This window comes from Okibacterium sp. AC114, from assembly GCF_979253355.1.
In genome coordinates this window covers 1,702,603-1,760,273 of the sequence record NZ_CEEDBR010000001.1, presented here as the reverse complement: position 1 = coordinate 1,760,273, position 57,671 = coordinate 1,702,603, and the positions used below count along the sequence as shown (strand labels likewise).

At 67.1% G+C, this 57,671-nt stretch carries 52 protein-coding genes (2 of these 52 only partly in view); 42 read left to right on the top strand and 10 right to left on the bottom strand.

The features are described 5' to 3' along the window. Positions 1-586, top strand: partial view of a catalase gene (locus tag ACZ6IE_RS08320; protein WP_464607539.1) — the final stretch only. The gene continues 911 nt to the left of window position 1, outside the view; 586 of the gene's 1,497 nt are visible here — the last part of the coding sequence; its start codon lies beyond the left edge, outside the window; its stop codon occupies positions 584-586. Positions 587-688: 102 nt separating this feature from the next. Here the strand turns inward: ACZ6IE_RS08320 and ACZ6IE_RS08315 are convergent, their stop codons facing one another. Beyond that, positions 689-1,060: an RNA-binding S4 domain-containing protein gene (locus ACZ6IE_RS08315; protein WP_079727712.1), complete on the bottom strand. Its 372-nt coding sequence runs from the start codon at positions 1,058-1,060 to the stop codon at positions 689-691. A 4-nt stretch (positions 1,061-1,064) separates the two neighbouring features. Further along, positions 1,065-1,958: an SGNH/GDSL hydrolase family protein gene (locus tag ACZ6IE_RS08310; protein ID WP_464607538.1), complete on the bottom strand. Its 894-nt coding sequence runs from the start codon at positions 1,956-1,958 to the stop codon at positions 1,065-1,067. A gap of 72 nt (positions 1,959-2,030) precedes the next feature. On the opposite strand from ACZ6IE_RS08310, the gene pgsA reads away from it, so the two are divergent. The 5 genes from pgsA to ACZ6IE_RS08285 all read left to right on the top strand — a co-directional run bounded on the left by pgsA (position 2,031) and on the right by ACZ6IE_RS08285 (position 5,067). Then, entirely contained in the window at positions 2,031-2,642 is a 612-nt protein-coding gene (pgsA, locus tag ACZ6IE_RS08305) for a CDP-diacylglycerol--glycerol-3-phosphate 3-phosphatidyltransferase (RefSeq protein ID WP_464607537.1), read from the top strand. 73 nt (positions 2,643-2,715) lie between these two features. Further along, complete coding sequence (locus ACZ6IE_RS08300; protein ID WP_464608613.1) at positions 2,716-3,216, top strand: FHA domain-containing protein; 501 nt, start codon at positions 2,716-2,718, stop codon at positions 3,214-3,216. After that, positions 3,216-3,956, top strand: coding sequence for a transcriptional regulator FtsR (gene ftsR / locus ACZ6IE_RS08295; RefSeq protein WP_464607536.1), 741 nt, complete (start codon positions 3,216-3,218; stop codon positions 3,954-3,956). Before ACZ6IE_RS08300 ends, ftsR begins: the two co-directional genes overlap by 1 nt. A gap of 230 nt (positions 3,957-4,186) precedes the next feature. Beyond that, on the top strand, positions 4,187-4,669 hold the full coding sequence (locus ACZ6IE_RS08290) for a MerR family transcriptional regulator (RefSeq protein WP_234991099.1): 483 nt from the start codon (positions 4,187-4,189) through the stop codon (positions 4,667-4,669). An 8-nt stretch (positions 4,670-4,677) separates the two neighbouring features. Next, positions 4,678-5,067, top strand: a complete 390-nt coding sequence (locus ACZ6IE_RS08285) for a VOC family protein (RefSeq protein ID WP_464607535.1) — start codon at positions 4,678-4,680, stop codon at positions 5,065-5,067. Positions 5,068-5,134: 67 nt separating this feature from the next. Here the strand turns inward: ACZ6IE_RS08285 and ACZ6IE_RS08280 are convergent, their stop codons facing one another. Continuing rightward, positions 5,135-5,953 (bottom strand): ParA family protein, encoded by an 819-nt coding sequence (locus ACZ6IE_RS08280; protein ID WP_077053082.1) that lies wholly within the window; start codon positions 5,951-5,953, stop codon positions 5,135-5,137. Between the two features lie 86 nt (positions 5,954-6,039). On the opposite strand from ACZ6IE_RS08280, the gene ACZ6IE_RS08275 reads away from it, so the two are divergent. Both ACZ6IE_RS08275 and def read left to right on the top strand, forming a co-directional pair. Beyond that, entirely contained in the window at positions 6,040-9,447 is a 3,408-nt protein-coding gene (locus ACZ6IE_RS08275; protein WP_464607534.1) for a pyruvate carboxylase, read from the top strand. A gap of 73 nt (positions 9,448-9,520) precedes the next feature. Further along, positions 9,521-10,012 (top strand): peptide deformylase, encoded by a 492-nt coding sequence (def, locus tag ACZ6IE_RS08270; protein WP_464607533.1) that lies wholly within the window; start codon positions 9,521-9,523, stop codon positions 10,010-10,012. 112 nt (positions 10,013-10,124) lie between these two features. On the opposite strand, the gene ACZ6IE_RS08265 is transcribed toward def, so the two are convergent. Continuing rightward, a complete protein-coding gene (locus tag ACZ6IE_RS08265) occupies positions 10,125-11,975 on the bottom strand; it encodes an AMP-dependent synthetase/ligase (RefSeq protein WP_464607532.1) in 1,851 nt (616 codons plus the stop codon). Positions 11,976-12,137: 162 nt separating this feature from the next. On the opposite strand from ACZ6IE_RS08265, the gene ACZ6IE_RS08260 reads away from it, so the two are divergent. The 3 genes from ACZ6IE_RS08260 (at position 12,138) to ACZ6IE_RS08250 (ending at position 15,245) form a co-directional block, all read left to right on the top strand. Beyond that, positions 12,138-13,112, top strand: coding sequence for an ROK family glucokinase (locus ACZ6IE_RS08260; RefSeq protein ID WP_464607531.1), 975 nt, complete (start codon positions 12,138-12,140; stop codon positions 13,110-13,112). A 10-nt stretch (positions 13,113-13,122) separates the two neighbouring features. Next, positions 13,123-13,812, top strand: a complete 690-nt coding sequence (locus ACZ6IE_RS08255; RefSeq protein ID WP_464607530.1) for a lysophospholipid acyltransferase family protein — start codon at positions 13,123-13,125, stop codon at positions 13,810-13,812. A 65-nt stretch (positions 13,813-13,877) separates the two neighbouring features. Then, entirely contained in the window at positions 13,878-15,245 is a 1,368-nt protein-coding gene (locus tag ACZ6IE_RS08250) for a class II 3-deoxy-7-phosphoheptulonate synthase (RefSeq protein WP_077053087.1), read from the top strand. 242 nt (positions 15,246-15,487) lie between these two features. Here ACZ6IE_RS08250 and pknB read toward each other — a convergent pair whose 3' ends face one another. Together pknB and ACZ6IE_RS08240 are read right to left on the bottom strand one after the other, a co-directional pair. Further along, entirely contained in the window at positions 15,488-17,419 is a 1,932-nt protein-coding gene (gene pknB, locus ACZ6IE_RS08245; RefSeq protein WP_464607529.1) for a Stk1 family PASTA domain-containing Ser/Thr kinase, read from the bottom strand. 95 nt (positions 17,420-17,514) lie between these two features. Continuing rightward, positions 17,515-18,819: a LysM peptidoglycan-binding domain-containing protein gene (locus ACZ6IE_RS08240; RefSeq protein ID WP_464607528.1), complete on the bottom strand. Its 1,305-nt coding sequence runs from the start codon at positions 18,817-18,819 to the stop codon at positions 17,515-17,517. A 187-nt stretch (positions 18,820-19,006) separates the two neighbouring features. Here ACZ6IE_RS08240 and ACZ6IE_RS08235 point away from each other — a divergent pair, with 187 nt between their 5' ends. Then, a complete protein-coding gene (locus tag ACZ6IE_RS08235; RefSeq protein ID WP_464607527.1) occupies positions 19,007-19,348 on the top strand; it encodes an Rv2175c family DNA-binding protein in 342 nt (113 codons plus the stop codon). A 128-nt stretch (positions 19,349-19,476) separates the two neighbouring features. Here the strand turns inward: ACZ6IE_RS08235 and ACZ6IE_RS08230 are convergent, their stop codons facing one another. Further along, positions 19,477-20,583 carry a polyprenyl synthetase family protein gene (locus tag ACZ6IE_RS08230; RefSeq protein WP_464607526.1) on the bottom strand — a complete coding sequence of 369 codons (1,107 nt, stop codon included), beginning with the start codon at positions 20,581-20,583 and terminating at the stop codon, positions 19,477-19,479. Between the two features lie 100 nt (positions 20,584-20,683). On the opposite strand from ACZ6IE_RS08230, the gene ACZ6IE_RS08225 reads away from it, so the two are divergent. The 24 genes from ACZ6IE_RS08225 (at position 20,684) to ACZ6IE_RS08110 (ending at position 48,852) form a co-directional block, all read left to right on the top strand. Continuing rightward, on the top strand, positions 20,684-21,085 hold the full coding sequence (locus tag ACZ6IE_RS08225; protein ID WP_077053090.1) for a DUF3040 domain-containing protein: 402 nt from the start codon (positions 20,684-20,686) through the stop codon (positions 21,083-21,085). A 465-nt stretch (positions 21,086-21,550) separates the two neighbouring features. Then, the gene (gene mraZ / locus ACZ6IE_RS08220) at positions 21,551-21,982 is read left to right on the top strand and encodes a division/cell wall cluster transcriptional repressor MraZ (RefSeq protein ID WP_077053091.1); all 432 of its coding nucleotides are present in this window, start codon (positions 21,551-21,553) and stop codon (positions 21,980-21,982) included. A gap of 99 nt (positions 21,983-22,081) precedes the next feature. After that, on the top strand, positions 22,082-23,038 hold the full coding sequence (gene rsmH, locus ACZ6IE_RS08215; RefSeq protein ID WP_077053092.1) for a 16S rRNA (cytosine(1402)-N(4))-methyltransferase RsmH: 957 nt from the start codon (positions 22,082-22,084) through the stop codon (positions 23,036-23,038). Then, the gene (ftsL, locus tag ACZ6IE_RS08210; RefSeq protein WP_464607525.1) at positions 23,035-23,649 is read left to right on the top strand and encodes a cell division protein FtsL; all 615 of its coding nucleotides are present in this window, start codon (positions 23,035-23,037) and stop codon (positions 23,647-23,649) included. The genes rsmH and ftsL overlap by 4 nt, the downstream gene beginning before the upstream one ends. 142 nt (positions 23,650-23,791) lie before the next feature. Further along, positions 23,792-25,570 carry a peptidoglycan D,D-transpeptidase FtsI family protein gene (locus ACZ6IE_RS08205; RefSeq protein ID WP_464607524.1) on the top strand — a complete coding sequence of 593 codons (1,779 nt, stop codon included), beginning with the start codon at positions 23,792-23,794 and terminating at the stop codon, positions 25,568-25,570. Between the two features lie 108 nt (positions 25,571-25,678). Continuing rightward, positions 25,679-27,094, top strand: coding sequence for a UDP-N-acetylmuramoyl-tripeptide--D-alanyl-D-alanine ligase (locus ACZ6IE_RS08200; RefSeq protein WP_464607523.1), 1,416 nt, complete (start codon positions 25,679-25,681; stop codon positions 27,092-27,094). Next, entirely contained in the window at positions 27,088-28,191 is a 1,104-nt protein-coding gene (gene mraY, locus ACZ6IE_RS08195) for a phospho-N-acetylmuramoyl-pentapeptide-transferase (protein ID WP_464607522.1), read from the top strand. The genes ACZ6IE_RS08200 and mraY overlap by 7 nt, the downstream gene beginning before the upstream one ends. Next, positions 28,191-29,720, top strand: coding sequence for a UDP-N-acetylmuramoyl-L-alanine--D-glutamate ligase (gene murD / locus ACZ6IE_RS08190; RefSeq protein ID WP_464607521.1), 1,530 nt, complete (start codon positions 28,191-28,193; stop codon positions 29,718-29,720). The genes mraY and murD overlap by 1 nt, the downstream gene beginning before the upstream one ends. Continuing rightward, positions 29,683-30,921, top strand: coding sequence for a putative lipid II flippase FtsW (gene ftsW, locus ACZ6IE_RS08185; RefSeq protein WP_464607520.1), 1,239 nt, complete (start codon positions 29,683-29,685; stop codon positions 30,919-30,921). The genes murD and ftsW overlap by 38 nt, the downstream gene beginning before the upstream one ends. After that, positions 30,918-31,988, top strand: coding sequence for a UDP-N-acetylglucosamine--N-acetylmuramyl-(pentapeptide) pyrophosphoryl-undecaprenol N-acetylglucosamine transferase (locus ACZ6IE_RS08180; protein ID WP_464607519.1), 1,071 nt, complete (start codon positions 30,918-30,920; stop codon positions 31,986-31,988). Before ftsW ends, ACZ6IE_RS08180 begins: the two co-directional genes overlap by 4 nt. Positions 31,989-32,066: 78 nt before the next feature. Further along, on the top strand, positions 32,067-33,467 hold the full coding sequence (gene murC / locus ACZ6IE_RS08175; RefSeq protein WP_464607518.1) for a UDP-N-acetylmuramate--L-alanine ligase: 1,401 nt from the start codon (positions 32,067-32,069) through the stop codon (positions 33,465-33,467). A gap of 410 nt (positions 33,468-33,877) precedes the next feature. After that, positions 33,878-34,633, top strand: a complete 756-nt coding sequence (locus tag ACZ6IE_RS08170) for a cell division protein FtsQ/DivIB (RefSeq protein WP_464607517.1) — start codon at positions 33,878-33,880, stop codon at positions 34,631-34,633. Between the two features lie 141 nt (positions 34,634-34,774). After that, positions 34,775-35,977, top strand: coding sequence for a cell division protein FtsZ (gene ftsZ / locus ACZ6IE_RS08165; RefSeq protein WP_077053102.1), 1,203 nt, complete (start codon positions 34,775-34,777; stop codon positions 35,975-35,977). Positions 35,978-35,979: 2 nt separating this feature from the next. Next, entirely contained in the window at positions 35,980-36,702 is a 723-nt protein-coding gene (locus ACZ6IE_RS08160; protein WP_464607516.1) for a YggS family pyridoxal phosphate-dependent enzyme, read from the top strand. A gap of 36 nt (positions 36,703-36,738) precedes the next feature. Beyond that, on the top strand, positions 36,739-37,224 hold the full coding sequence (locus ACZ6IE_RS08155; protein WP_464607515.1) for a cell division protein SepF: 486 nt from the start codon (positions 36,739-36,741) through the stop codon (positions 37,222-37,224). 7 nt (positions 37,225-37,231) lie between these two features. Beyond that, positions 37,232-37,534, top strand: a complete 303-nt coding sequence (locus tag ACZ6IE_RS08150) for a YggT family protein (protein WP_077053105.1) — start codon at positions 37,232-37,234, stop codon at positions 37,532-37,534. A 131-nt stretch (positions 37,535-37,665) separates the two neighbouring features. Further along, positions 37,666-38,268 (top strand): DivIVA domain-containing protein, encoded by a 603-nt coding sequence (locus ACZ6IE_RS08145; protein WP_464607514.1) that lies wholly within the window; start codon positions 37,666-37,668, stop codon positions 38,266-38,268. Between the two features lie 5 nt (positions 38,269-38,273). Beyond that, on the top strand, positions 38,274-38,870 hold the full coding sequence (gene lspA / locus ACZ6IE_RS08140; RefSeq protein ID WP_464607513.1) for a signal peptidase II: 597 nt from the start codon (positions 38,274-38,276) through the stop codon (positions 38,868-38,870). Positions 38,871-38,877: 7 nt separating this feature from the next. Continuing rightward, positions 38,878-39,801 carry an RluA family pseudouridine synthase gene (locus tag ACZ6IE_RS08135; protein ID WP_077053107.1) on the top strand — a complete coding sequence of 308 codons (924 nt, stop codon included), beginning with the start codon at positions 38,878-38,880 and terminating at the stop codon, positions 39,799-39,801. A 115-nt stretch (positions 39,802-39,916) separates the two neighbouring features. After that, positions 39,917-43,432: a DNA polymerase III subunit alpha gene (gene dnaE / locus ACZ6IE_RS08130; protein ID WP_464607512.1), complete on the top strand. Its 3,516-nt coding sequence runs from the start codon at positions 39,917-39,919 to the stop codon at positions 43,430-43,432. 84 nt (positions 43,433-43,516) lie between these two features. Further along, a complete protein-coding gene (locus ACZ6IE_RS08125; protein ID WP_464607511.1) occupies positions 43,517-45,541 on the top strand; it encodes a hypothetical protein in 2,025 nt (674 codons plus the stop codon). Positions 45,542-45,864: 323 nt separating this feature from the next. Further along, positions 45,865-47,241 (top strand): histidinol dehydrogenase, encoded by a 1,377-nt coding sequence (hisD, locus tag ACZ6IE_RS08120; protein ID WP_464607510.1) that lies wholly within the window; start codon positions 45,865-45,867, stop codon positions 47,239-47,241. Positions 47,242-47,248: 7 nt separating this feature from the next. Continuing rightward, on the top strand, positions 47,249-47,734 hold the full coding sequence (gene nrdR / locus ACZ6IE_RS08115) for a transcriptional regulator NrdR (RefSeq protein WP_464607509.1): 486 nt from the start codon (positions 47,249-47,251) through the stop codon (positions 47,732-47,734). An 80-nt stretch (positions 47,735-47,814) separates the two neighbouring features. Then, the gene (locus ACZ6IE_RS08110; RefSeq protein ID WP_464607508.1) at positions 47,815-48,852 is read left to right on the top strand and encodes a quinone-dependent dihydroorotate dehydrogenase; all 1,038 of its coding nucleotides are present in this window, start codon (positions 47,815-47,817) and stop codon (positions 48,850-48,852) included. Between the two features lie 248 nt (positions 48,853-49,100). Here the strand turns inward: ACZ6IE_RS08110 and ACZ6IE_RS08105 are convergent, their stop codons facing one another. Then, on the bottom strand, positions 49,101-49,709 hold the full coding sequence (locus ACZ6IE_RS08105; protein ID WP_077053112.1) for a DUF3043 domain-containing protein: 609 nt from the start codon (positions 49,707-49,709) through the stop codon (positions 49,101-49,103). A 38-nt stretch (positions 49,710-49,747) separates the two neighbouring features. On the opposite strand from ACZ6IE_RS08105, the gene ACZ6IE_RS08100 reads away from it, so the two are divergent. The 5 genes from ACZ6IE_RS08100 (at position 49,748) to ACZ6IE_RS08080 (ending at position 54,924) form a co-directional block, all read left to right on the top strand. After that, positions 49,748-51,172: a M20/M25/M40 family metallo-hydrolase gene (locus ACZ6IE_RS08100; RefSeq protein WP_464607507.1), complete on the top strand. Its 1,425-nt coding sequence runs from the start codon at positions 49,748-49,750 to the stop codon at positions 51,170-51,172. A gap of 99 nt (positions 51,173-51,271) precedes the next feature. After that, complete coding sequence (erpA, locus tag ACZ6IE_RS08095) at positions 51,272-51,658, top strand: iron-sulfur cluster insertion protein ErpA (RefSeq protein WP_200811499.1); 387 nt, start codon at positions 51,272-51,274, stop codon at positions 51,656-51,658. Between the two features lie 203 nt (positions 51,659-51,861). Continuing rightward, entirely contained in the window at positions 51,862-52,764 is a 903-nt protein-coding gene (gene ctaC, locus ACZ6IE_RS08090; RefSeq protein WP_464607506.1) for an aa3-type cytochrome oxidase subunit II, read from the top strand. Positions 52,765-52,767: 3 nt separating this feature from the next. Next, positions 52,768-54,498, top strand: coding sequence for an aa3-type cytochrome oxidase subunit I (gene ctaD / locus ACZ6IE_RS08085; protein ID WP_464607505.1), 1,731 nt, complete (start codon positions 52,768-52,770; stop codon positions 54,496-54,498). Positions 54,499-54,501: 3 nt separating this feature from the next. Then, the gene (locus tag ACZ6IE_RS08080; RefSeq protein WP_077053117.1) at positions 54,502-54,924 is read left to right on the top strand and encodes a cytochrome c oxidase subunit 4; all 423 of its coding nucleotides are present in this window, start codon (positions 54,502-54,504) and stop codon (positions 54,922-54,924) included. A 351-nt stretch (positions 54,925-55,275) separates the two neighbouring features. On the opposite strand, the gene ACZ6IE_RS08075 is transcribed toward ACZ6IE_RS08080, so the two are convergent. Next, complete coding sequence (locus ACZ6IE_RS08075) at positions 55,276-55,680, bottom strand: winged helix-turn-helix transcriptional regulator (protein ID WP_464607504.1); 405 nt, start codon at positions 55,678-55,680, stop codon at positions 55,276-55,278. Positions 55,681-55,762: 82 nt separating this feature from the next. On the opposite strand from ACZ6IE_RS08075, the gene ACZ6IE_RS08070 reads away from it, so the two are divergent. After that, on the top strand, positions 55,763-56,161 hold the full coding sequence (locus ACZ6IE_RS08070) for a nuclear transport factor 2 family protein (protein ID WP_464607503.1): 399 nt from the start codon (positions 55,763-55,765) through the stop codon (positions 56,159-56,161). Between the two features lie 162 nt (positions 56,162-56,323). On the opposite strand, the gene qcrB is transcribed toward ACZ6IE_RS08070, so the two are convergent. Beyond that, on the bottom strand, positions 56,324-57,671 hold the 3' portion of the coding sequence (gene qcrB, locus ACZ6IE_RS08065; protein WP_464607502.1) for a cytochrome bc1 complex cytochrome b subunit. Its footprint extends 284 nt past the window's final position; the window shows 1,348 of its 1,632 coding nt (coding positions 285-1,632); the start codon falls outside the window, past its right edge — the gene reads right to left on this strand; its stop codon occupies positions 56,324-56,326.

The following is a 57,671-nucleotide window of genomic DNA, read 5'->3' as shown; positions in this document are numbered from 1 at the left end:
CGCGCAGATCGAGCAGGCCACCTTCGCGCCCTCGAACTTCGTGCCCGGAATCGCGGCCAGCCCCGACAAGATGCTCCTCGCGCGCATCTTCAGCTACGCCGACGCGCACCGCTACCGTGTGGGCACCAACCACGCGCAGTTGCCCGTGAACGCGCCCAAGTCGCCCGTGCACACCTACTCGAAGGAAGGCGCCATGCGCTACGACTTCGCGTCGGCAGACACCCCGGTCTACGCGCCGAACTCCTTCGGTGGCGCCCACGCCGACCCGGCCCGCGCGGCCGAGAGCGACGGCTGGCAGAACGACGGCGTGCTCATGCGTTCGGCCGCCACGCTGCACGCCGAGGACGACGACTTCGGCCAGGCCGGCACCCTGGTGCGCGACGTGATGGATGACGAGCAGCGCGAGCGTCTCGCCCACAACATCGCGGGCCACGTGTCCAAGGTCACCATGCCGGGTCTGCGCGAGCGCGTGTTGCAGTACTGGACGAACGTCGACCAGAACCTGGCGCGCCGCGTCGCGATCCTGCTCGAGCCGAGCGCACCCGGCGCCGACGAGACGCCTGAGAGTGCCGGCATCCCCAACTAGCAGTGCCGTGGCGCGCCCGCCGCGCCGTATCCCGATCTCCTGTGCAGGAGCGAAGCCCGGGCCGACCACGTCGGCTCGGGCTTCTGTCGTTGCGTCCGCGGCCTAGTGTCCGCGCAACCGCTCGATCTCGCGTCGATCGCGCTTCGTCGGCCGCCCGGCCCCTCGGTCGCGTTCACCCACACTCGCGCGTTCTTCGCGCGGCACCGGGGGAGGAGTGCGGTCGATCATGGCCTCCTGCGCAACGGGCGCGCCCACGCGTTTCACCAGCAGGCGCTGCACGATGACGGTGCGGTCACCCTCACCCGTGCGCACGCGGATCTCGTCGCCCGGCCGCACGAGCGCCGCAGCCTTGGCGCGGTCGCCGTTCAACCGCACGTGTCCGGCGCGGCAGGCCGTGGTCGCGGCCGATCGCGTCTTGAACACACGCACGGCCCACAGCCACGCGTCGATGCGGGCACTCGTGAGCTCCGCCATCCGATCAGCCCTCGGACGGGTCTTTGATGGCGTTCAGCACGGTCGCCGCGGTCAGCGCCGAGCCCTCGAGCGAGGGATGCAGGTGGTCGGGCAGCAACAGTCCGATGGCGTTGCCCGTCGCCTCGTAGGCGCTATGCACATCGATCGCGAGCACGGTCGGGTTGGCGCGCAGCCACCCGGTGACGGTGTCGATGACCTGAGCGTGTGCCGAAGCCCATTCGTCGAAGCGCGGGTTCTCGAGGATGGCCGCATACCCGACGCTCGCGGGCCACTGCCCGTTGATGGTGCCGAGCAGCGCGGTCAGCTGCTGGCCCACGTCGGCCGGGTTGCGCACGTTGTTCAGCCCGTGGTTCACGATGACCACATCGGGTTTCTCGGGGGCCATGACCGCGAGATGTGCGAGCGAATAGGCGGGGGTCTTGCCGCGCGCCGAACCGTTCCACACGATGAGGGGTGCGCCCGGTGCTCCGGCGTTGTGCAGCACCTCGGGAAGGTAGCCGACGAGTTGGTTGTCCCACGGGTGCATGATGAGCGGCCGATTCTGTTCGGTCGCGATCTGGCGCATGGCGACGTCCACCCATTCGCCCGGCTCGTCACCCGTCGAATCGCCCAGCACGGTCACCACGAAGGGGCGGTCGGTCTCGGCGATGCGGTTCCAGGCCTGGCCGAAGCCGATGGTCTGCAGGGCGCCCTCGGATGCTGCCACGACCGCGTCTGGTCCACCCGCCGCGGTCGTCGCAGCCGGTCCCTTCGTCGCCACGCCGACGAGCGCGCTCGCGACCAGCCCGACACCCAGGATGCCGAGTGCCGTGGCCTTGAAGACGGGGGTGCGCGTCGCCCAGCGCGACGCCAAGCGAGGAAGCACCCGTCGGGTCGGGCGCTCGGGAGTGCGGGTCATTCACACAGAGTACGTCGCGCTTGGTGCGTTCGCGACCTGAGCACACACGCCTCAAGGCTCTACAATCGAGGGATGGCTGAGGGCGAGAAGTTCGAGCGGGAGACGAACGAGGTGGGTGACCGCATCCTCACCCTCCCCAACCTCCTGAGCTTTCTTCGCTTAGCGCTCGTTCCGGTCTTCCTCCTGCTGCTCGTCGAGGGCGAAGACATCTGGGCGCTCGTCGTGCTCGCGGTCTCGGGCATCACCGATTTCCTCGACGGGTTCCTGGCCCGCAAGCTCAACCAGGTGTCCCGTCTCGGGCAGTTGCTCGATCCCGCCGCCGACCGCCTCTACATCCTCGCGGCACTGCTCGGCCTGGCCATCCGTTCGCTCATTCCCTGGTGGCTCGTCGCGGTCATCCTGGCTCGGGATGTCATGCTCATCGTCGTCGCCATCCTGCTCGCCCGGCGGGGTCACGGCGCCTTCCCTGTGAACTGGGTAGGAAAGTTCGCCACCGCCTGCCTCATGGTCGGATTCCCGGTGCTCATGCTCGCGGCAGCCCTGCCCGATGTGGCACCCTGGGTTCAGCCGTTCGGGCTGATTTTTTCCATCGTCGGAGCAGTGCTTTACTGGTGGGCCGGGCTGCTTTATCTCAGGCAGACCATCGCACTCTCCCGAAATCCGCAGACACGAACGACAGTCTGATCGGATACGCTTGAATCCGAGGAGGTTCCAGGTGTCACATCACGAGGATAAGAACCCGCAGACCAGTGTCTACCTGCGCGTGCCCGCCCCCGAGGGGCGTTCCGGGCAGGGCGTAGACGGCGACACGACGGCGAGTTTCAGCGCTGAGTTCGGTGCGGCGTTGGCCGCGATCGACGCCGGCGTCACCTCAGAGGAGACAGAGGCGATCGCGGCCCTTCCGGCCGGTTCGGCTCTTCTCATCGTGCGCCGCGGTCCCAATGCGGGGGCACGCTTCCTGCTCGACGCCGATGTCACGACGGTCGGCCGTCACCCCGACGCCGACATCTTCCTCGACGATGTCACGGTCTCTCGCCGTCACGCCGAGTTCGTGCGTCACGAGGGCAAGCTCGAGATCCGCGATCTCAACTCGCTCAACGGCACCTACTACGACGGCAAGCGCATCGACTCCGCCATCCTCGTCGATGGCGGCGAGGTGCAGGTCGGCAAGTTCCGCCTCACGTACTACCCGTCGCGGCTCGATGTCATCAAGTCCGATGCCATCAAGTCCGACACCACTCATTCGTCGGACGCTTGATGTCGGCCGCCCCGGCAGCGCAGGGGAAGCCGTCAGCGCAGGGCAAACCCTCGTCCCCGTCGAAGGCTGCGGGCGGGCCGCTGCTCAGCATCGGCCAAGTGCTCGCGCGCCTCACGACCGAGTTTCCCGACCTCACCAACTCGAAGCTGCGCTTCCTCGAAGAGCAGGGTCTGGTCTCGCCGTCGCGCACCAAATCGGGCTACCGCAAATTCTCTCCGGTCGACGTCGAGCGGCTGCGGCTGATCCTGTCCATGCAGCGCGACCACTACCTGCCGCTCAAGGTCATCCGTCAATATCTCGCCGACCTCGATGAGGGCCGCGCCCCGGTGTTCCCGGGTGGCACACCCCTCGCGGCGGTCTCCACGATCATCCCGGCCGGCCGCCGCTACAGCCGAGAAGACCTGATGCGCGACACGGGTGCCTCGGCCGCGCTGTTCACCGCTGCGGTGAGCGCCAACCTCATCCAGCCCGCCGAGTTCCACGGCGAAGAGGCCATCTCCGTGCTGCGCGCGCTCGTCGCCCTGCAGCGCTATGGCATCGAGCCCCGCCACCTGCGCGGCTATCGTGGGGCCGCCGAGCGCGAGGTCGGCATGGTCGAAAGCGCCCTGCTCCCGCTCTCCACGCGCCAAGACGCCACCAGCCGTGCCAAGGCTCAAGAGCTGTCGGGTGAGATCGCCGGGCAGCTCGAGGTCGTGCGGTCGAGCCTCATCCGAGCCGCCCTCACGCGCTTCGATCGATAGCGATTTATCACAGAAGCATCACGGTGACTCGACACGCCGAAACGCAGAATGCGGATGTCGTTGTACTCGGGTGCCCGCATGGGTAGCGTTGTCTCAGCGGAACAAACCCCGCGACATCTTCAGAAGGGCTCACGGTGATCGATATCAGCGCCAACGGCGACCGTGCCGACGACGGCGGGTCGTCGAACGACGACGCTCGCTACGGTCTCGGGCTGCTCTTCACCGACGGCATGCCCGAGCGCGACGACCAGGCGGGTTACCGCGGCGCTGTCGCCGCTCGCGCCGCCGGCATCAGCTACCGTCAGCTCGACTACTGGGCACGCACGGGGCTCGTCGAGCCCACCATCCGCGGTGCAGCGGGTTCGGGTTCTCAGCGGCTCTACGGCTTCCGCGACATCCTCGTCCTGAAGCTCGTCAAGCGCCTGCTCGACACGGGCATCTCGTTGCAGCAGATCCGCACGGCCGTCAACCAGCTGCGCGAGTCCGGCGTCAACGATCTGGCCCAGACCACGCTCATGTCCGACGGCGCGAGCGTCTACCTGTGCACGTCGAACGACGAGGTCATCGACCTCGTCAGCCGCGGCCAGGGCGTCTTCGGCATCGCGGTCGGCAAGGTCCTGCGCGAGGTCGAGACGACGCTCGTCGAGTTCGACCCGCAAACGCTCGACCCGTCCGACGAGCTCGCCGCGCGCCGCGCTGCCCGGAGCGCTTAGGCTCCACGATGACTGCGGATGCCTGGCCACCCGCCATCTCCGCCATCACCCTGTTCGTCGACGACCTCGTCGATTCGATCGAGTTCTATCGCACGGCCTTCGGCCTCGAGGTCATGTTCCTCGACGACGACTCGGCCGTCTTCTCGTTCAACAACACGCTCATCAACCTGCTGAAGGTCGAAGCGGCCGAGGAACTCGTCCATCCGGCCGACGTGGGCACGTCGAACGACAACCCGCGCATGCAGTTCACCATCCCGGTCGACGATGTCGACGAGCGGTGCGCCGAACTCGTCTCCCGGGGAGTGGTACTCCTCAACGGCCCTATGGATCGTCCCTGGGGCATTCGCACGGCCAGCTTCCGCGACCCGAGCGGTTACGTCTGGGAGATCGCACGCTGAAGCTGCCTGCCAGCGTGGGCAGGTGCTAGCGAGCGGCGAACCGCCGGCTGCGGCAGGGGAGCGGTGGTTACTTCGCCGAAGCGGGAAGCTCGGCGTATTCGCCCACGCGGCCGGTGCGCAGCACGCGGTCGAGCAGCAGGTCGAAGTTGTGCGCCATCTCTTGCGCGCTGTCGCCGGGCCAGATGTGCAACGGCTTGGCCGCACCCTGGGCCTGCTGCAGCGACGTGCGCTCGGGCAGCTGCGGGCTGAGCACGAGCGGGCCGAACATGTCGCGCAGCTCTTTGATGCGGAACTGGTGCTCGAGCGACTGCGAACGCACGCGGTTGACGATGATGCCGAGGGGCTGCAGGCGGGGGCTGAGCCCGCGGCGGATCTCTTCGATCGCACGCAGGGCGCGGTCGGCGGCGGCCACCGAGAAGAGGCCGGGCTCGGTGACGACCGACACGCGATCGCTGGCGGCCCAGGCCGTGCGCGTGAGTGCGTTGAGTGAGGGGGCGCAGTCGATCAGCACGAGGTCGTAGTCGGCTTCGACGTGCGCCAGCGCTTCTTCGAGCTTCCAGATGTCGCGGATCGACGGGTGCGGGCCGTCGAAGTTGATGGCGGACGGGCTGCCGATCATGACGTCGATGGTGCCGGGGTGGGTCTTCGTCCAGCCGGAGGGGGCGATGGCCTGACGGACCACCTTCTCCTTGGGCGAGGCGAGAACGTCGGCGACGTTCAGGCGGCCCGCGAGGGCGATGTCCATGCCCGTGGACACGTCGGATTGGGGGTCGAGGTCGACGACAAGAGTTCGCACGCCGCGCGCGAACGCCGCGGAGGCCAAGCCGAGGCTGACCGTAGTCTTGCCGACGCCTCCCTTGAGGCTCGATACGCTGAGTACATGCACAATCGTCTACGTTACCTTTACTAGGCTGAGAGAACCTAAACGTTCGCTGTGCGCTGTCGCCCCCGGAAGCCCCCCGAAAGGTCTGCATGTTTAAGAAGATTCTTGTCGCCAACCGCGGAGAAATCGCGATCAGGGCATTCCGTGCGGCCTATGAGCTGGGCGCCGGCACCGTCGCCGTCTTCCCCTACGAAGACCGCAACTCGCTGCACCGCTTGAAGGCCGACGAGGCCTACCAGATCGGTGAGCCCGGGCATCCCGTGCGCGCCTACCTCGATGTGGCCGAGATCATCCGGGTCGCCAAGGAGTCGGGCGCCGACGCCATCTACCCGGGCTACGGTTTCCTGTCCGAGAACCCCGACCTGGCCGAGCAGGCCGCGGCCAACGGCATCACGTTCATCGGTCCGGGCTCCTCGGTGCTCGAGATGGCCGGCAACAAGGTCACGGCGAAAGAACACGCCATTGCCGCGGGCGTACCCGTTCTGGCATCCACGCCCGCCTCGAAAGACATCGACGAATTGCTGGCGGGTGCGGATGCCGTGGGCTTCCCGCTCTTCGCCAAGGCCGTCGCCGGTGGTGGCGGGCGCGGTATGCGTCGCGTGGCCACCAAGGACGAGCTGGCCCCCGCGCTGGCCGAGGCCATGCGCGAAGCCGACAGCGCGTTCGGCGACCCCACCATGTTCCTCGAGCAGGCCGTTCTGCGCCCGCGCCACATCGAGGTGCAGATCCTGGCCGATGCCCAGGGCGGCACGGTGCACCTGTTCGAGCGCGACTGCTCGGTGCAGCGCCGCAACCAGAAGGTCGTCGAGATCGCTCCGGCCCCGAACATCTCCGAAGAGCTGCGCCAGGCCCTCTACCGCGACGCCGTCGCGTTCGCGAAGTCCATCGGCTACGTCAACGCCGGCACGGTCGAGTTCCTCGTCGACACGGCGGGGGAGCGCGCGGGCAAGCACGTCTTCATCGAGATGAACCCCCGCATCCAGGTCGAGCACACGGTGACCGAAGAGATCACGGATGTCGACCTCGTGCAGTCGCAGATGCGCATCGCCTCGGGCGAGTCGCTCGTCGACCTCGGGCTCACGCAGGACCAGATCCACATGCACGGCGCGGCGCTGCAGACGCGCATCACGACGGAGGACCCGTCGCAGAACTTCCGCCCCGACACGGGCAAGATCACCACCTACCGTTCGCCGGGTGGCGGCGGCATCCGCCTCGACGGCGGAACGATCAACCCGGGTGCGCAGATCAGCCCCCACTTCGACTCCATGTTGGCGAAGCTCACGTGCCGCGGCCGCGACTTCCCGGCGGCCGTCACGCGCGCCAAACGCGCCCTGGCCGAGTTCCGCATCCGCGGCGTGTCCACCAACATCCCGTTCCTGCAGGCCGTGCTCGAAGACCCCGACTTCGTGGCGGGCGACCTGAGCACCTCCTTCATCGAGGAGCGCCCGGGCCTCTTCAAGGGCCACGAGTCGAAGGACCGCGGCACCAAGATCATGAACTGGCTGGCCGATGTCACGGTCAACCAGCCGAACGGCGCGCGGCCCACGGGTGTGAAGCCCATCGACAAGCTGCCGAAGGTCGACCTGTCGGTGCCCGCCCCGGCCGGTTCCCGCCAGAAGCTGCTCGAGCTCGGCCCCGTCGCCTTCGCGAAGTCGCTGCGCGAGCAGACCGCCCTGGCCGTCACCGAGACGACCTTCCGCGACGCCCACCAGTCGTTGCTCGCCACGCGCGTGCGCACCAAGGACCTGCTCGCGGTGGCGCCTTACGTCGCCCGTCTCACCCCCGAACTCCTGTCGGTCGAGGCCTGGGGCGGTGCCACCTACGACGTGGCCCTGCGCTTCCTCGGCGAAGACCCGTGGGAGCGCCTGGCGAGCCTGCGCGAGGCCCTGCCCAACGTCAACATCCAGATGTTGCTGCGCGGCCGCAACACGGTGGGCTACACGCCCTACCCGACCGAGGTCACCGACGCCTTCGTGCGCGAGGCCGCGGCGACGGGTGTCGACATCTTCCGCATCTTCGACGCCCTCAACGACGTCGAGCAGATGCGTCCGGCCATCGACGCCGTGCTGAAGACGGGAACGACCATCGCCGAGGTGGCCGTCTGCTACACGGGCGACCTGCTCGACCCGGCCGAAGACCTCTACACCCTCGACTACTACCTCGACCTGGCCGACCAGATCGTCGCGGCTGGCGCACACATCCTCGCCATCAAGGACATGGCCGGGCTTCTGCGTCCCGCGGCGGCCGCCAAGCTCGTCGCGGCGTTCCGAGAGCGCTTCGACGTTCCGGTGCACGTGCACACGCACGACACGGCGGGCGGTCAGCTGGCCACCCTGCTCGCGGCCAGTGCCGCGGGCGCCGACGCCGTGGATGTCGCGAGCGCACCCATGGCCGGCACGACGAGCCAGCCCTCGGCCTCCGCTCTGGTCGCCGCCCTGGCCCACACCGAGCGCGACACGGGCCTCTCGCTCGCTGCCGTCTCGGACCTCGAGCCCTACTGGGAGGCCGTGCGCCACGTCTACAAGCCGTTCGAGTCCGGCCTGCCCGGCCCCACCGGCCGCGTCTACAAGCACGAAATCCCCGGCGGCCAGCTGTCGAACCTGCGTCAGCAGGCCATCGCGCTGGGCCTCGAGAACGACTTCGAGAAGATCGAGGACATGTACGCCGCGGCGAACAAGATCCTCGGCCGCATCCCCAAGGTCACGCCCTCGTCGAAGGTCGTGGGCGACCTGGCTCTGCACCTCGCGGCCGTCAACGCCGACCCGGCCGACTTCGAGCAGAACCCGAGCAAGTACGACATCCCCGAGTCGGTCGTGGGCTTCATGGCGGGCGAGCTGGGCGAACTTCCCGGCGGCTGGCCCGAGCCCTTCCGCTCGAAGGTGCTCGAGGGCCGTCACGTGAACATCGACGTGGCCCCCGTCAGTGCGGATGACCTCGCGGCACTCGACGGCGACTCCCTCGAGCGTCGTTCCACCCTCAACCGTCTGCTGTTCCCGGCGCCCACGCGCCAGTTCGAGCAGATGCGCGAGTTGTTCGGCGACCTGTCGATCATCGACACCGTCGACTACCTCTACGGCCTCGAGCCCGAGGGCGAATACGTGGTCGAGTTCTCGAAGGGCGTGCGCCTCTACGTGGGCCTCGAAGCCATCGGCGAGCCCGACGACAAGGGTATGCGCACCGTCATGACCATGGTCAACGGCCAGCTGCGCCCCGTCTTCGTGCGCGACCGCAGCGTCGCCATCGAGACGAAGGCCGCAGAGAAGGCCGACACGTCGAAGCCCGGCCAGGTCGCCGCGCCGTTCTCGGGTGTCGTCACGCTCAAGGTCGAACCCGGCACGAAGGTCACGAGCGGGCAGCCCGTCGCGTCCATCGAGGCCATGAAGATGGAAGCCGCGATCACGGCTCCCGTCGCGGGCAAGATCGAGCGCCTCGCCATCTCGACCACGCAGCAGGTCGAGGCGGGCGACCTGCTCGTCGTCATCACCCCCAGCGAATAGTCCCCATCCCGGGGCGGTTCGGTCTGCACCGACCGCCCCGGGCGAGGGACCAGTACGACAACAGAAAGACATCGTGACAGAACGACAGATCCGCTTGTTCGGCGACCCCGTGTTGAAGACGCCTTCCGAACCGATCGGCAATATCGACGACGGCATCCGCGGTTTGATCGACGACCTCGTCGACAGCGTCAAGCTGCCGGGTCGCGCGGGTGTGGCGGCGAGCCAGATCGGCGTGAACCTGCGCGCTTTCAGCTACAACATCGACGGCAATGTGGGCTACGTCATCAACCCCGTGCTGGTCGAGGTGTCGGGTGAGCCCGAACCGGTCGACGAGGGATGCTTGTCGGTGCCGGGTCTCTGGTTCCCGACGCCGCGCTACCCTTTCGCGCGCGTCCGCGGTATCGACGTCGACGGCAACGAGATCGAGGTCTCGGGTGAGGGGCTCATGGCGCAGGCCCTGCAGCACGAGACCGACCACCTCGACGGCATGCTCTACCTCGACCGGCTCGAGAAGCAGCACCGCCGCGAAGCCATGAAGCAGGTTCGCGAGAGCGACTGGTTCTGAGCCGGGCCGCGCGCTCTGCATGCGCGCCGCGCGATCCCGCCGCGCATCCGTGCCTCTCATGACGAAGGCCCCGACCACTCACCGGTGATCGGGGCCTTCGTCATGTGTGCCGCTAGTGCAGGATCGAGTGCCCCTGCGTGTTGGGCGAGCCGGCGTAGAGGTTCTCCACGGTGTCGGCGAAGTCCTTCATGATCACGTGGCGCTTGATGCTCATCTTGGGCGTCAGGTGGCCTGACGCCTCGGTGAACTCGGTTGTGAGCACGACGAATTTGCGGATCGATTCGGCGCGCGAGACCCGGGCGTTGGCGGCGTCGATGGCGCGCTGGATCTCGCCGAGCACGGCGGGGTTCGACGCAGCCTGCTCGAGCGAGAGCGAACCATCTTCACCGTTGTTGGCCAGCCAGGTGGGCAGCATCTCGGGGTCGAGCGTGATGAGCGCCGAGATGAAGGGCTTCTGGTCGCCGACGACGACGACCTGGCCCACGACGGGGTTCGAGCGGATGGGGTCTTCGAGCGCGGCCGGGGCTACGTTCTTGCCGCCCGCCGTCACGATGATCTCTTTCTTGCGGCCCGTGATGGTCAGGAATCCGTCCTCGTCGAACGATCCGATGTCGCCCGTGCGGAACCAACCGTCGTCGAACGCCTCGGCCGTGGCTTCGGGGTTCTTCCAGTACTCCTTGAAGATGTTGATGCCCGAGACCTCGACCTCGCCGTCCTCGGCGATGCGGATGCCGACACCGGGCATTGCGGGCCCGACCGTGCCGATCTTCGACTTGGTGCTCAGGTTGACGCTCGCGGGCGCCGTGGTCTCGGTCAGGCCATAGCCCTCGAGGATGACGATGCCGAGGCTGTGGAAGAAATGCCCGAGCCGCGGCCCGAGCGGAGCCGAACCCGAGACGGCGTATTTGACGCGACCGCCCATAGCCGCGCGCAACTTGCTGTAGACGAGCTTGTTGTAGAGCGCGAACTTGACCTTCATGCCGAAGGTCACCTCGCCCTTCTCGCCGGCCTTCGAGTACTCGACGGCGAAATCCGCGGCCGCGCGGAAGATCTTGCCCTTGCCGCCGCCTTCGGCCTTCTGCTCGGCCGAGTTGTAGACCTTTTCGAAGACCCGCGGCACGGCCAGCAGGAACGTCGGCTTGAACGACCCGAGTGCGGGCAGCAGCTGTTTGGTGTCGGCTTGGTGGCCGGTGCGCACGCCGGCGTGCACATTGAGGATGGAGATGAAGCGCGCGAACACGTGCGCTGTGGTGATGAAGAGCAGGGTGGACGCGCCATCCGGGTCTTCGAGCACATCGTTGAGCGCGACGTAGGCGTTGCGCGAGAGCTCGACGAAGTTGGCGTGGGTGAGCACGCATCCCTTCGGTTTGCCGGTCGAGCCGGATGTGTAGATGAGGGTGGCGATATCGTCTTCGTTGGCGATCGAGCGGCGTCGTTCGATCTCGGCATCGGGAACGTCGACACCCTGCGCCGCGAGCTTCTCGAGGTCTCCCAGGTCGATCTGCCAGACCTTGTCGATGCGGGGCAGCTCGGGGTGCACCTCGTCGAAGCGTGAGAAGTGCTCGGCGGTCTCGAGGATGACGGCGTCGGCCTCGGAGTCGCTCAGGTTCCACTGCACCTGGCTGGGGGAGGACGTCTCGTAGACGGGCACGAGGATCGCGCCCGCGAACCAGGCCGCGAAGTCGATGAGCGTCCACTCGTAGCGCGTCTTGCACATGAGGCCGATGCGGTCGCCGGGCTCGATGCCGGCCGCGACGAAGCCTTTGGCGAGGGCCGTGACCTGGTCGAGGAACTCCCGCGCCGTGATGTCGCGCCAGCCGGACGGGACCGCCGCGTCGGGAACGGCGAAGAGGGGGCGGTCGGGCGTCGCCGCAACTCGGTCGACCAGCAGGTCGGTCGCGTTCGCGTCGGGGTCTTTCGGGACGACGGCGGGCGTGACGAACGTTGTGGCGATCTTTTCCACGGCAACTCCTTCGGTACCAGGTAATCGGGTGCCTCTACTCTACGGGTGTTCCGCCGGTCGGACTCCAAATGGCGCGCGCGGGGCCGCGGGTTTACACTCGGGGAGTGCTGCTGCCCAGGCCGCCACACCCCCATCCATCCCACACGACCCGGAGGTCAGCGCGTGCACGCGATCGGAATCGACATCGGCGGAACGAAGATCGCGGGAGCGGTCATCGACCCCGACGGCACGATCGTTCGTGATCTGCGCACGCCCACCCCCGCGGGCGCGCCCCAGCTCATCGAGGACGCCGTCGTCGAGATGGTCACGGCCCTGTCGGCCGAACACGATGTCGTCGCCGTGGGCGTCGCGGCCGCCGGGTTCATCGACGCCGCGCAGTCGACCGTCTACTACGCGCCCAACATCAACTGGCGCAACGAGCCCTTCCGCACCAAACTCGAGGCGCGCATCGACCTGCCCATCGTCATCGAGAACGACGCCAACGCCGCGGGGTGGGCCGAATTCCGTTTCGGCGCCGCGCGGCTCGTCAGCGATATGGTCATGCTCACCATCGGCACGGGCGTCGGCGGGGCCATCGTCGCCTCCGACACGCTCTTCCGCGGCGGCTTCGGCGCGGGTGCGGAGCTCGGCCACTTGCGTCTCGTGCCGGGCGGTCTCCTGTGCGGCTGCGGGGCACACGGATGCCTCGAGCAATACGCCTCTGGTCGCGCGCTGCAGCGCATCGCCAACGAACTCGCCGACGCCGGTGGAATCGGGCAGAACCTTGCGCGGGTGCGGGCCGAACGCGGCCGCCTCGACGGCTCGGACATCGCCGAACTCATCAGCGACGGCGACCTGGGCGCCCTCACGGCCCTCCGCCAGCTCGGCACTGTCATCGGCGAGGCGTGCGCCACCTTCGGCGCCGTGCTCGACCCGCAGATGTTCGTCATCGGCGGGGGAGTGGCCCAGGCCGGAGACCTCTTGCTCGACCCCATCCGACACGCCTATGAAGAAAACCTCTCGGCGCGCGGATATCACCCCGAGCCGGAGTTTAGGATTGCGGAACTGGTCAACGACGCGGGTGTCGTGGGCGCAGCCGATCTGGCGCGGCACTTCGCCTCGCGCCTGCCCGCGGGTCATTCAGCCCCGAGAAAGTAGTGGAACGCCGATGTTCTATTGGTTGATGAAGCAGGTGGTCGTCGGGCCGCTCGTCAAGGCGCTCTTCCGCGTATGGGTGGTCGGCGAGGAGAACGTTCCACGGCAGGGCGCCGCGATCCTCGCCAGCAACCACCTGTCGTTCATCGACTCGGTGCTGCTGCCGCTCTACCTGCGCCGACGCATCGCGTTCCTCGCCAAGAGCGAATACTTCAGCGGCCGTGGCCTCAAGGGCTGGGCCACCAAGACGTTCATGAGCGCGACGGGCCAGCTGCCCATCGACCGTTCGGGCGGCAAGGCGTCCGAGGCCTCGCTCCGCACGGGGTTGAAGGTGTTGTCGCGCGGTTCGCTGCTCGGCATCTACCCCGAGGGAACGCGCAGCCCCGACGGCAAGATGTACCGCGGCCGCACCGGTGTGGCGCGCATGGTGATCGAGGCCGGGGTGCCCATCATCCCCGTCGCCATGATCGACACCGAGAAGGCCATGCCGACCGGCCGTCGGTTGCCGCGCATCCGCCGCATGGGCATCATCATCGGCGAGCCCCTCGACTTCTCGCGCTTCGAGGGCATGGAATCCGACCGCTTCATCCTGCGCTCGGTGACCGACGAGCTCATGTACGAGATGCAGCGCCTGAGTCGCCAGGAATATCGGGATGTCTACGCCACGAGCGTCAAGGAGAAGGCCGCCGCCCTTTCGCGATAGGCTGAAGCACCGTGCCTCGTGCCCCTGGTGCGAGGCATTTCCCTGCGAAAGAAATAGGAAAAACTGTGGTGAATCCGACTGAGCCGGTTGTGTTGGCAGACGAGTCCGTGATTGCCGGTTTGGACTATTGGCGTGAACTCGAGATCAAGCAGCAGCCGCAGTGGCCCGACGCCGAGGCCGTGCAGAAGGCATCCGCTCAGATCGCCGCGTTCCCGCCCCTCGTCTTCGCGGGGGAGGTCGACCTGTTGCGCGAGCGCCTCGGCCGCGCCGCCGCCGGTGGAGCGTTCCTGCTCCAGGGTGGCGATTGTGCCGAGACGTTTGCCGGTGCGACGGCCGACCAGATCCGCAACCGGGTCAAGACCATCCTGCAGATGGCTGTCGTGCTCACCTACGGCGCCTCGATGCCCGTCATCAAGATGGGTCGCATGGCCGGCCAGTTCGCCAAGCCGCGTTCGAGCGACACCGAGACGCGCGGCGGCGTCACGCTGCCCGCCTACCGTGGCGACATCGTCAACGGTTACGACTTCACGCCCGAATCGCGCCGTGCCGACCCGCAGCGCCTCGTCGAGGGTTACCACATGGCCGCCTCGACGCTGAACCTCATCCGGGCCTTCACGCAGGGCGGTTTCGCCGATCTGCGCGAGGTACACAGCTGGAACAAGGGCTTCGCCTCGAATCCCGCCAACCAGATGTACGAACAGCTGGCCAAGGACATCGACAAGGCGATCAAGTTCATGGAGGCGGCGGGCGCCGACTTCGATGAGCTCAAGCGCGTCGAGTTCTACACGGCGCACGAGGGCCTGCTCATGGACTACGAGCGCCCCATGACGCGCATCGACTCCCGCACGGGCACGCCCTACAACACGTCGGCCCACTTCATCTGGATCGGGGAGCGCACGCGCGACCTCGACGGCGCGCATGTCGACTTCCTGTCGCGGGTGCGCAACCCGATCGGCGTCAAGCTCGGCCCCAGCACCACGCCCGAGACCATGACGGCGCTGATCGAGAAGCTCGACCCCAACCGCGAGCCCGGTCGTCTGACGTTCATCACGCGCATGGGTGCCGGCAAGATCCGCGATGCCCTGCCGCCCCTGCTCGAGGCCATCAAGAAGACCGACGCCACGCCGCTCTGGGTCACCGACCCCATGCACGGCAACGGTCTCACGACGCCCACGGGCTACAAGACGCGTCGTTTCGACGACGTCGTCGACGAGGTCAAGGGCTTCTTCGAGGCGCACCGTGCGGCCGGCACCCACCCGGGCGGCATCCATGTCGAGCTCACGGGTGACGACGTCACCGAGTGCTTGGGCGGCTCCGAGCACATCGACGAGGCGTCGCTCGCGACGCGCTACGAGTCGCTGTGCGACCCGCGCCTGAACCACATGCAGTCGCTCGAGCTGGCGTTCCTCGTGGCCGAGGAGCTCGCGAAGTAACGTCCGAACCAAGATGAGAAGGGCCCCGCTTTCGAGCGGGGCCCTTCTCCTTTTCGAGGACTCGGCGTGTCAGACATCCGAGCGCCCGTGAACCCGACGCGCGCGATTCATACAGACCGATCAGCCGCTGAATATGAGGCGGGGTCGATCCTGGCCCATTCCGGGGTCGTTCGACGTGCGCGACCGACGCCTACCGATGGATGGGTCGACGTCTGCCGACGGGCACACGCGAGAGTTGTCGGCTAGATGTTGGCCGTGATGGTGACGGTGCTGCCGCGCTTGATGGCGGTGCCTCCGGCGGGGTCGGAACCCGTGACCGTCAGGCCCGGCAGGTTCCATGCGTTCTCGGGCACGATGGTCGTGACCTTGACGGTGAAGCCGAGCTGCTCGAGGGCTGACTTCGCCTCGGCGATGTTCTTGCCGGCGAGGTCGGGGACCGTGACGACGTCCGGGCCCTTCGACACGATGAGCGTGATCTGGCTGCCCTCGGTGATGGTCTGGTCGGCAGCGGGGGGAACGATGCCGATGACGTCGCCCGCCGCGACCGTGTCGCTGAACTGGCTCTGCTTCTTCTCGCCCACGCCGAGGTTGACGGTGGCGAGCGTCGCGGTGGCGTCCTCGAGCGTCTGGCCCGCGACATCCGGAATCGGGCCGGCCGACACGACGAGGTCGATCGTCTGGCCTTGCGCGGTGTCACCGCCCTGGGACATGTCACCGCCGTCGGACTGCCGCGACGCCGAGATGACGGTGTCGGCGGGCACATCGGCGACGAAGTTCTTGGTCACGGCGCCCAGGGTGAGCTTGTTCTGATCGAACTCGGCCTGCACATCGGGCAGGGGTCGGCCGGCGAGCACACCGAGCGTCACGGGTTGTGGGCCCTGAGACACGGTGAGCGTCACGGTGGTGCCGCGGGCCACGGATGCTCCGGCCCCGGGCTTCGCGTCCATGACTGTTCCGGGCGCAACCTCGAGGCTGTAGACCTGCGCGTGCGCCGGAACCAGCTCGAGCTCCTCGAGCGCCGCATCGGCATCGTCGACGTTCGAGCCGACGACGGTGGGGATGGCGACCTGGGCACCGGGCCCGGCACCGAAGTAGAGACCTGTTCCCACCGCTCCCGCGGTGAGGAAGAGCACCAGCGCGAGCAACCAGTAGCCACGGCGGCGGCGGGCATTGCTCTGCCGGCCGAGCACGGTGGGCGCGTCATCCGCATCGACCGGGCCCGTGGCGACGGCCTGCGAGGTGAGCACACGCGTGAGTTCGGCCGGCGACTGCGATTCGAGGGGCGCGGGCATGAGCATGGTGGCGTGCGACGTGTTGGTGGCGGGCATGCCGAGCGTGTTCTCGACCTCGCGCAGGCGCTCGAGCAGCTCGCTGGCGTCGGCGGGGCGTTCGTCGGGGTTGCGCTCGGTCGTCCAGAGCACGAGGTCGTCGAACTCGTCGGGGATGCCGGGAACCAGCGCGCTCGGGCGCGGAACCGACTCGTTGGCGTGCTGGTAGGCGATCTGCATGGGCTGCTCGCCCTTGTAGGGCTGCTCGCCGGTCAGCATTTCGTACATCATGATGCCGAGCGCGTAGATGTCGCTGCGCTTGTCGGCGATGCCGCGTGTGACGAGTTCGGGGGAGAGGTAGGCGATGGTGCCGAGCAGCGCCTGGCCGGTGGCCGTGTTGGCGCTGGCGGCGCGGGCGAGGCCGAAGTCGCCGATCTTGATGCGGCCGTCGTCGGCGAGCAGCACGTTCTCGGGTTTGAGGTCGCGGTGCACGATGCCCGCGCGGTGGGCGGCCGCCAGACCGGTGACGACGGCATCCATGATGTCGACGACCTGACGCGGGGTGAGGCGGCCGTGGTCGCGCAGCAGCTCGCGCACGGTGATGCCGGGGAGGTGTTCCATGACCAGGTAGGTCATATCGGAGTCTTGGCCCTGGTCGAAGACGCTCACCACGTGCGGGTTGGCGAGACGGGCGGCCGAGCGGGCCTCTTGCACGAACCGCGACGTGAAGTTGGAGTCGTCGGACAGGTGCCCGTGCATGATCTTGATGGCCACGCGGCGCTCGAGGCGCAGGTCGGTCGCCAGGTAGACCGTCGCCATGCCGCCGCGGGCAATACGCGAGCGAACCTCGTATCGATCGTCGATGAGACGGCCGATCATGGGGTCGGTCTGCTGGCTGGTGGTCACGAAGAGAGTCTATGGAGTGGCGTCACCGACGGCCTGGCAAAACACCGATGAGACACGCACCGGTTCGATATTCGTAACCGGATCGTAAGAAACCTCTAGCCGAGCTGGGCCAGCCACGAGCGGGCGGATGCTTCCCACTTCGCGTATTCGTCGGGGTGCGCCGACTTCTGCACGGCCTGGGCTGCCTGCGTCACCGTGAGGTTCTCCCAGCCCGGAACGTCGAACAGACCCGAGGTGACGCCCGTGTTCGGGTTCGTCTTTCCGCCGAAGAACGCGAGGATGGCTCGCTGCCGGTCGCGCACCTGGTCGGGCGTTCCCCACCCCTGGCTGGGGCGCTGCTGAAACAGCCCGAGCGAATCGCGGTCGCCGTGGTCGATGTTGCGCATGCTCGATTCCTGCATGGCGGCGGCTAGCGCGATCACGATGGCCCGGTCGCCGGCGCCGATGCTGCGGCCGGTGGCGATGATGAGGCGCGCGTTCTCGGTCATGGGGGCGTCGAGCGTGGCGATGACCTGGGGCGCGGGCTGCGGAGCCGGTGCGGGGGTCGGAGCCGGAGCCGGAGCGGATGACGGGGGAGCGGGCTGCGCGGCGGGCGGGGCCGGGGTCGTCGCGGCGGCCGCCTGCAGCCCGGGCAGCGCGATGGTCTGCCCCGGGTAGATGATGTCGCCACCGTGTAGACCGTTCGCGGCGAAGAGTGCCGCTGTGGTCACGCCGTGCTGGGCGGCGATGCCGCTGAGGGTGTCGCCCGAGACGACCGTGTAAGACGCCGATGCCGACGGGGCCTGCGCGGAGGGGGCAGACGGAGCGGGGGCTGGCGCGGGCGCCGAGGGGGTGGCCGCGTCTGCGCGCAGAGTCAACTCTTGCCCGGGGAAGATCGTGCTCGACCAGCTCAAGCCGTTGAGTGCCAGAACGGATGCCGTCGCGACGCCGTGCTTCTGCGCGATATCCGAAACGGTGTCGCCGCTCTGGACGGTGTAGGACGATGCGCCAGCGACCGAAGCGACCGAAGCGACCGAAGCGACCGGGGCGACGGAGGCGACCGGCGCGACGGAGGCGACCGGGGCGACCGGGGCGACGGCCCCGGCGGGATCGTCGCTGAAACCGAGGGTGGGCAGAGGACGCGTGCTCGAGATGTCGCCCCATGTCGGTGCGTCCGCGGCGTCGTGGGCCGTGGCGTGCGCCGCGATATCTGCGCGGCCGGCGGTGGCTGGGCCCGTGCCCGTCGACTCGCCGGCATCGGAAGCATCGTCGGGGATGCGATCGTCTGGCGCCGTGTGCGGAACGCCGTGCGCCGCCAGAGGAGCCGTGAGCGCGAGCCCGAGCATGATGCCGCCCGTGCTGGTCAGAACCGCGCCCGTGTTGGACAGGGCAGTGGGGGTGGTCAGGGTGCGTCGGCGCATGATGTGCCCATCTTTCGTGACCCCCGTTTGAGTGACATTGCGTACCCACGGTGACACAGTCGAGAGAACCTCGTCAACACGCGGGGGCCGGGCGGCGGACGTCCGGGGTGCCTGGCGCCGCGTCATCCGACGTCGTTTTGCCGCCCGACCGCTTTTCCGAGCCCCGGGATCGTGGCAGACTCGGGGTGTGACTGATGCGTTTTCCCACCACGAGTGGCTCACCGTTCCTGACCTCGTCGAGCTGCTCGACCTCAGCCAGAGCCGGGTGCGCCGTCTGATCGAAGACAAGCACCTGCTCGCCGTGCGCCGCGACAACATTCTGAGCGTGCCCGCCGTGTTCCTGCGCGACAACGAGCCGCTGCAGGAGTTGCGCGGCACCCTGTTCGTGCTCGGTGACTCGGGTTTCTCCGACGATGAGGCCATGGACTGGCTGCTCACCGAAGACGAGAGCCTCGGCGTCTCGCCCATCGAGGCGTTGCGCTCCGGCCGCAAGACCGAGGTCCGCCGCGTCGCCCAGGCGCTCGGCTAAACGACACGTCTCGACGAGCTCGTCCCGCCGACCGGCACACCCGATTCTGTGGCACGGCCGGGCGCGCAGCGGGGCGAAACGCCCGCCCGCGGAGCCGAGGCGGCCGGATCTAGTAGAGGCGGCTGGATCTAGTAGTTGCGGCGCGTGACGGTCTCGGCGAGCTCGCTCAGGCGCTCGACCGCTTCCGCTCCGAGGGGTGCTCCGTCGAGGGCCGCGCGCGCGACGCGCACGTTCTCGGAGATGATCTCCTCTGAGCGGTCGACCGCTCCGCTCTCGGTGATGGTCGCCTGCAGCGACGCGATCTGTTCCGGCTCGAGCGCCGGGTCGCCGAGCAGCTCGTCGATGAGGTTCTTGGTCGGCGCGGGCACGGCTTCGCGCGTGAGCGCGATGAGCACCGTGCGCTTGCCCTCGCGCAGGTCGTCGCCGCTCGGTTTGCCCGTGACCTTCTCGTCGCCGAAAACACCGAGCAGGTCGTCGCGCAGCTGGAAGGCCACCCCGAGCGGGAGGCCGAAGCTGCGCAGGGCCTCGAGTTGGGCGTCGCTGCCGCCGGCGAGCAATGCGCCCAGGGCCAGTGGCGCCTCGATGCTGTACTTCGCCGATTTGAAGACGACCACGCGCTGGGCCCGCTCGCGGTGTTCGCTCTCGGGCCGGCTGCGCCACGCGCGCTCCTCGAGGATGTCGAGGTATTGCCCGGCCGTCACCTCGGTGCGCATGCGCATGAACTCGGCACGCACCCGAATGGATGTCGCGCGATCGACCAGCGCCAGCGCCTCGTCGAGGATCTCGTCGCTCCAGCCGAGCAGCAGATCGCCCAGCAGAATGGCGGATGCGCGGCCGTAGTCGTCACCGTCGCCATCCCACCCGCCGTCGGTGTGCAACTTCTCGAAGCGTCGGTGTGCGGCCGGGGCCCCGCGCCGCGTGTCGGAGTTGTCGATAATGTCATCGTGCACGAGCGCCGCCGCGTGGAAAATCTCGAGTGAGGCCGCCAAAGTGACGACCGCCCTCAGCTCATCGGATGTCGGCTGCCCGACGTCGCCGGCGGCGCTGCGAACGCTCTGCCACCCCCAGTAGGAGAAGCTCGCCCGGAACCGCTTGCCACCGCTGAGAAACTCCCGAGAGAACGCGGAGAACGGGAGGAGGTCGTCGCCGAGGTGAGCGAGAATTGACGCACGGGTTTCGAGGAATTCTTCGATCCGATCATTGACCAGTTCGGCAAGGTTTCGGCTTTCGGTCACAAGACCACCCTAGCGGGATGCCTGGCCTAGCCTCGGTGTCGCTGGCGGGTTAGAATTCGTGACATACATGCCCCGTGTTGAGCGAGTTGGAGGGTAAGACATGCCGCTTTCCGAGCAGGAGCAACGGCTCCTTGACGAGATGGAGCGCAACCTCTACCGCAACGATGCCGATTTCGTGTCGACCGCCGGTGATCAGCGCGGCCGCCCGAGCTACCGCAGCATCGCGATCGGTTCGGTCGTCGGCATCCTGGGCGTCGGCGCCCTCGTCACGGGTGTGGTTCTGCAACAGCCCGTCGTCGGCATCATCGGTTTCGTCGTGATGTTCGCCGGTGTCATGATCGCCATCACGCCCCGCAAGCACCACGGCACGCTCACGGCCGAAGACGTTTTGAAAGAAGCGCAGCGCCCGTCCGCTTCGAAGAAGAAGGCCGCATCGGGTGGCACATTCATGAATCGCATGAACAGCCGCTGGGATCGCCGCCAGGACGACCGCGGAGAATAACCCCGGTCGAGCGGGTTCGGCCCGGCGCCTGTCGCCGTCAGCCATACCGCCACACACTCAAGCAGTCGCACTCCGGTGCGGCTGCTTTTTTGTTGCCCGTCTACTCTTTCCGCCTGCGCTTTCCGCCGGCGCTCTGTGCCGGCGCTCTCTGCTAGCGCTCTCTGCGAGCGCTTTACGCAGGCGCTCCCTGCCGAAGGGGCGCGGTTCTCCACTTTCCTCCCCGGCGCCGCGGACCTTCCCTCCACTCCGCGCGCCCTCGCGGCTCGCGCCGTCTGGCGCGCCGGGAAACAGCCCCGAAAGCGCCCCATTGCTCTCCCCGGCCCTCCACCCGCGCGTCGCCTGCAATGACGCGGATTTATTCCCGATTCGGCCGAGAAAAGAGGCGAATGTCATAGGTTTGTGGTGCGAAGTGGAGTAAAGTGGAGACATCCCGAAAGTTGGCCGGAACGAGAAGGGGGATGACACGTGTTTCTTGGCACCTACGCCCCCAAGCTCGACGAGAAGGGACGCATCATCCTGCCGGCCAAGTTTCGCGACGAACTCGCCGGGGGAGTGGTGATGACGCGGGGCCAGGAGCACTGCATCTACGTCTTCTCCACCCGTGAGTTCGAAGAACTGCACACGAAGATCCGTCAGGCGCCCGTCACCTCCAAGCAGGCGCGCGACTACCTGCGTGTGTTCCTGTCCGGCGCCAGCGCCGAGACACCCGACAAGCAGCACCGCGTCACGGTCCCCGCATCCCTGCGCGCCTACGCCGGCCTCAGCCGCGACCTCACGGTCATCGGTGCCGGCAGCCGCGCCGAGATCTGGGACACCGAGGCGTGGGAGGCCTACCTGGCCGAACAAGAAGCAGCATTCGCCGACACCGCCGAGGAGGTGATTCCGGGACTCTTCTAGTCCCTGCGTTCTGACTCCCAGCCGTCCACTCCCTGGCATACTTCCCCGTTGCCAGGTCGGGTCGGATGGGGATCAGAGTCCAGGGGCCACCCGGTTCATATGGCCCTGAACGACATCCACACCCCGGTTCTACTCGAGCGTTGCGTCGAGTTGCTGGCACCCGCCCTCGCGGCCGACGGTGCCGTGCTGGTCGACTGCACGCTCGGCATGGGCGGCCACGCCGAGGCATTCCTCGAGCGTTTCCCGAACATCACGCTCGTCGGTCTCGACCGCGACCTCGACGCCCTCGCCATCTCGCGCGAACGCCTCGCCCGCTTCGGCGATCGTGTCAAGCTCGTCCACACGGTCTACGACGGCATCGACGAAGCCCTCGAAGGTCTCGGCATCCCCGAGGTGCACGGCATCCTGTTCGACCTCGGCGTTTCGTCGTTGCAGCTCGACGAGGCCGAGCGCGGCTTCGCGTACTCCAAAGACGCGCCGCTCGACATGCGCATGGATGCCACGAGTGAGCTCACGGCCGAGACGGTCATCGCCACCTACACCGAGCACGAGCTGCGCAACATCTTCCAGAAATACGGCGAAGAGAAGCTCGCGCAGCGTTACGCCCGCAAGATCGTCGAGGCGCGCGACGCCCGCCCCATCACGCGGTCGGCCGAGCTCGTCGAGATCATCCAGGCGGCAACGCCCGCGGCCGTTCAGCGCGCCGGGCACCCCGCCAAGCGCGTCTTCCAGGCCCTACGCATCGAGGTCAACCAAGAACTGTCGGTGCTCGAAGACGCCATCCCGCGTGCGTTGGACTCGCTCGCGGTCGGCGGGCGCATCGTCGTGCTGGCCTACCAGTCACTCGAAGACCGCATCGTCAAGAAGGACTTTCAGAAAGTCATCGCGTCGACGGCCCCCGCCGGCCTGCCCGTCGAACTGCCCGAGCACGCCCCCCTCTTCCGCGCCCTGGTCAAGGGTGCCGAACTCGCCTCCGACGACGAAAAAGCTGAGAACCCCCGCGCCACCCCGGTGCGACTGCGGGCCATCGAGCGCGTGAGAAAAGGAACCCGATGAGCGCCCAGACCGCCTATGACCTGCCGCTGACCGCTTCGGGGGCCGCCGCATCCGCGCTGCCCGCGCAGCCGGGGCGCAAGAAGGCCCCCTACATCGAGGCCGTTCCAAGAGATGCACGGCGCGCGCGGCCCAAGACGGCCTATGCGCTCGTCACGGTCGGCGGCGTGCTCGTCGTCGTCATCGCGCAGCTGCTGCTCGGTGTGGGGCTCAGCCAGGGCGCCTACGAGATCTCGTCGCTGCAGGCATCCGAGCGGTCGTTGGGGCTGCAGCTGCAGACCGTCTCGAACGACGTGAAAGAGATCTCGTCGCCTCAGTACCTCGCCGCCAACGCCGAATCCCTCGGCATGGTCATCAACGGCACCCCCGCCTACCTGCGCCTGAGTGACGGCTCGGTCACGGGCAACGCCACCGCCGCCACCACCGACACGCCGGTTCCGCTCATCTCGTCGAACGCAATTCCCAACTCGCTCATCGCCGGAGATCCGCTCGCCGTCGCGCCCGACGCCACGGTCGGCGACCCCGACGCAACCGCCGAGGGCGCGCCTACCGATGAAGCCGCGCCGCCGACCGTATCGTTGGAGAACGGTCTGCCGTCCCCGAGCACGCACTAGCCCGCAGCGCACTTCCGCCCCGGTGAACGCCCCGCGCGATCACCGAGACACAAGACGTCGCGACGGGTGCCGCCCGACCAGGCGCTGACAGACCGGATGCCGAGAGGCGTCAGCCGAGAACCCGAGCAGAGAAGGACGAAGCGTGGCCTCACACACCGTCTCGACCAAGCGGCGCATCGTTTTCGCCGTCGCAGCCGTCATCGTGGTGGTGGCCGTCTTCGTCGTCAGACTCGTCGACATCCAACTCGTGCGCGCCGACGCACTCGTCTCCGACTCGCTCACCAAGACCACGGCCAACGGCACCATCTACGCGCCGCGCGGCGAGATCCTCGACACCAACGGCAACATCCTCGCCAGCACCGTCGCGCTGTTCGACATCACGACATCGCCCCGCGACGTCAAAGAATTCGACCGCACCATCGACGGCAAGAAGCAAGAGGTCACGGTCGAGCAGGCCCTCACCGAGGTGGGCGCCATCACCGGGCAGTCCGCCTCCGACCTGCAGAAGATCATCGACGACGCCCTCGCCGCCGACTCCGCGTCCAACTATGCGCTGCTCATCAAGTCGCAGAGCGCCGACAACTACCAGAAGATCCGCGACCTCAATATCCCGTGGATCTACACCGAGCAGAACCCCGGCCGCACCTACCCCAACGGGTCCGTCGCGGGCAACGTCATCGGTTTCGTCGGCAGCGACCAGAAGGGTCTCGCCGGCATCGAGCTGCAGCAGAACGCCTGCCTCACGGGCGAGAACGGCACGCAGAGCTACCAGCGCTCGAAAGACGGCGTGGCACTGCCCGGCACCACCGAGGTGACCACGGCCGCCAAAGAGGGTGGCAACGTGAAGCTCACGATCGACGCCGACCTGAACTGGTACATGCAGCAGCTCGTGGCCTCGCAGATCGCGGCGACGGGCGCGACCTCGGGAACGGTCATGGTCACCGAGGTGAAGACCGGCAAGATCCGCGCCCTGGCCGAATGGCCGAGCGTCGACCCCAACGACATCAACGCGACCGCCCCCGAAGACCGCGGCTCGAAAGCTTTCACGGCGCCCTTCGAGCCCGGGTCGATCTTCAAGCCTTTGACCGCGGCATCCCTCATCGATGCGGGGCTCGCCACGCCCACCTCGCAGGTGTTGGCCGAGTACCGGTACAAGCCCGAAAACGGCGCCAGCATCAAAGACGCCCTGCCGCACGACCCCGAGCGCCTCACTCTGACGGGCGTGCTGCAGCAATCGTCCAACACCGGTCTGAGCAAGCTGGGCGAGAAGATGAGCGCCCAAGACCGCTACAACTACCTGAAGAAGTTCGGCATCGGCGATGCGTCGGCCGTCGGATTCCCCGGCGAAGACTCCGGCATCCTGCACCCGTGGGAGAAATGGGACAACCAGACCGACTACGTGACCATGTTCGGTCAGGGCGTCGCCGTCACCGCGATCCAGATGGCCAACGCCTACCAGGCGATCGCCAACGGGGGAGTCGAACTTCCCATGCAGCTCGTCGAGGGGTGCGAATACTCGGACGGCACGACGACGGAGGTGCCAGCCGCATCCGACGGAAAACGGGTCATCAGTGAGGAAGCCTCGAAAGAGGTCCTCGGAATGATGGAAACCGTGGTCACGAACGGATTCTTGGCCAAAGACCTCACGATGCCCGGCTACCGCGTAGCAGCAAAATCGGGCACCGCGGAACAGTCCGACGGCGCGGGTAAACTGAAGAAAACCTATGTCGCCTCGATGGCCGGAACCGTTCCGGCAGAAGACCCCCAATACGTGATCACCGTGCACCTGAAAGACCCGCTCACCCTCATGTCGTCGGCAGCGGCGGCACCGGTCTTCAAACAGGCCGTCACGCAAGTGATCAAACGCTACGGAATTCCGCCCTCCACGGGCACGCCGGCGAACTACCCCGGCGAATACTGAGTCATGACAACGCCTGTTTCTCTCGACCCTGCACCGAGTGGAACGGGCGTTGCCGTGCGCACCGCATCACACTGGCCCGCACACCGACCGGCCAAGAACTGAGAACTGATGATTGAACTGACACTCCGAGAGATCGCCGACATCACGGGCGGCACGCTCGCGACCCGCGAGGCGGGCCTCACCGCCGACAGCACCGTGTCCGGCCTCGTCGACACCGATTCGCGAGAGATCGCGCCCGGCGGCATCTTCGTCGCCAAGCCCGGCGAAGAAACCGACGGTCACCTGTTCGTCGGCAAGGCCGTCGAGAACGGCGCCGTGCTCGCACTCGTCGAACACGAGGTCGAGGAGAACATTGCGCAGATCGTCGTCGAGGACGTCGTCGAGGCGCTCGGTGTCCTGGCCCGCGCCGTCGTCGACCGCGTGCGCGCCGGGGGAGACCTCCGCGTCGTCGGCATCACGGGTTCCAACGGCAAGACCACGACCAAGAACATGCTGCGCGCCATCCTCGAGCCCCAGGGCGAGACCGTGGCCCCGCGCGGCTCCTTCAACAACGAGGTGGGTGCGCCGCTCACCATGCTGCGGCTCACGCCGTCCACGCGCTACCTCGTTGCCGAGATGGGTGCCAGCAAGCAGGGCGACATCACGCGGCTCGTGGGCATGGCGCATCCCGAGATCGGTGTCGTGCTGAAGGTCGGCCTGGCCCACGCCGGTGGCTTCGGCGGCATCGAGGCCACGCAGAAGGCCAAGAGCGAGATGGTGACCGACCTGCCCGAGACGGGCGTCGCCGTGCTCAACGCCGACGACCACCGTGTGCGGCAGATGGCGGATGTCACGCCCGCACGCGTGCTCTGGTTCGGCCAAGAAGACTCGGCCGACGTGCGCGCAACCGACATCGTCTCGTCGCGCACCGGCACCACGTTCGTCGTCACGATCCCCGGTGGCGAGAGCCGCACGGTGCACCTCAAGGTTCTCGGCGAACACCATGTCATGAACGCCCTGGCCGCCCTCGCCGTCGCCACCACGCTGGGCGTGCCGCTCGACGAGGCCGTCACGGCGCTCGAGGGTGTCGCCCGCGCCGAACGGTGGCGCATGGAGGTGCTCGGCGGCCGCGACGACGTCACGATCATCAATGACGCCTACAACGCCAGTCCCGACTCCATGTCGGCGGCCATCAAGACGCTCGCCCAGATCAGTCCAGAGGGGTCCCGCACGGTCGCCGTGCTGGGCGCCATGTCCGAGCTCGGCGAGTTCGCGGGCGAAGAACACGATCGCATCGGCCTGCAGCTCGTGCGCCTCAACATCTCGCAGCTCGTGGTGGTGGGGGCCGAAGCCCGGCGCATGCACATCACCGCGATCAACGAGGGGTCGTGGGACGGCGAGTCGGTATACTTCGAAACGCAAGACGAGGCCTACGACTATCTGGCAACGGAGCTCCGAGCGGGCGACACCGTTCTGGTGAAATCGTCCAATTCCGCGAAGCTCCGCTTTCTCGGTGACCGGTTGGGAGAACTGTTCGCGTGGTAGCCCTTCTGACCGCCGCCGCCTTGTCGATGGCCTTCTCGCTCTTCCTCACACCCGTCTTCGTGCGGCTGTTCCGCAAGCTCAAGTGGGGCCAGTTCATCCGTGACGACGGACCCCAGTCGCACCACGCCAAACGCGGTACCGCCACCATGGGCGGCATCGTCATCATCGTGGGCACGCTGTTCGGCTACTTCGTCGCCATGCTCATCACGGGCGACCGCATCACCATGTCGGCGCTCCTCGTGCTGTTCATGATGGTCGGGCTCGGCGTCGTCGGCTTCATCGACGACTTCATGAAGACGCGCAAACAGCGCAGCCTGGGGCTCGGCGGCTGGGCCAAGGTGCTCGGCCAGGTCATCGTCGCCACGGCCTTCGCCATCATGGCCATGAACTTCCCCAACCAGGCCGGCATCACTCCCGCGTCGACGGCTATCTCGTTCACGCGCGACCTGCCGATCAACTTCTTGCTGATCGCCCCCGCCATTCCGCTCGTCGGCGTGATCATCTATCTCATCTGGACGAGCTTCCTGGTGGCCGCGGCCTCCAACGGCGTCAACGTGACCGACGGTCTCGACGGCTTGGCCACGGGCGCGTCCATCCTGGCCATCGGCTCCTACGTCATCATCGGTTTCTGGCAGTCCAACCAGTCGTGCTTCAGCCCGAACCTCGCCGAGGCCGTGCGCTACAAGTGCTACGACGTGCGCGACCCGCTCGACCTCGCCATCGTCGCCGCGGCCATTTCGGGAGCTCTCATCGGGTTCCTCTGGTGGAACACGTCGCCCGCCCAGATCTTCCTGGGCGACACCGGTTCGCTCGCGCTCGGTGGCGCTCTGGCCGCCCTCGCGATCCTCACGCACACCGAGCTGCTCCTCGTCTTCATCGGTGGCCTCTTCGTCATCGAGACGGGTTCGGTCATCGTGCAACGCGCCTACTTCAAGATCACCCACGGCAAGCGCATCTTCCGCATGAGCCCCATCCACCACCACTTCGAATTGAAGGGTTGGGCCGAGGTCACGGTCGTCGTGCGCTTCTGGATCGTCGGCGGGCTGTTCGTCGCCGCCGGTGTCGGAACCTTCTACCTCGAATGGATCACCCGCTAGTGCCGCACCAGAATCGCCTCGACGGTCTCACGAGTTGGCACGCCGACTGGAAGGGCCTGAAAGTGGCTGTTCTGGGGCTCGGCGTGACGGGCTTCTCGGTGGCCGACACGCTCACAGAACTGGGGGCGGATGTCCTCGTCCTCGCGTCGAATGCAGCCGACGAGCGCGCGCAGCTGATCCCGGTCATCGGTGCCCGCCTCGTGCAGGCGTCGCTCGACGAGGTGCCGGCCGAGCTCACCGAACAGCGGCCCGACGTGATCGTCGTGTCACCGGGCTTCGTGCCCACGCATCCGATTCTCGTCTGGGCCGCCGAGCAGGGCATCGCCGTGTGGGGCGACGTCGAGCTGGCCTGGCGCGTGCGCGACAAGGTGGGCACGCCCGCCGACTGGATTCTCGTCACGGGCACCAATGGCAAGACCACGACCGTGCAGCTCACGGCGACCATGCTGGCCGCGGCAGGCCTGCGTGTCGCCCCCTGCGGCAACATCGGCGTGCCCGTTCTCGACGCCGTGCGCGACCCCGCGGGCTTCGATGTCTTCGTCGTCGAACTCTCGAGCTATCAGCTGCACTACCTGAGTGCGCAGACGGGGCCAGACCCGGTCACACCCTTCTCGGCCGTGTGCCTCAACATCGCCGACGACCACATCGACTGGCACGGCTCGCTCGAGGCCTACGTCGCCGCCAAGGCGCACGTCTACGACCGCACGCGCGTGGCCTGCGTCTACAACAAGTCCGACGATCGCACGATGCGCATGGTGCAAGAGGCCGAGGTGACCGACGGTGCCCGCGCCATCGGTTTCGACCTGGGCGTGCCCGGCCCGAGCGACTTCGGCGTCGTCGACGGCATCCTGTGCGACCGCGCGTTCCTCGAGGAACGGCACTCTTCCGCGCTCGAACTGACTACCGTCGACGAGCTGCACGAGCTCGGCCTCGCGGCGCCGCACATCGTGCAGAACGTGCTCGCGGCCGCGGCCCTCGCGCGCTCCTACGGCGTCACGCCCGAACAGGTGCGCCTGGCGCTTCAGGGCTTTGCGCTCGACGCCCATCGCATCGAGGTCGTCGCGAGCGTCGGCGAGATCACGTGGGTCGACGACTCGAAGGCCACCAATCCGCACGCCGCCAACGCGTCGCTCGCCTCATATCCCTCAGTCGTCTGGGTGGTCGGTGGGCTGCTGAAGGGCGTGCAGATCGACGAGATCGTTCGCCGGCACGCCGACCGTGTGCGCGGTGTGGTCATCATCGGCGTCGACCGTCAGCCGATCCTCGAGGCATTCGGGCGACACGCGCCCCAGGTGCCGCTGTTCGAGGTCGAGACATCCGACACTGAACAGGTGATGAGCGCGGCCGTCGATTTCGCGGCCGGCATCGCCGAACCGGGCGATGTGGTCTTGCTCGCTCCCGCGGCGGCATCGATGGACCAGTTCGCCAACTACGCAGAACGCGGCCACAAGTTCCAGCAGGCCGTGCGCACCTATCTGGGAGGTCAGGCAGATGAGCGCTCCACCGACCGACCGACCGACGACCGCTGAGCAGAGCTCCGGCTCGAAGGCGACCCGCATTTCGCTCGGGCGCATCTTCACGCCGGAGTCGAGCAACTACTACCTTCTTCTCGGCACGACGGTCTTCCTCGTGCTCATCGGCCTCGTCATGGTGCTGTCCGCGTCGTCGGTCGACTCGTTCCTCGACGACTCCGGCTTCTTCGGCGGTTTCTGGAAGCAGGCGACGTATGCCGTGATCGGCATCCCGCTGATGCTCGTCATCAGCCGTATCCCCGCGATCTTCTGGAAGCGCTGGGCGTGGGTCGTGCTCGGCGGCGCATTGCTGCTGCAGGCGCTCGTCTTCACGCCGCTCGGCTTCGCGGTCGGCGGAAACCTGAACTGGATCGCCATCGGCCCCATCTCGGGTCAGCCCTCCGAGCTGCTGAAGCTCGCCCTGGCCATCTGGCTGGGAGCGGTGCTCGGCCGCAAGATCGCACTGCTCGGCGACTGGAAGCACGCGCTCATCCCCGCCGTCCCCGTCGCCGTCATAGCGCTCGGTCTCGTGCTCCTCGGACACGACCTCGGCACCGTCATGATCATGGGCATGGTCGTGATCGGCGCGCTCTATTTCGCCAACCTCAAGCTGCGCTACCTGTCGCTGCCGTTCATTCTCGGCATCGTCGTGTTCCTGGGCTTCGCCATCACGAGCCCCAACCGGATGGCGCGCATCACGTCGTTCCTCGACGAGGACTGCGTCGACTACGAGAACCTCTGCTGGCAGCCGCTGCACGGCACCTGGGCGTTGGCCAATGGCGGCCTCTTCGGCCTCGGCCTCGGCAACTCCCGCGAGAAATATTCGTGGTTGCCCGCGGCATCCAACGACTACATCTTCGCCATCATCGGCGAAGAGCTCGGCCTCATCGGCGCCGTCGTCGTGCTGCTGCTCTTCGTCCTGTTGGCCGTTGCCTTCGTGCGCATCATCCGCTCGAGCACCGACCCATTCGCCCGCATCACCACGGGCGCCATCATGGTGTGGGTCATCGGCCAGGCCTTCGTCAACATCGCCGTCGTGCTGCGCCTGCTGCCGACCCTCGGCGTCCCCCTTCCCCTGATATCCGCCGGAGGTACGGCCCTGCTGACCTCCCTGGTGTCGATCGGTATCGTCCTCTCGTTTGCTCGCACATCGGGCCGCGAGAAGGCGTCGGGCCTCAGGGCCCCCGCTTTCGGCACCCCCACCCGAGGAATTCGATGACCACCTATCTGCTCGCCGGCGGCGGCACCGCCGGACACGTTAACCCCCTGCTGGCGGTCGCCGACACCATCCGCGAGAACGAACCGGATGCCGAGATCGTCGTGCTCGGAACGAAGGAGGGCCTCGAGGCCCGACTCGTGCCGGCCCGGGGCTACGAGCTGTCGACCATCGAGCGCCTGCCGTTCCCGCGCAAGCCGAGCAAAAGCGCCATCACGTTCGGGTCGCGCTTTCGCACGGCCGTGAACGACGTCGTCGCCCTGATCGCCGACCGCAAGGTCGACGTCGTCGTGGGCTTCGGCGGGTATGCCTCGGCCCCCGCCTATCTGGCGGCGCGGCGCAGCAAGGTTCCCCTCGTCATCCACGAGGCCAACGCCAAAGCCGGGCTGGCTAACAAGCTCGGCGCTCGGTACACGTCCTTCGTCGGCGTGGCCTTCCACGGCACCAAGCTGCGCGGCGCTCGTTTCGTCGGCATGCCCCTGCGCCCCGAGATCGAACGCCTCGACCGCGACGCCGCGCGAGCCGAGGCCCGTGAACTCTTCGGCCTCGACGCCGACCGCCCGACGCTGCTCGCGACCGGTGGGTCGTCGGGCGCCCGACGCCTCAACAACACCATCTTCGAGTCCCGCGACGACATCGTCGCGGCCGGCTGGCAGGTGCTGCACATCGTGGGCCGCAACTTCGATCAGACCGACCCGGGTGAGAAGCACTACCGCCTGCTCGACTACTGCGACCGCATGGAACTGGCCCTCGGTGTCGCCGATGCGGCCGTCTCGCGCGCGGGCTCCGGCACGGTCTCCGAGCTCTCGGCGCTCGGCGTCCCCGCCGTCTACGTGCCCTACCCGGTCGGCAACGGCGAGCAGCGCTTCAATGCCGCCGACTCGGTGCGCGCCGGGGGAGCGATCCTGGTGCTCGATGCGCAGTTCACCCCGTCGTGGGTGCGTTCCGACCTCATTCCGCTGCTCACCGACACCGTGCGGTTGCACGATATGGCCATCCAGGCGCGCTCGATGGGCACGCCGCAGGGTTCGCAGCGCATGTACGAGCTCATCCGGGATGCGCTGAACTAGCGTCCCCGGCCACCCAGCCCGATGGGTTATAACTGAATCGGCCTTCAGGGCCACCGATTTCGAAAAGAGTGCGAACCCGTGACGATCAAACCTGACTTCTCCGTGGCGATTCCCGAAAACCTGGGCCGCCTGCACTTCGTGGGCATCGGCGGTTCGGGCATGAGCGGTATCGCGCGCCTGTTCGCGAACGCCGGTTACACCGTCACCGGGTCGGATGTGCGCGAATCGGGGGCCGTCGACGCGATGCGTGCTCTCGGCATCCCCGTCGCGATCGGCCACGACGCCGCCAACGTGGGTGACGCCGACACGCTCGTCGTCACGGGCGCGCTGTGGGAAGAGAACCCCGAATATCAGCTGGCGCTCTCGCTCGGGCTGCCCGTGCTGCACCGCTCGCAGGCCCTCGCCTGGCTCATCAACCAGCAGCGGCTGGTGGCCGTCGCTGGCGCACACGGCAAGACCACGTCGACGGGCATGATCGTCACCGGTCTGCTGGGCCTCGGCGAGGACCCGAGCTTCGTCAACGGCGGCGTCATCGAGTCGCTCGGTGTGTCGAGCGCGCACGGCGAGGGCGACCTGTTCGTGGTCGAGGCCGACGAATCGGATGGTTCGTTCCTGCTCTACGACACGGCCGTCACGCTCATCACCAACGTCGACCCCGACCACCTCGACCACTACGGTTCGCTCGAGGCGTTCGAGCAGGCGTTCGTCGACTTCGCGCAGAAGTCATCCGAGTTCGTCGTCATCTCGGCCGATGACCCCGGCGCTGTGCGCGTGACCTCGAAGCTCGAGGGCAAACGCGTCATCACGTTCGGTGAGAGCCCCGACGCCGATGTGCGCGTGCACTCGATCACCACCGAAGGCCCCGTGTCGTTCATCGTGTCGTTCGAGGGCCAGGACAACGGTGCCACGCTCACGGTGCCCGGGCGCCACAACGCGCTGAACGCGGCCGGCGCCTTCGCCGTGCTGGTCGGCCTCGGCTTCGGCGCGAGCGAATCACTGCGCGCCATCGCTCAATTCGGCGGCACCGAGCGCCGCTTCGAGCTGCACGGAACGGTCGACGGCGTGAGCGTCTATGACGACTACGCGCACCACCCCACCGAGGTCGCCGCGGCGCTGTCTGCCGCCCGCACGGTCGTGGGCGAGGGCCGCATCATCGCGGTGCACCAGCCGCACCTTTACAGCCGCACGCGCCTTTTTGCGCGCGAGTTCGCCGAGACCCTCGAGCGCTACGCCGACCAGACCGTCGTCCTCGACGTCTATGGCGCGCGCGAAGACCCCGAGCCGGGTGTCACGGGTGCCCTCGTGAGCGAGAAGTTCTCCGACCCGTCGAAGGTCGCGTTCATCGCCGACTGGCAGCAGGCGGCCGACTACACGGCGTCGATCGCGCGCGAGGGTGACTTCGTCATCACCCTCGGTTGTGGCGACGTGTATCGCATCGTGCCGCAGCTGCTCGGGTCGCTCACCGACCACCGCGGCTGAGGCATCCGATGAAACGACCGTCAGGTTTCACTCCACCGCCTGAGGGCAGCCGACCCACGCGCGGTTCCGCGTCGGGCGGTGCGGATGACGCGACGCCCGACGCCTCCGATGCGGGCGCGCCGCGCCGCTCAACGTCTGACGCGCCCCGTGCAAAGGGTCGCGCGGGATCGAATGCAAGCGCTTCGCCGTCCGGGAACGATCGCCCCGGGACCGATAAGAAGACCCGCGCCGCCGCCTCCGCGCCTGCGGGCTCGGGGACATCGTCATCGGGCTCGCGAGGGAAGAAACCGGGTGCATCTTTCGCCGCGGGCCGTTCGACGAGCGGGAGTTCGTCCGGATCTGCGGCGGGCGCGCGCACGCCGCAGCCCCGCGATGACGATGCCCGCGCATCCTCGGGTTTCCTCCCGAGCGTGCGGCAGGCGCGTCGCGAGCGCAAACGCGTCGAGCGTGCTGAGGTTAAGCGCTTCACGGCCCGCTCCCGTCGGCGTCGCCGCACCTGGTTGATCGCGGGCGGCTCGGTCGTCGGCATCGGCGTGCTCGCGGCCGCTCTGGCTTTCAGCCCCATCCTCTCGGTGCGCACGATCGAGGTGGATGGCGCCATGCGCGTCTCCTCCGACGCCGTCGTCCAGGGCCTGCAGCCCATCGTCGGTTCGCCGTTCCCGCTGGTCGACCAGAGCGCCATCAAGGCCGAGCTCGTGAAGTATCCGCTCATCGAGTCCTACTCGGTCGAGAGCCGCCCGCCCGACACACTCGTGGTCAAGCTCGTCGAGCGCACGCCCGTCGGGGTCATCGACACGGGGGAGGGCTTCACGGTCGTCGACGCGGCGGGTGTCGTGATCGAGGCATCCAACACTCAGCCGACGGGCTATCCGCTCATCGAGGTGCCCGACGGCGTCATGAGCGAGGGCTTCCAGTCGGCCGCGGGCGTCCTGCGTGCCATGCCCGACGAGCTGCGCCAGAAAGTGTCATCGGTCACAGCCAAGACGCACGACGACGTCACCCTCAAACTGCGCGACACCGATGCGACGGTGCTCTGGGGCAGCGCCGATGATGGGGCCTTCAAGACCCTGGCACTCGAACGCCTCATGGCGGCAACGGATCCGGCCACGGTCGAGCAGTACGACGTGTCGTCGCGCAAAACCGTGGTCGTGCGCCAGCAACCCTAATTTCTGCTTGGATATTCGCGACACGCGGCGCGGCGGTCGAGGTCGAGTGGCCTCTCGCCATAACGTTCAGATCAGGAATTGCATACTCAGCATAACTTTAAGCCTTAACTTGAGGTTGAAAGTTCGCATCGGAGGCCGGACGTGACAAACAACCAGAACTACCTTGCCGTGATCAAGGTCGTCGGCATCGGCGGTGGCGGCGTCAACGCTGTCAACCGCATGATCGAGCTCGGCCTCCGCGGGGTCGAATTCATCTCGATCAACACCGACGCCCAGGCGCTCTTGATGTCGGATGCCGACGTCAAGCTCGACGTGGGACGCGAGATCACCCGCGGCCTCGGTGCCGGCGCCGACCCCGAGGTGGGTCGCCGCGCTGCCGAGGACCACGCCGAAGAGATCGAAGAAGCCCTCGCCGGCGCCGACATGGTGTTCGTCACCGCCGGTGAAGGTGGCGGAACGGGAACGGGTGGCGCACCCGTCGTCGCGCGCATCGCCAAATCGATCGGCGCCCTGACCATCGGTGTCGTCACGAAGCCCTTCGGCTTCGAGGGTCGCCGCCGTCAGGCACAGGCCGAGCTGGGCGTCGCCAAGCTCAAGGAAGAAGTCGACACGCTCATCGTCGTGCCGAACGACCGTCTGCTCGAGATCAGCGACCGCGGCATCAGCATGCTCGAGGCGTTCTCCACGGCCGACCAGGTGCTGCTCGCCGGTGTGCAGGGCATCACCGACCTGATCACCACCCCCGGCCTCATCAACCTCGACTTCGCCGACGTCAAGAGCGTCATGCAGGGTGCCGGTAGCGCCCTCATGGGTATCGGTTCGTCGCGCGGGGCCGACCGTGCCATCAAGGCCGCCGAGCTCGCCGTCGCATCGCCGTTGCTCGAGGCATCCATCGAGGGTGCGCACGGTGTGCTGCTCTCGATCCAGGGTGGATCGAACCTCGGCATCTTCGAGATCAACGACGCCGCACGCCTCGTGCAAGAGGCCGTGCACGCCGAAGCCAACATCATCTTCGGTGCCGTCATCGACGACACCCTGGGCGACGAAGTGCGTGTCACCGTCATCGCCGCCGGTTTCGACGGGGGCGAGCCGCCGTCGCGCGACGCCATCGCCAACCGCGACGCCGTCATCGGAACGGGTGGCGTCGTCACCGCCAAGAACGATTCGCCCGAATCGGTCCAGGCTCCCGCGGCGGCTCCCATCGCCCCGGCGACGCCCGCACCGGCCGCCGAGAAGAACGACACCTGGTCCATCTCCGAGGAGCGTCACTCCGTGCCGACCCCCGCCGTCGACCCGGCCTTCTCCGACGAGGACGAGCTCGACATCCCCGATTTCCTGAAGTAGCAATGGGCCCCACCGGGACCGTGCCCTCCGAGCACGGCCTCGCGGACCGACTGGCCGCCGTCTCTGCCTCCGTGGCCGAGGCGGCGGCCAGTGCCGGTAGAGACGCGAGCGAGATCACGACGATCGTCGTCACCAAGTTCCACCCCGCGAGCCTCGTGCGCGAGCTCTCTGCACTCGGCGTGCGTGACATGGGGGAGAACCGCCACCAGGAGGCCCGTGCGAAGGCAGCCGAGCTCGAAGACCTCCCCGACCTGCGCTGGCACTTCGTCGGGCAGCTGCAGAGCAACAAGGCGCGTCAGGCCAGGCGGTATGCCCACGCCATCCATTCGCTCGACCGCCTCAGCCTCGTGGATGCCCTCGCGGCCGCTCCCGGCGACGACGACGCCCAGGCATCCATCGTCGACGGTTTCGTGCAGGTCGCCCTCTCCGAGAGCGACACGCGCGGCGGCGTGCAACCCGACGCCGTCGAGGCCCTGGTCGAACGCGTACTCGCCGGCACCGGCATCCGACTGCGCGGTGTCATGGCCGTCGCACCCCTCGGCGAGGAACCCCAAGCCGCCTTCGCTCGCCTGCGCGCGATCTCGGAACGGGTGCGAGCCATCGATCCGGGCGCCGATCGCATCTCGGCCGGAATGTCAGGCGATTTCACAGCCGCGCTGAAAGAGGGCGCGACACACCTACGAATCGGCACCGCAATCACGGGTAACAGACCCGCGACCGGTTAATGTCGAAGAGGAAGAACCGCACAAACGGAGGTAGCGATGTCCAACCCGCTGAAGAAGACAATGGTTTACCTTGGCCTCGCCGACGAGGACCTTGAGTACGAGCAGCAGAACGAGGCGCCCCAGAAGGCCGCCCCGCGCGCCGAGAGCGCTGCTCCCCAGGCCGCCCCGACCCCCACGCGCGCCCCGGTAACGCCGCTGCGCCGCCCCACGGAGGTCAAGCAGGCCGCACCCGCCGAGCTCAACGAGATCCTCACGGTGCACCCCAAGCAGTACAAAGACGCGCAGATCATCGCCGAGACCTTCCGCGAGGGCGTGCCCGTCATCATCAACCTCTCGCAGATGTCCGAGGGCGACGCTCGTCGCCTGATCGACTTCGCCAGCGGCCTCTCGCAGGGCCTCCAGGGAAAGATCGAGCGCGTCACCAGCAAGGTCTTCCTGCTGTCGCCCTCGCACGTCGCCGTGCTCGGCGACACGGTCGCTCAGCCCGTCGAGGGCGAGTCGACCTTCTTCGCTCGGCAATAATTAACGGGTGAGCACAACCTTCGCCATCATCGGCGGCATCCTTTACTTCCTGCTTCTGCTGTACTTCTTCGCCATGTGGGGCCGTTTCGGCCTCGACCTCGCGCGGAGCTTCAAGCCGAGCTGGCGCCCCCGCGGCGCCGGTTTGGTGGCAGCCGAAACCGTCTACGTCGTCACCGATCCTCCGATCCGGTTCTTCCGGCGGATTCTTCCCCCGCTGCGGGTGGGCCCGGTGGCGCTCGATTTCGGATGGAGTATCACGATGCTCTGCGTGATCATCGCCATGACGCTCGTCAACTCGTTCCTGCGCTGATCTCCCTGCGCTGATCTAGCTGCGCTGATCACGAAAGTCCAGCGGGCGCGCGACGAGGTTTGCTAGCGTAGGCACGTCATCGAGATCTCGCTCGAAAACAACACAGTCGAAATAACAAAGGTGGGAAAGCCATGGCGCTAACTCCGGAAGATGTAGTCAACAAGCAGTTCCAGCAGACGAAGTTCCGCGAGGGATACGACCAGGACGAGGTCGACGACTTCCTCGACGAGGTCGTCGTCGAACTGCGTCGTCTCGTTGCCGAGAACCAGGAGCTCCAGGAGCGCCTCGAGAAGGCCGGTTCTTCGACTGAGAAGACCGAAGCCGCTCCCGTCGCCCAGGAGGCTCCCAAGGCCGCCGCGCCCGTTGCCGCAGCGCCTGCCGCCCCGGCCGAGAGCGTCGACGAGTCCGAGTCGTCCTCCAGCCTGCTGCAGCTCGCCCGTCGTCTGCACGACGAGCACGTGCGCGAAGGCTCCGAGAAGCGCGACGCCCTCGTCGCCGAGGGCCACGCCGCCGCCGCACGCATCGTTGCCGAGGCCGAGGCCAAGCAGCGCGAGCAGGCCGCCATCCTCAACGAGCAGAAGGCCGGCATCGAGAAGAAGATCGATGAACTGCGTGTCTTCGAGCGCGAATACCGTCAGAAGCTCCGCGGCTACATCGAGAGCCAGCTGCACGAGCTCGACCAGAACGCTGGCCCGTCCGGCGCGAAGGTCGGCGCAGACGCGTCCAAAGCGTAAATCCCTTGCCGAATGAGTCCGGTGCCCCCCGGGGCACACGGGCGCTGATCGTACTCGCCTCCGTCGCGATTGCGGCGTACGCGCTCGATCAGTTCAGCAAGTTCCTCGTCGAGAGCAATCTCACGCTGGGTGAGCAGGTCCGGGTTCTGGGCGACGTGCTAGTTCTGCACTTCGTCAAGAACCCGGGCGCTGCCTTCTCCCTGGCCTCGGGCAGCACCTGGATCTTCTCGATCCTTGCGGCTGTCGTCACGGTCGTCATCATCGTGTTCGCCCGCAAGATCCGCTCGGTCGGTTGGGGCGTCGTCTTCGGTCTGCTGCTCGGGGGAGTCCTCGGCAACCTGACCGACCGCCTGTTCCGCGAGCCGAGCTTCGGCCTCGGACACGTGGTCGACTTCATCAGCACCCCGTGGATGCTTCCCGCGATCTACAACGTCGCCGACATCTGCATCGTCACCAGCATGGGCCTGTTCATCCTGCTCACGCTGCGCGGCATCAACATGGACGGCACGCGCAGCATCTCCGCCAAACGCGCGGCCGCCGAGGCGAAAGAGCTGGCCGACGCCGAGCCGGCCGCCCGTTCCACCGACGAACCCCTTCGATAGAGACCCCATGGAATCACGTAGCCTCCCCGTTCCCGACGGGCTGGTGGGCTCCCGGGTCGACGCAGCCCTGGCCAAACTCCTCGGCTTCTCGCGCACGTTCGCGGCCGAGGTCGCCGAAGCCGGGGGAGTGAGCGTCGACGGCGTCGTCCTCGGCAAATCCGACCGCCTGCCGAAAGATGCCTGGCTCGAGGTGTCGTGGACCCCCCGCGCCGAGCCGACCATCGTCCCCGTCGTGATCGACGACCTCACGATCGTGCACGATGACGACGAGTTCGTCGTCATCAACAAACCCGCCGGTGTGGCCGCGCATCCGTCGGTCGGCTGGAACGGCCCCACGGTGCTCGGGGCCCTCGCCGGTGCCGGTTTCCGCGTGAGCACATCGGGCGCCGCCGAGCGCGCGGGCATCGTGCACCGCCTCGACGTGGGAACGTCGGGCCTCATGGTCGTCGCCAAAACCGAACGTGCTTACACGTCGCTGAAGCTGGCCTTCCACGACCGCGAGGTCGAGAAGATCTACCACGCCGTCGTGCAGGGTCACCCCGATCCGCTGACGGGAACGATCGACGCGCCCATCGGCCGGCACCCGCGCCACGACTGGAAGTTCGCGGTCACGGCCGAGGGTAAGCCGTCGGTCACGCACTACGAGACCGAAGAGGCGTTCCGCGCCGCGTCGTTCCTCAAGATCCACCTCGAGACCGGGCGCACACACCAGATCCGCGTCCACATGGCGGCGCAGCGGCATCCGTGCGTGGGCGACACGCTTTACGGGGCCGAGGTCGCCCTCTCAGAGCGTCTGGGGCTCACGCGGCAGTGGTTGCACGCCGCCCAGCTGTCCTTCGACCACCCGGCCACGGGGGAGTGGGTCACGTTCACGGCGCCCTACCCGGCCGAGCTCGACCGCGCCCTCGAAATCCTGCGCGCCGAGGGCTGAGCCCGGCTCACGACGCCGCTCCCGACACATCCTCGACCGGCATCCTGCGAGGCACCGATGTCACACGTCGGGGTTAGTCTTTAAGTTCATCCCCACAAGGTCAGTCGGAGAAGTCTTGCCCTCATCAGACGACTCGTTCGTTCACCTGCACGTTCACAGCGAGTACTCGATGCTCGACGGCGCCGCCCGCGTCAAACCCCTCATCGAGAAGGCCGTCGCCGAAGGCATGCCCGCCGTCGCCGTCACCGACCACGGCAACGTCTTCGGTGCCTTCGACTTCTGGCGCACGGCCACCGAGGCGGGCATCAAACCCATCATCGGCACCGAGGCCTACATCACGCCCGGCACGCACCGCAGCGACCGCACACGCGTGCGCTGGGGGGATGGCGGGGGCGACGACGTCTCGGGCGCTGGCTCCTATACGCACATGACGCTCCTCAGCGAAAGCACCGAGGGCATGCACAACCTGTTCCGGTTGTCGTCGCTCGCCTCGCTCGAGGGCTACTACTTCAAGCCCCGCATGGACCGCGAGCTCCTCAGCACCTACTCCAAGGGCCTCATCGCGACGACGGGATGCCCGTCGGGCGAGATCCAGACGCGGCTGCGACTCGGGCAGTACAAAGAAGCCCTGCAGGCCGCATCCGATTACCGCGACATCTTCGGCACAGAGAACTACTTCTGCGAGATCATGGACCACGGCCTCGGCATCGAGCGCCGCATCATGTCCGACCTGATCAAGCTCGCCGGTGAGCTCGACCTGCCGCTCGTCGCCACCAACGACCTGCACTACACGCACGCCGAAGATTCGACATCCCACGCCGCCCTGTTGTGCGTGCAATCGGGCACCACGCTCGACGACCCCAACCGCTTCAAGTTCGACTCGAACGAGTTCTACCTGAAGTCGGCCTCCGAGATGCGGCACCTGTTCCGCGATTACGAGAGCGCGTGCGACAACACGCTGCTCATCGCCGAGCGCTGCGATGTGGCGTTCAACACGAGCGCCAACTACATGCCCCGCTTCCCGGTGCCGGCGGGCGAGACCGAAGAGACCTGGTTCATCAAGGAGGTCGAGACGGGGCTGCACGAGCGCTACCCGGCCGGCATCCCCGACGATGTGCGCAAACAGGCCGACTACGAGGTCGGCGTCATCAGCCAGATGGGCTTCCCGGGCTACTTCCTCGTCGTCGCCGACTTCATCAACTGGTCGAAGAAGAACGGCATCCGCGTCGGCCCCGGCCGCGGTTCGGGCGCCGGCTCGATGGCGGCCTACGCCATGAAGATCACCGACCTCGACCCGTTGCGACACGGCCTCATCTTCGAGCGGTTCCTCAACCCCGACCGCGTCTCGATGCCCGACTTCGACGTCGACTTCGACGAGCGTCGGCGCGGCGAGGTCATCCGCTACGTCACCGAGAAGTACGGCGACGAGCGCGTAGCCCAGATCGTGACCTATGGCACCATCAAGGCCAAGCAGGCGCTGAAAGACTCCTCACGCGTGCTCGGTTTCCCGTTCGGCATGGGTGAGAAGCTGACCAAGGCCATGCCGCCGCCCATCATGGGCAAGGACATCCCGCTGACGGGCATCTTCGACAAAGATCACCCGCGCTACAAGGAGGCGTCCGACATCCGCTCGGTCGTCGAATCAGACCCCGAGGCGCAGACCGTTTTCAACACGGCGCTGGGCCTCGAGAACCTGAAGCGGCAGTGGGGCGTGCACGCGGCCGGTGTGATCATGTCGAGCGACCCGCTGATCGACATCATCCCGATCATGAAGCGCGAACAAGACGGCCAGATCGTCACACAGTTCGACTACCCGGCGTGCGAGTCGCTCGGGCTCATCAAGATGGACTTCCTGGGGTTGCGCAACCTCACGATCATCGACGATGCGCTCGACAACATCGAGGCCAACCGCGGGTTCCGTCCCGTGCTCGAAGACCTCGACTTCGACGATCAGGGCGCCTACGACCTGCTGTCCCGCGGCGACACCTTGGGCGTGTTCCAGCTCGACTCCGGCCCCATCCGGTCGCTCCTGCGCCTCATGCGCCCCGACAACTTCGAAGACATCTCGGCCCTCATCGCGCTCTACCGGCCGGGGCCCATGGGGGCCAACTCGCACACCAACTACGCGCTGCGCAAGAACGGGCAGCAGCCCATCACACCCATCCACCCCGAGCTCGAAGAGCCGCTCAGCGAGGTGCTCTCGACCACCTACGGCCTGATCATCTATCAGGAGCAGGTCATGGCCATCGCGCAGAAGGTCGCTGGGTTCTCGCTCGGCCAGGCCGATATCCTGCGCCGCGCCATGGGTAAGAAGAAGAAATCCGAGCTCGACAAGCAGTTTGCGGGCTTCTCGGCGGGCATGACGGCCAACGGCTACTCGATGGCGGCCGTCGAAACCCTGTGGGCGATTCTTTTGCCATTCTCCGACTACGCCTTCAACAAGGCGCACTCGGCGGCGTACGGCGTGCTGTCCTACTGGACCGCCTACCTCAAGGCACACTTCCCCGCCGAGTACATGGCCGCACTGCTGACGAGCGTGGGAGACGCGCGCGACAAGCTCGCCCTCTATCTAAACGAGTGCCGCCGCATGGGCATCCAGGTGCTGCCGCCCGATGTCAACGAGTCGATCGGCTTCTTCGCGGCCGTCGGCGAAGACATCCGCTTCGGTCTGGGCGCCGTGCGCAACGTCGGCAGCAACGTGGTCGAAGGTATTCGCCAGGCGCGCACCGACAAGGGGCGCTTCGAGAGCTTCCACGACTACCTGCGCAAGGTTCCGCTTCATGTGGCCAACAAGCGCACCACCGAGTCGCTCATCAAAGCCGGCGCATTCGACTCGCTCGGCAACACGCGCCGCGCCTTGGTCGAATGCCATGAAGATGCCGTCGAGTCGGCCGTCAACGACAAGCGCAACGAGGCCAAGGGCCAGGTGGGCTTCGACTTCGACAGCCTGTGGGACGAGCCTCAGGCTGCCCAGCAGGTGCCCGAACGGCCCGAGTGGTCGAAGCGCGACAAGCTCGCCTTCGAGCGGGACATGCTCGGTCTGTACGTCTCCGACCACCCGCTGGCCGGGCTCGAGATCCCGCTCGCGAAGCACGCGTCCACGACCATCACCGACCTCATGGCCGCCGAGTCCACCGAGGATGGTGACACCGTGACCATCGCGGGGCTCATCACGAGTGTGCAGCACCGCGTGGCCAAGGCATCCGGAAACCAATACGGCATGATCCAGGTCGAAGACTTCGGCGGCGAGATCACCGTGATGTTCATGGGCAAGGGCTATCAGGAGTTCCAGTCCGCCCTCATCGCCGACACCGTCGTCGTCGTCCGCGGGCGTGTCAGCATGCGCGACGACGGCATGAACCTGCACGCCTACTCGCTCTTCGCGCCCGAACTCGAGCAGGCCGACGAAACAGGGCAGTTGACCCTCGTCATGCCCGACTCCCGTGCGACCACCGAGATCGTCGGCGCCCTGCGCGACATCCTCGTTCGCCACCCCGGCGAGGCCGAGGTGCGGTTGAAGCTCGTGCGGGGCGACATCGCGCGCGTCTTCGAGGTGCCCAAGCCTGTCAAGGTGACGGCCGATCTCTTCGGCGAACTCAAGTCATTGCTCGGTCCGAATTGCCTCGGCTAGGATCGCGCTGACCTTCCCCGGGCGACTCGTTCGTCCGACGGCCATGCCGGCCGGCCCCATCCCACTCCCACAGAAGGAGCAACAATGACGGATTCCACTCCGCGCAACGACCAGTGGGGGCCTCCGCCGTCGCCGCACCAGGGCGCACCGGGCGCACCACAGCCCGCCGCGGGCCAGTACGGCACCGGTCAGTATGGCTCGGGTCAGTACGGTAGCGGTCAGTACGGGGGGCAACAGCCTCAGAGCTCCGCTCCTGGCCAGCCTTACGGCACGGCCCCCGGGCAGCCTTATGGGGCGCAGGCCACCGGGCCGTTCCCCACTCCGCAGAAGAACGACACGCCGAAGGCGCCGAAGAAGCGCACCAATGATCAGGGTTTGGCGTTCGGCATCGGCCCCTTCACGCTGCGCGAGATCATCATCCTGGGCCTCACGGTCCTGCTCATCGTCGCGTCCTTCCTGCCCGTGATCTCTGGCGGGTTCATCGACTACTACTCCGTGTGGGCTCCGTTCACCTGGCTCGTGATCCCGGGCCTCCTGCTCGTGCTGGCCTCTGCCGTGCTCATCACGCTGCGCCGCCTCGTGCCGTCGCTTCGCACGAAGCTGCGCGTCGGCTCCCTGTCAGTCGACCAGTTCGCCTCGGTCTCGGTCATCGTCACGGGCTCCTTCTACCTCGGCCTGCTCATCATCGTTGGCACCGCCAGTGCGGCTATCTCGCCCTTCGGCGCGGGCTTCTCGGTCGGAGCCGGCATCATCCTGGGGTTCCTCGTGAGCCTGGCACTGCTCGTGGTCACCACGCTCGGCAGCATCATCCCACCGTTCAAGGCCGACTTCGCCGACCGCGGTGAGTCGCCCGCCCACCCGAGCGCGCGTCCGGCTGCGGCTCTAGCCGCCCGCCCGAAGGCGGAGAAGAGCAACGCCTTCCCGGGACAGCAGGGTCAGACTGGTCAGCAGGGTCAGCAGTATGCAGCCCCCGGTGCCCCGGGCAACACGGGCGCCTATCCGGCGAACGGCTGGAATGGTCAGGCATCGCAGAACCCCGGCCAGGGTGGAACGGGCCAGTACGGCGCCGGTTTCGGCGGCGGCTACAACGGTGGCGGCTACAACGGTGGCGGCTACAACGGTGGCGGCCAGAACCAGACCGGCCAGTTCGGTGCCGGTCAGAACGGCGCCGGCCAGAACGGTGCCGGCCAGTACGGTCAGCCGAACACTGCCGAGCGCAGCGCACAGGCCGGAAACGATGCTGCGGCTTCGGAAAGCGACAACGCGACGTCGTCGTACGCTTCCGGTTCGTTCGCGCCGCCTTCGACCGATGATCAGCCCACGAGCCAGTTCGGTTACGCCCGCCAGGGTGATGCAGCGGCATCGGGCTCTCCGCTCGCTGCCGGTGACGGTGGGGCCGCACGCGAGTGGGCTGCCGACGACTCCGCTGCGGGTCCGCAGTCGCCCGTGCTCGACAACGCCGCACCTCAATCCGAGCCGACGGCCTTCGAAAGCCTTGGCCTCGAAGACTCGGACGACGTGCGCACCGCGCCGTCGAACGGCGATGACGCGCACGACGCGTCGACCCCCGGAGCAAACACCGGCTCGTACGCGGCCGACGAGAACTCCGGTAGCTCGGCGGCTTCGCCCGTCGGAGCGCCGTCTGCGGCCGGGCAGTCCGATTCCGATGCGCCGTCGGACGCCACGGATTCCGCGACCGACGCTCCGAGCGAAGCGTCGACCGAGACGGTCCTGCGCTCCGACATCCCGTCGTTCGCACCGAACGTCGACTTCGGCTCGTCGCCGCGTTCGACCGACCCGCAGGATGACGACGACGACCCGGACGACGCGATCCCCGCGGCCGACCCGACGCCCGTCTCCGCTCTGCGCCACGTCTCCGAGCACGAGAGCGAAGTCGAACCGCCGGCCGCCGTCTCGACGCAGCCGTTCTGGGTGTACTCGCCCGTTCCGCGGCCCGTCTACGACGAGCACACGGGTGTGACGGTGTTTGAGATCGGCCCGTCCGCCTGGGCCCTCGCGGTCGTCGACCGCGGCACGGAACTCGTGATCCGTCACGACGACGGACGCGTGGGCGTATTGCGTGACCTCGAGAACCTGACGCGCGGCTAGGCCGAGCGGGCGGTCGCCGCTGGCGACCGCTCGACTGATTCAGCACAGGGAGCGGGCCGCAGGCTCGCTCCCTGTGTCGTGTGACCTCAGCTTTCTGCAGGAGTCTCGAATCCGTCTCGTCGTGTGACGACGGCTTGCTGCGGATGCCTCGAATGTGTCCTTCACGCCGGTGCCATGTGCTCGGCTGGAGTGCCGCGCGTCAGGAAAGCCGTGCGGCACGCTCGCAGACGGATTCCGCTCACGCCATCCGAGGTTCGACAGCCCTCGCCCGCTCTCCGGTGCGCGGCCGAGCCGACAACGCGAACCCCGGTAAACTCGTGCCCATGGTGAACACAATCGATCTCCGCGGCCGCTCTCTCACACCCTCGGAGCTCGAGAACCTCATCCCGCGGCCCGTCGTCGACGTATCGGTGGCCCAGGACGCCGCGGCAGCACTGATCTCCGAGGTCCGCGCCGAGGGTGCCGCGGCCCTCACGCGTCACGCCGAGCGATTCGACGGGGGAGCGCCCGCCGCGTTCCGCGTCCCGGCAGCCGACCTCGATGCCGCTCTCGAGGGCCTCGACCCGGCCGTCCGTGCCGCCCTCGACGAGACGATCCGTCGCGTACGCGTTGGTACCGCCGCCCAGGTTCCCCCGCAGCAGACCACCGAGGTCGCCCCGGGTGCCCGCATCGTGCAGCGCTGGCAGCCCGTCGGGCGTGTCGGGCTCTATGTTCCCGGCGGAAAGGCCGTCTATCCCTCGAGCGTGATCATGAACGCCGTTCCCGCGCAGGTCGCCGGGGTGCGTTCGATCGCCCTCGCCTCGCCCGCGCAGCGCGAGTACGGCGGCAACGTGCACCCCACCATCCTGGCCGCCGCGCGTCTCCTCGACATCGACGAGGTCTACGCCATCGGCGGCGCCAGCGCGATCGGCGCCTTCGCCTATGGCGTTCCGGATATCGGACTCGAACGCGTCGACGTCGTCACGGGCCCCGGAAACATCTTCGTCGCCGCCGCGAAGCGCCTCGTGCGCGGACAGGTGGGCATCGACGCCGAGGCGGGCACGACCGAGATCCTCGTCATCGCCGACGACAGCGCCGACCCCGATTTCGTCGCTGCCGACCTCATCAGCCAGGCCGAGCACGACGAGGCGGCGGCCTCGCTCCTGGTCACCGATTCCGCGGCCTTCGCGCAGGCGGTCGAAGCCTCGCTCGAGCAACTGCAGCCGCTCACGCAGCACGGTGCGCGCGTGGCCGAGGCTCTCTCGGGCCCCCAGTCGGCGATCGTGCTGGTCGACGACCTCGACCGGGCGGCCGAGTTCAGCAACATCTACGCTCCCGAACACCTCGAGATCCAGACCCGACGCAATGACGACGTGCTCGCGCGCATCACCGACGCGGGCGTCGTCTTCCTCGGGGCATCCTCGCCCGTGAGTCTCGGCGACTACATGGCCGGTTCGAACCACGTGCTTCCCACGGGAGGTCAGGCGCGGTTCTCGTCTGCCCTCGGCGCGTACACGTTCCTGCGGCCGCAGCAGATCGTCGAATACGACCGTGCCGCGCTTCAGGATGTCTCCGACCGCATCGTCGCCCTATCCCGCGCCGAGGCCCTGCCCGCCCACGGCGACGCGGTGTCACAACGTTTCTCCACAGGCACCGCGGATGCTGCATCCTCCACAGGCTCATCCGCCCCGGTTCCGGCATCCTCCGAGCCGGTATCCTGACAACACCATGTATTGCCCCTTCTGTCGCCACCTCGATTCCCGTGTCATCGATTCGCGCACGAGCGACGACGGTCTGTCGATCCGCCGCCGACGTCAGTGCCCCGAGTGCGGCCGGCGCTTCAGCACCACCGAGACGTCGAGCCTCAACGTCATCAAGCGCAGCGGCGTCGTCGAGCCGTTCAGCCGCGAGAAGGTCGTCAGTGGCGTGCGCAAAGCCTGCCAGGGCCGCCCGGTGACCGACTCCGACCTGGCCCTGCTCGCGCAGAAGGTCGAAGAGAGCATCCGGCAGACCGGAGCCTCCCAGATCGAGGCCAACGAGATCGGCCTCGCCATCCTCACGCCGCTCCGCGAGCTCGACGAGGTGGCCTACCTGCGCTTCGCGAGTGTCTACCAGGCATTCGATTCGCTCGAAGACTTCGACGCGGCGATCGGGCAACTGCGCGCCGAGCACGCGGCCGGGCACGATGCGGCTGACGCGGGCGCCCAAGCCTGAGCCTGAGTCGCCACCGAACATCCTCGACCTCCCGGGTGGGCCACAGCTGGTTCGTCCGACATCCGACCGCTGGAGCATCCATGTATCGCCTGCTGTTCGACCACGTCCTGTCGAAGTTCGAGCCTGAACGCGCACACCACCTGGCCGCGCTCGTCATCCGGGCCATTCCTGCTCTCGGCGCAGCGACGGCCGTCAAGCGTTACACGGCGCCGACCGGCGACCTGAGCGTGCACACGCTGGGCCTGACCTTCCCGACACCGTTCGGCATCGCGGCCGGTTTCGATAAAGACGGCACGATGTTCGCGGGGCTCAGCGCCCTGGGCTTCGGCCACGTCGAGGTGGGCACGCTCACGGCGCACGCCCAACCGGGCAACCCGAAGCCGCGGCTCTTCCGTCTGGTCGACGACAAGGCGATCATCAACCGCATGGGCTTCAACAACGGGGGAGCGCAGGCCGCGTCTCGCCGCCTCGGCCGCGAACGTGGTCGTTCGGGCCGCGCGGTGCTCGGCATCAACATCGGTAAGAGCCGCGTCGTCGACGTCGACCGCGCCATCGACGACTACCTCACGAGCACGGCCGTCCTCGCGCCCATTGCCGACTACCTCGTCGTCAACGTCAGTTCGCCGAACACGCCGGGCCTGCGCGGCTTGCAAGAGCTCGATAAATTGGCGCCCCTGCTCGAGGCGGTGAAGGCGGCCGCGGGTCGCACGCCGCTGCTCGTCAAGATCGCGCCCGATCTGGCCGACGACGAGGTCGTGCGCATCTCGGAGCTCGTGGTGCGCCTGGGCCTCGACGGCATCATCGCGACCAACACGACGATCTCCCGCGAGGGCCTGCGCTCCAAGCCCTCGCTCATCGCCGCAGCGGGTGCCGGTGGTCTCTCCGGGGCCCCCGTCGCTGCGCGCTCGCTCGAGGTGCTGCGCATCATCCGCGGTGTCGTGCCCGCCGAGCTGTGCGTCATCTCGGTGGGAGGTGTCGACACGGCCGACGATGTCGCGGCTCGCCTGGCGGCCGGCGCCACCCTCGTGCAGGGCTACACGGCGTTCCTCTACCGCGGCCCGCTCTGGGCGCGCCAGATCAACCGCGGGCTCGCGCGACTCCGCTCCTCCGCGGCTTAGCTCGACCCGAGCGCGGTCGACCGCGCCCCTGGGGTGACCGCTCCTCTGTGGCACAGCTCGACCCGGGCGCGCCCCACCCCGGCTTCGGGCGACCCCGCTTCCCGTGATGGAGCATGACCCGGGAGTGGGCGACAGTGCCCCGCCCCTCGCGACCCAGTCTCGCGCGCCGACGCGCCACGCAGAAAGCCGCCGACGATTACTCGTCGACGGCTCCAGATCTGCGGCGCTCGACGCGCCGGGCTCCCGACCTACTTGACCTTGTCGGGGAACTGCCCGCGCTTCACCTGAGGCTTCGGCAGGCGCAGGGCGCGCAGCTGCAGGGCCCGGATGGCGGCATACCACCGCACGCCGCGCTCGACGTTGTCGACGCCGAACTTCTCGCCCAGCTTGCGCTTCACGCGGTAGGCCAGGAAGAACGAGTCGATCACGGCCAGGGCGAAGAAGAGCCACAGCGCGAGCATGCCGTAGAGCTGCACGGCCGGGTCGGGGAAGAACGTCAGCACGATGACGACGAACATGAGGGGGATGAGGAACTCACCGATGCTGAAACGGGCGTCGACGTAGTCGCGCACCCAGCGCTTCTGCGGACCCTTATCCCGCACGGGCAGGTAGCGGTCTTCACCGGCGGCCAGGCCGACGCGGGCCCGCTCGCGCTCGACGGACAGCTGGGCACGGGCCTGACGAGTCGCTTCTTTGCGATCGTTCGGCACCAGGGGGCGCTTGTTGGCGGCCTCGCGCTCTTTACGAGTCGGCGTCGGCCGCCCCTTGCCGGCGTTGATGCGGGCCTGGGTCTCTTCGGCGGTCTCGATGTGAGCCGATGTCTCGGCCGCGTTTCGGGTTTCGGTGTGCTTGGTCACGTGGGGTCCTCGGATCGGTTGCTCTTAAGATTACCTGTATGACCGAAACCCAGGAGAATTCATCCAGCTCATTGTCCGGAACGGATGCCGCGATCCGGCAGGCCGTCCGTGACCGGCTCCCCTCGACCATCGCCGATCTGTCGCAGCTCGTCCGCCTCCCGAGCGTCTCGTGGAATTCGTTCGACCCCGAGAACGTGGTGAAGAGCGCCGAGGCCGTCGCCGAACTCGCGCGGGGGACCGGCATCTTCGACACCGTCGAGATCAAGCGGTCGGCCATCGAAGACACCGAGACGCTCGGCCGCCCCGCCGTGCTCGCGAAGCGTGCCGCCAAGAACGGCCGCCCCACCATCCTGCTCTACGCCCACCACGACGTGCAGCCCCCCGGCAACGCCGCCGACTGGGACACCCCGCCCTTCGAGCCGACCGTCAAGGGCGACCGCCTCTACGGCCGCGGTGCCGCCGACGACAAGGCGGGTGTCATGGCCCACATCGGCGCTATTCGCGCACTGACGGATGTCGTGGGCGCCGACCTCGACCTCGGTATCGCGCTCTTCGTCGAAGGTGAAGAAGAATCGGGTTCGCTGTCCTTCTCGAACTTCCTCGTCGACAACCGCGAGGCGCTGCAGGCCGACACCATCGTCGTCGCCGACTCGAACAACTGGGACACCGAGACCCCCGCGCTCACGGTCGGCCTGCGCGGAAACGTCAAGTTCACGCTGACCGTTTCCACGCTTGCGCACGCGTCCCACTCCGGAATGTTCGGGGGAGCGGTGCCCGACTCGATGCTCGCCACCATCCGTCTCCTGTCCACACTGTGGAATGAGGATGGCTCGGTCGCCGTCGACGGCTTGACCACCTACGACGGCGAAACCCCCGACTATGACGAAGAGCAGCTGCGCCAGGAGGCCGGAATCCTCGAGGGCGTCACGCCGATCGGGCGCGGCAGCATCCTGAGCCGCATCTGGGGTCAGCCCTCGATCACGGTGACGGGCATCGACGCGCCCTCGACCGACGCCGCGTCCAACACGCTCGCGCCCACCACGTCGGTCGTGCTCAGCATCCGCATCGCCCCCGGCCAGAACGCCGAAGACGCGCTGCAGGCCGTCGAGGCCCACCTGCGCGCACACGCCCCCTTCGGCGCGCACATCTCCCTGGCCAAGTTCGAACTGGGCAACCCGTTCCTCGTCGACACCTCGGGTGAATCGGTGCGCGCCGCCAAACAGGCCATGTCGGATGCCTGGGGCGTCGAGCCCGTCGAGCTCGGCATCGGTGGCTCCATCCCCTTCATCGCCGACCTGGTGCGCGAATTCCCGAACGCCGAAATCTTGGTGACGGGCGTCGAAGACCCCGACTCGCGCGCGCACAGCCCGAACGAGTCGCTGCACCTCGGGGTCTTCGAGAAGTCGCTGCTGGCCGAAGCCCTGTTGCTCGGGCGCATGAACTCGCAGACCAGCGGGGAATGAACCGAACCGAATGCCGGTTGCAGAGCTTAGACTTGATCTAACAGCTTCGACTGCGGCTTCTACAGCCGGCATTCGGGCCCCGAAACCCCAAGGAGAGTCATGACAGACACGATGTCACCGGTGGCGACCACCGCCGCTCCCGCAGAGACCACTGCCCCCGCCCACGGCGTCGGGCTGTCCGACGGTGCTGCCCAGAAGGTGCGCAACCTGCTCGAGCAGGAGGGCCGTGACGACCTGCGTCTGCGCGTCGCCGTCCAGCCGGGCGGATGCTCGGGCCTCATCTACCAGCTCTACTTCGACGAGCGCATGCTCGACGGCGACGCCACGGTCGACTTCGACGGCGTCGAGGTCATCGTCGACAAGATGAGCGTGCCCTACCTCGATGGTGCTTCGATCGATTTCGAAGACACCATTCAGAAGCAGGGCTTCACGATCGACAACCCCAACGCCCAGGGCAGCTGCGCGTGCGGGGACAGCTTCCACTAAAGCTGAGTGCGTTTCGCGCCTGAGGTGCGATGGCACGAACACGTGAGGACGAGGGGTCCGGCCGCGACAGGCCGGGCTCCTCGTCTTTTGTTTTGCGTCGGGAACAGCACAAATGCCGTTTCCGGCCCGTAAATGGTCACGACCTCTCGGCACTATCGGGATAGACTGACAGGGAACTAACAGTGTCTTCTGAAAGGTCCCAGGTGCGTTCGAAACGTCGACTCCGATGGGCTGTAATTCCGGTCGCGATCACTCTCGCAGTGGTCCTCGCCGGTTGTACCCAAGCCGAGCTACACGGTTATCTCCCCGGTTTCATCGAGGGTGAGGCACCGGTTACCAACCACACCGAGCGGGTCGCAGGCCTCTGGGTCACGTCCTGGATCGTGCTTCTCGCGGTCGGTGTCGTCACCTGGGGTCTCCTCATTTGGGCGATCGTGGTCTACCGCCGCCGCAAGGGCCAGACCGGCCTCCCGGCGCAGCTGCGATACAACATGCCCATCGAGATCTTCTACACGGTGATCCCGCTGATCCTGGTGCTGGGCTTCTTCGCCTTCACCGCCCGCGATCAGGCTGCCATCGAGCAGCCCACGGCCAACCCCGACGTCAAGATCGAGGTCTTCGCCAAGCAGTGGGCATGGGACTTCGTCTACCCCGACGCGGTCGAGGGCGAAGACGTGTGGTCCACGGGTGTTCAGGCTCAGGACGAGCCCAACGCCGACCGTGGCACCGTCAACCAGGAGCTGCTGCCGACGCTCTACCTGCCCAAGGGCCAGACCGTCGAGATCGCACTCCAGTCGCGCGACGTCATCCACTCCTTCTGGGTCATCGACTTCTTGTACAAGAAGGACATGTTCCCCGGCAAGATCAACTACATGTACTTCACGCCCGAGCGTGAAGGCACCTACGCCGGCAAGTGTGCCGAGCTCTGTGGTGAATACCACTCGCTCATGCTCTTCAACGTGAAGGTCGTCTCGCCCGACGAATACAAGACGTATCTCGAGTCGCTGGCAGACCAGGGCAACGTGGGCGATTTCGGCGAGGAATACTCTCGAAACAGCAACCTCCCGGGCACCACGCCCGCGTCGGCCGAGGAAGAAGGCAAGTAGGCCATGGCTACCACCATCGAACTCCCTTCGGGCCAGGCGAGCGTCATCGACCGCTCGTCGGTCGAGCACAAGGGAAACATCCTGGTCAAGTGGATCACCTCCACCGACCACAAGACCATCGGGTACATGTACCTGATCTCGTCGTTCATCTTCTTCTGCATCGGCGGCGTGATGGCCCTCATCATCCGCGCGCAGTTGTTCGAGCCCGGCCTCGCGCTGCTCTCGACCAAAGAGCAGTACAACCAGCTCTTCACGATGCATGGCACGATCATGCTCCTCATGTTCGCGACGCCGCTGTTCGCCGGATTCGCCAACGCGCTCATGCCGTTGCAGATCGGTGCCCCCGACGTGGCGTTCCCGCGTCTGAACGCCTTCGCCTTCTGGCTCTATGCCTTCGGTAGCATGCTCGCCGTCGGCGGGTTCCTCACCCCGCAGGGTGCGGCCTCGTTCGGATGGTTCGCCTATGCGCCGCTCTCGAGCACCACGTTCTCACCGGGCGTCGGAGGAAACCTCTGGGTCCTCGGCCTCGCGCTGTCAGGTTTCGGCACGATCCTCGGTGCGGTCAACTTCATCACCACGATCATCACGATGCGCGCGCCGGGCATGACCATGTTCCGCATGCCGATCTTCACGTGGAACACGCTCGTCACCTCGCTGCTCGTCCTGATGGCCTTCCCGGTGCTGGCGGCCGCCCTCTTCGCCTTGGGCGCCGACCGAGTCTTCGGGGCACACATCTATGACGCCGAGAACGGTGGCGTCATCCTCTGGCAGCACCTGTTCTGGTTCTTCGGTCACCCCGAGGTGTACATCATCGCGCTGCCGTTCTTCGGCATCGTCTCCGAGATCTTCCCGGTGTTCAGCCGCAAGCCGATTTTCGGATACAAGACCCTCGTCTACGCGACGATCGCCATCGCCGCCCTGTCCGTGACCGTGTGGGCTCACCACATGTACGTCACCGGATCGGTGCTGCTGCCGTTCTTCTCGCTCATGACGATGCTCATCGCTGTGCCTACGGGTGTGAAGATCTTCAACTGGATCGGAACCATGTGGCGCGGCTCGGTCACCTTCGAGACCCCACTGCTCTGGTCGCTGGGCTTCCTGGTCACCTTCGTCTTTGGTGGCCTCACGGGTGTCATCCTGGCTTCGCCGCCGCTCGACTTCCACGTGTCCGACACGTACTTCGTCGTCGCCCACTTCCACTACGTCGTCTTCGGCACCGTCGTGTTCGCGATGTTCGCCGGGTTCTACTTCTGGTGGCCCAAGTGGACCGGTAAGATGCTCAACGAGAAGCTGGGTTACTGGCACTTCTGGTTGCTCTTCATCGGGTTCCACACCACGTTCCTCATCCAGCACTGGCTGGGCGTTATGGGCATGCCGCGTCGTTACGCGACATACTCGCCCGAGGACGGCTTCACCTGGATGAACCAGCTGTCGACCATCGGCGCCATGATCCTTGCCGTGTCGCTCATCCCGTTCTTCCTGAACGTGTACCTGACGGCTCGCAAGGCTCCGAAGATCACGGTCAACGACCCCTGGGGTTACGGCGGATCGCTCGAGTGGGCAACGTCCTGCCCGCCCCCGCGCCACAACTTCACGTCCATCCCGCGTATTCGTTCCGAGCGTCCCGCGTTCGACCTGAACCACCCCGAAGCCGGCCTGCCGGTCGGTGTGGGACCGGCCAAGGATGCGCCCGATGCCCCGACCGTCGACCTCGGCGCCGGAGAGGTGAAGTAACCCATGAAAGCTAACGTCGTCCTCTTCTGGATCATCGCCGTCTTCTGCTTCCTGCTCGCGGGTGTCTACACCTTCTGGAACCTGGTCGACCCCTTCCACGGCTACGTGGAGTGGGTGGGCACGGTCGCGCTCACGCTGAGCGGTGCGCTGGGTGCCTTCCTCGCCTTCTACTTGGGCCGCGTGCACAAGCAGCAAGGCGCCGAACTCCCCGAAGACACGCTCACCGCCAACATCGACGACGGTGACCCCGAGATCGGCTTCTTCAGCCCCTGGAGCTGGTGGCCCATCATCCTCGCCGGTGGTGGCGCCCTGGTCATGCTGGGCCTCGCTGTAGGCATCTGGATCGCCTTCGGCGGTGTCGCCCTCACGGTCATCGCGATCACGGGCTGGACCTACGAGTACTACCGCGGCTACCACGCGCGCTAAGCGCCTCTGAGAGCCTCGCGAATGCCGTTCCCTCACGGGGAGCGGCATTCGTCGTTTAACCGGTTGTCAGCGCAACGGAGGACCACTCGCGGGCCACAGTCCGACCCGGTGGAGAACGGGGCTGCTCCGGTGTCACAGCCGACGGCCTGCCGCCCCTCGGACGGCTTAGAGACGCGCGCTCAGCAGCGACTCGGACGGTGTGTCGAGGCCAACGGCCAGCAGTCACTCACGCGGGATCGAAGTCGACTGTCAGCAGACACTCACGCACGATCGAAGCCAAAGGACAGCGGCTGCTCAGCCGGGATCGAAGCCAACTGTTAGCAGCTGCTCACGTGGGATCGAAGCCAACTGTCAGCAGCCGCTCAGCCGGTCCGAGAGTTCGGCGTCGGCCGTGGCGTCGAACTCGTCGCGCGATCGCATGACCTGCTCGATGTGTTCCTCGGCCCACGAGCTGAGCGCCCGCAACGGGTCTCGGAGCGTCTGGCCGAGCGGGGTCAGCTCGTACTCGACACGCGGAGGCATCTCGTCGTAAGCGATGCGGGTCACGATGCCGTCCCGTTCGAGATCCCGCAACGTCGCGGCGAGAACTGTGCCGCTGATGCCCTCGACCCTCGTGCGGATGTCGCCGAAGCGGACGGGACCGGCGCTCAGCGTGATCACGATCATGGCGGTCCACTTGTTGGCGATACGCGCAAGGGAGGTGCGGGACGGGCAGGTGGCCAACATGACGTTCCAGTCTGGCCGTTCGGTGTGCATGGCATCCCCTTGGTTACGTTGAGGTAACAGGGTACTGACGCTGACGATGGGATGACCGAATAACACCCGTGAAGGAGCAGTCATGACAACCCAGCCCGCAACGATCGCGCGAATCTATTTCGAGGCCCTCAGGAGGGGAGACGTGCCGACCCTCATGTATCAGTTCGCGCAGGACGTCGTCTGGCACCAACCGGGGGAGAACCGGTTCTCGGGCATGCACCGTGGGGTCGACAGCGTCGGCGCTCTGATCGGCGGCATGATGCAGGTCAGCGAAGGATCGTTCGCGCTCGAGGTCACGGGCCCCCTGATGGTGAATGGCGACCTGGTCGCGGTTCCCGTCCGATTCACTGGACGGCGTGGGGACGCTTCCATGAACATGTCGGGGGTGGACCTGCTGACGGTGCGCGACGGCAAGATCGTCGAGATGCATCTCTTCTCCGAGGACGGCGCGGCCGAGGACGCCTTTTGGGGCACCGTCTAGCGATCCGCCTCCGCTCGTGCGCGCCAGGGCGCCGGCCCCGGTGCGAGCTCGGCGAGGCGGTGAGGCGATCACGGCCCCGGCGCGCGAGCCCCGCAGCGCCGTGATGGTACGACGAAGGCCCCGTCGCAGAAGCGACGGGGCCTTCGGGGCGTTCAGTGGAGACTAGTGGTCTCCGTGTGAGCGCTCGATTTCGTTCTTGGTGGTCGGCGCGATGCGATCCTCGAAGAACCAGCGGGAGAGCGAGCCGCGCACGCGCTGCGTGGTGGTGATCTTGCCGCGCGAGTTGGGGCGGATCATGAGCGGCTTGTAGTCCTCGTAGCTGACCAGTTCCCAACGCTCGTACTCGTCGACGGGCTCGTGCACCTCGATGTACTCGCCACCGGGGAGGCGCACGATGCGGCCCGACTCGAAGCCGTGAAGGACGATCTCGCGATCCTTCTTCTGCAGACCGAGGCAGATGCGCTTCGTGATGAAGTACGCGATGAACGGCCCGACGATGAGGCAGAACTGCAGCGTGTGGATGACACCCTCCATCGTCACCATGAAGTGCGTGGCGATGATGTCGGAGGAGGCCGCCGCCCAGAGCGCCGCGTAGAACGTGACACCGGCAGCACCAATCGCGGTGCGGGTCGGGGCGTTGCGGGGACGGTCGAGGATGTGGTGCTCGCGCTTGTCGCCCGTGACCCAGGCCTCGATGAAGGGGTAGATCAGAACCGTGAGGATGAACAGACCCAGGACGCCGAGCGGGATGAGGATGTTGAACGAGAACGTGTGATCGAACAGCATGAACTCGAGGTGCGGCGGAACGAGACGCAGGGCGCCGTCGGCGAAGCCGATGTACCAGTCAGGCTGCGTTCCCGCGGACACCGGCGACGGGTCGTAGGGGCCGTAGTTCCAGATCGGGTTGATCGTGAAGAACGTGGCCATCAGCATGATGACGCCGAAGACGATGAAGAAGAATCCACCGGCCTTGGCGGCGTAGACCGGGAGGACCGGGTAGCCGACGACGTTCTGCTGTGTGCGGCCCGCACCGGGGAACTGCGTGTGCTTGTGCACGACGACGAACACCAGGTGCAGCGCGATGAACGCGACGACGAGGGCCGGCAACAACAGGATGTGCAACGTGTAGAGGCGGCCGACGATGTCGGTGCCCGGGAACTCGCCGCCGAAGAGGAGGAACGAGATCCAGGTTCCGACGATCGGGATGCCCTTGACCATGCCGTCGATGATGCGCAGACCGTTGCCCGAGAGCAGGTCGTCGGGGAGCGAGTAGCCGGTGAAGCCCTCGGCCATCGCGAGGATGAAGAGGACGAAACCGATGACCCAGTTGAGCTCACGCGGCTTGCGGAACGCACCCGTGAAGAAGATGCGCAGCATGTGCAGGCCGATGGAGGCCACGAACAGCAGGGCTGCCCAGTGGTGCACCTGGCGCATGAGCAGACCGCCACGGATGTCGAACGAGATGTCGAGCGTGGAGGACATGGCCGCCGACATGGCGACGCCCTTGAGT

Bases quoted from the DNA above. Each gene is read 5' to 3' on its own strand.
- ACZ6IE_RS08315 (WP_079727712.1), bottom strand. From the start codon at position 1,060: ATGGCGGAGCTCACGAGTGCCCGCATCGACGCGTGGCTGTGGGCCGTG.
- ACZ6IE_RS08310 (WP_464607538.1), bottom strand. From the start codon at position 1,958: ATGACCCGCACTCCCGAGCGCCCGACCCGACGGGTGCTTCCTCGCTTG.
- pgsA (WP_464607537.1), top strand. From the start codon at position 2,031: ATGGCTGAGGGCGAGAAGTTCGAGCGGGAGACGAACGAGGTGGGTGAC.
- ftsR (WP_464607536.1), top strand. From the start codon at position 3,216: ATGTCGGCCGCCCCGGCAGCGCAGGGGAAGCCGTCAGCGCAGGGCAAA.
- ACZ6IE_RS08290 (WP_234991099.1), top strand. From the start codon at position 4,187: ATGCCCGAGCGCGACGACCAGGCGGGTTACCGCGGCGCTGTCGCCGCT.
- ACZ6IE_RS08285 (WP_464607535.1), top strand. From the start codon at position 4,678: ATGACTGCGGATGCCTGGCCACCCGCCATCTCCGCCATCACCCTGTTC.
- ACZ6IE_RS08275 (WP_464607534.1), top strand. From the start codon at position 6,040: ATGTTTAAGAAGATTCTTGTCGCCAACCGCGGAGAAATCGCGATCAGG.
- ACZ6IE_RS08255 (WP_464607530.1), top strand. From the start codon at position 13,123: ATGTTCTATTGGTTGATGAAGCAGGTGGTCGTCGGGCCGCTCGTCAAG.
- ACZ6IE_RS08240 (WP_464607528.1), bottom strand. From the start codon at position 18,819: ATGCGCCGACGCACCCTGACCACCCCCACTGCCCTGTCCAACACGGGC.
- ACZ6IE_RS08225 (WP_077053090.1), top strand. From the start codon at position 20,684: ATGCCGCTTTCCGAGCAGGAGCAACGGCTCCTTGACGAGATGGAGCGC.
- rsmH (WP_077053092.1), top strand. From the start codon at position 22,082: ATGGCCCTGAACGACATCCACACCCCGGTTCTACTCGAGCGTTGCGTC.
- ftsL (WP_464607525.1), top strand. From the start codon at position 23,035: ATGAGCGCCCAGACCGCCTATGACCTGCCGCTGACCGCTTCGGGGGCC.
- ACZ6IE_RS08200 (WP_464607523.1), top strand. From the start codon at position 25,679: ATGATTGAACTGACACTCCGAGAGATCGCCGACATCACGGGCGGCACG.
- ftsW (WP_464607520.1), top strand. From the start codon at position 29,683: ATGAGCGCTCCACCGACCGACCGACCGACGACCGCTGAGCAGAGCTCC.
- ACZ6IE_RS08180 (WP_464607519.1), top strand. From the start codon at position 30,918: ATGACCACCTATCTGCTCGCCGGCGGCGGCACCGCCGGACACGTTAAC.
- ACZ6IE_RS08160 (WP_464607516.1), top strand. From the start codon at position 35,980: ATGGGCCCCACCGGGACCGTGCCCTCCGAGCACGGCCTCGCGGACCGA.
- ACZ6IE_RS08155 (WP_464607515.1), top strand. From the start codon at position 36,739: ATGTCCAACCCGCTGAAGAAGACAATGGTTTACCTTGGCCTCGCCGAC.
- ACZ6IE_RS08145 (WP_464607514.1), top strand. From the start codon at position 37,666: ATGGCGCTAACTCCGGAAGATGTAGTCAACAAGCAGTTCCAGCAGACG.
- ACZ6IE_RS08135 (WP_077053107.1), top strand. From the start codon at position 38,878: ATGGAATCACGTAGCCTCCCCGTTCCCGACGGGCTGGTGGGCTCCCGG.
- ACZ6IE_RS08125 (WP_464607511.1), top strand. From the start codon at position 43,517: ATGACGGATTCCACTCCGCGCAACGACCAGTGGGGGCCTCCGCCGTCG.
- hisD (WP_464607510.1), top strand. From the start codon at position 45,865: ATGGTGAACACAATCGATCTCCGCGGCCGCTCTCTCACACCCTCGGAG.
- nrdR (WP_464607509.1), top strand. From the start codon at position 47,249: ATGTATTGCCCCTTCTGTCGCCACCTCGATTCCCGTGTCATCGATTCG.
- ACZ6IE_RS08110 (WP_464607508.1), top strand. From the start codon at position 47,815: ATGTATCGCCTGCTGTTCGACCACGTCCTGTCGAAGTTCGAGCCTGAA.
- ACZ6IE_RS08100 (WP_464607507.1), top strand. From the start codon at position 49,748: ATGACCGAAACCCAGGAGAATTCATCCAGCTCATTGTCCGGAACGGAT.
- erpA (WP_200811499.1), top strand. From the start codon at position 51,272: ATGACAGACACGATGTCACCGGTGGCGACCACCGCCGCTCCCGCAGAG.
- ctaD (WP_464607505.1), top strand. From the start codon at position 52,768: ATGGCTACCACCATCGAACTCCCTTCGGGCCAGGCGAGCGTCATCGAC.
- ACZ6IE_RS08080 (WP_077053117.1), top strand. From the start codon at position 54,502: ATGAAAGCTAACGTCGTCCTCTTCTGGATCATCGCCGTCTTCTGCTTC.
- ACZ6IE_RS08075 (WP_464607504.1), bottom strand. From the start codon at position 55,680: ATGCACACCGAACGGCCAGACTGGAACGTCATGTTGGCCACCTGCCCG.
- ACZ6IE_RS08070 (WP_464607503.1), top strand. From the start codon at position 55,763: ATGACAACCCAGCCCGCAACGATCGCGCGAATCTATTTCGAGGCCCTC.